Source organism: bacterium 336/3, assembly GCA_001281695.1.
GTDB lineage: Bacteria > Bacteroidota > Bacteroidia > Cytophagales > Thermonemataceae > Raineya.
Map to the genome: position 1 here is coordinate 1 of LJIE01000006.1, position 44659 is coordinate 44659.

The following is a 44659-nucleotide window of genomic DNA, read 5'->3' on the forward strand; positions in this document are numbered from 1 at the left end:
AGACCGCCCTCCCTTTTAGATAGTTAAATTTCCTTAATCAAGCTTATAAAAACTCTTTTTAACATCAAAAAAGACATTTTATCAGTCAAAAAAACAGAAATTATCCGTCAAAACTTTGGCTTAGACCGCCCTCCCTTTTAGATAGTTAAATTTCCTTAATCAAGCTTATAAAAACTCTTTTAACGCTATAAAAACTACCTTTTATAAGTCTATGAGCATCCAAAAAAAACATATTATCAGCGAAAAAACAGAAATTATCCGTCAGACTTTTGATTTAGAAAAACTCCCTTTTAGGATGTAAGTTTATGATTATGAGATATTTATTATTTTAGTTTGACTTATAAAAACTCTTTTTACAGGTATATCTATGTCCTAAAAAAGACAGCGTATCAGTCAAAAAACAGAAAATATCCATTTAATATTAATAATTTATTAGTATTGAATAAATTATTAACTAATAATAAAATATTAAAAATTAATAAAACTAATACTTTGAATAATTAAAATAACTTATTAAATTTGAATAAAATTAATAAAGCTAATAAATTATTATGAAAGTAATTGCAGTAACCAATAATAAAGGTGGTGTAGGAAAGACAACCAGTTGTTTAAATATAGCAGGAGGGCTTGCTAAACTTGGTAAGAAAGTTCTTACGATAGATATGGATGCTCAAGCTAATCTTACTATTAGTTATGGTATCAGTGAAAAAACACAAAATCATATAGGCAGGGTTTTATTGAAAGAATTATCTTTTGATGAAGCAGTACATAAAGTGGGTAAAGTAGATGTTTTGCCATCTTCTCACAGTATGATAGCCTTAGAAAAGAAATTAGTAGAAGAAACTCTCAGTGAACTTTTCTTAAAAAGAGCATTAAACACTGTCAAAGATAAATATGATTATGTAATTATAGATTGTGGACCCAATTTAGGAAAACTTACAGCTAATGCTCTTTGTGCTGCCACAGATTTTATTGTACCTATTCATACAGAATTTTTTTCCTTCAAAGGAATACAAACCCTCTTTTCTTTTGCCCAAAATGTAAAAGATATGATTAACCCAGATATTAAGTTAATGGGAATATTGCTGACTAAATATAACGAAAATACACGAACAGCAGTACACAAACAAGTTGCTTCCAATATTAAAAATAGTGGTAACAAAGTATTTGAATCTTATATAAGACAAAATATAGCACTCTCTGAATCGCCTATGGCTGCAAAAGACATTTTTGATTATGCACCAGATTCTAATGGTGCAGATGATTATTTGGAATTATGTAAAGAAATTATCAACTCATAAAATACAAATGTTTATGAAAAACAAAAAAGAAATCCCTGATTTATATACTTTACCAACATTTGGAGAAGGTACATTCAAAACAGAAACTAAAAGTTTTGAAAATAAAGGTGATACTTCCAAAAATAAGAAAAAGAATAGTACATACTATTTAAGCATGGATATTATAGAACAAATAGATAGAATGGCTTATTGGGATAGAATGAATAAAGGCGAAGCCATTGAAAAAATACTTAAAGAATACTTTGAAAAAAAATCTTACGAACCTATTCCATAAACTATGAAAAATGACTCTTCTCAAGTTCCATCAGTTCGTCTTGATAAAAATATTGCTCATAATGCTTATGATTTCAAGATATATGAAAAAGACGAGAATTTACTTAAAAGTATAGTTCTTTATATTTGTTACAGTTATCAAAACCATATTCTGGAGTATGGAACGATAGACCCCTATGATTTTTGTAAGGTTATGAATTACAAAAGTAGGGCTTATTTATTCAGAAATCACTCCAATCCAGCACAACTTCAAGGAATGTCAGAAGAGCAGGTAGAACAGCTTAAAAACTCTGGAGAATATATCTGGGATAGTGAGTTGGAGAACGTTTTATATAGGCTAAGTACAGAGCCTTTAAAACTATCCTATTCTGGTAAAACCTTTGAAGGCAAAATAGTACATGGTATAGATTCTATACTTATTTTAGAAAGTATTCAAGTTGTTTTAGATGCAAAAAATAAAAAGAGATATTATAAGTTTAAAGCGTCTAATAAATTTTTAAATAATCTATCTCGTTATTTCACCAATATCAATTTGGAAGCCTTCAATAATTTACGAAAGTCGGGCTTACAAAACTTATATTTATTTTTAACCAATTTGAAAGATAATATTCTTTATAAGAATGAAGACAGAGCAACTGTAAACTTCGATTTGTTGTGCAATTTGGCTGAAATTAAGAACCAAGAAAACAAGCAGAAAAAGAAGTATTTGATAAAAGCTTTGGAAAAAGTAAACCAAGAAACTAAAATTAATATTGAATTATCTTGGAATCAAAATGGGAGATATTTTTATCAGCCAGTTTTCAAATTTCAAATGAATGAACAAAAAACTAAACTACAAAGAGCAGTTGAAATGACAGAAGCATTTGATACAGCTCTCTTAAAAGTATTGGTGAAACTCTATAATGAACTTCATCCAGATTTACTACAATTTACTACTTTTAAAGACTGGTTTAATGACAGTAAAAAGAACAGATATGAAAAGGCGTGGGCGTATGTGAAAGTTCAATATGAAATTTTTGGTAGAACAGTAGAAGCGGATTCATTGGAGGTACAGAAATTTTTGGATACTCGCCAATATGAAATTCCTGATATAGAAAAATAAGGTGTTACTAACTCACCACCCTAAATTTAAAAACATCATAAATAATTAAAAAACAAATACTTACATCTAACAATAAGGTGTTACTAACTTACCACCCTAATTTATAAAATATCATAAATAATTAATTATTAACTACTTATATTAAAAAATCAAGGTGTTACTAACTCACCACCCTAATTATATAAATTGCTTTAAATAGCTTAAAACAGTTTTTTAGCTGATATTTTTCACAGATTGAAAGAAAGAGCCTTAAATTAGAAACTTAAAAAATCAAGGTGTTACTAACTCACCACCATGATTTTAGAAATAACATAAATACTTGAAAACTAAAAATTTATATTTAAAACAAAGGTGTTACTAACTCACCACCTTACCTGTTACTAACTTACCACCATGTTACTAACTCACCACCTTAAATTTTAAAAAAATATCATAAATTGTTGATTATAAAATTTTTATATCAAAAATAAAGGTGTTACTAACTCACCACCCTACCTGTTACTAACTCACCACCTGTTACTAACTCACCACCCTAAATTTTGACACTTTTTAAGAAAACCACATAGAGTCGCTGTAAACAATGTTTTTTAATTATTTTAGGTGTTACTAACTCACCACCCTAAATTTTCATCAAAGAAATAAAAATAGTCTTTTAAAGCGAATAAACATAGATTTTTGAATATGCACCTGTTACTAACTCACCACCCTTATATAAAATAAAAATTAAATATTATATAATAGGGTGGTAAGTTAGTAACACCTCAGAATAAGGATTTTTATTATCAGGTTTTTAGAGGCATAACAAAAAGCATTTCTCATAAAGGAGATGTTTAAAATTTTATTCTTGCCACACTTTGAAATTCAAAGTGTGGCAAGAATAAAAAATTCCAAAGAAATAATCCTTTAGAATCAAATATTGTGAGATATGCTTCCAGACCCTTTTATTCCTGACAAGTTGCTCCTCAGCAGAGCTTGTTTCCGCTTCAAAGGGTAAAACAAATATATATGATATTCTTGTATTTTCAAATATAAATCGAGGATTTTTTATAAAACTTAGTATAAATTTTTCTTGAAATTCAAAGAAAAATACTTCATGTATGGTATATAAATTCTTGATTATGTGTTAATTGATATTAAAAAATCAACTTAGTACCATTAAACATTTTGGGGTAAAGTTACATAGAATTGATATAAAAAGATGATTATTAGATAGTTAAATATAACAAAAAAACATTTAATCATTTTATAAATTAAGGTTTAATAAAACTAAACCTTAATTTATTTTTACCTGCCCATTCATGAGCATAGGCAATAGCCAATCTCTCAATTCTGTGAGTTTTTGATTTTCTAATAAAATAGTTTGTTTTTTTTCTTGTATGGAATCTATAAAATCATAAAACTTATTTACAATTTTTTCTTCTGGTAGAGCCATATAATAAGAATCAGCAAGTGAATCTAACAGTAAATTTTTAATACCACTTGTTTTACCTTCATAACCAAAAAAAACGCCATTATCATAAAGTTTATTCCAATAGTAAACAAAGTTATAAAGTAATTTTTTGTTCTTTAAAGATATTGGTTTGCAAAAGTTTGAGCAAATTAAAGGATATTGAAATCTTCTCATAGTTGCATTTGTAATAAACCCAAGTCGCCCTGTGGATTGGGTAGGGCTACCTCCTGAAATTTCAATAATTAAATCATGAGATTGTAATATTTTAAATGAATTTTTCTCTAAAATATATCTTGTTGGAGGATTTAATTCATTTAGCCCATTTAATCCATTAATATCTGCTCCTCTAAAACAAACTACTTTTTTTGTAAAATTTCCTTCTATTTTATCTTTCCCCCAATCACCACTTTTATCTATGGTAATTAAATCTCCTAATTTTTCAACTTCCCACCTTTCAGGAATTTCTCTTTTTAGTTCTTCACTCCATACCATTTTGCCACCACTACTTTTATAGGGCTTTCCATTCTCATCAGGGAAATCGAATTGAACAAACCAATAATCATACAGCGTTTTTGCCATTGCCTCCAACTCTTTATTGATTTCGTTATTTAATTCGATTTTAGCATCTAAAGTAGAAAGAACAGATGCTATTTTTTGTTGTGTAGATATATGAATTTGAGGAATGTGAAATCTTAAAATTTGATTTTTATCACCACGAGGCATTTTCGTTCCTTTAGCCCCTTTCATCATATGACTAAAGAAATCATCTCTAAATAAAGAGTAGTATAGAAATTTTGAATCAATGTCTGGCTTTGATTTTAAAACTAAAACATCTGGAGAACAACCACCACTATTTTTTGCATACCATATTTTTTTTAAATAAGGACGTATGTTGCCAATTAGTATATCTCCTTGAGAAAATGCAATTAAATTTCCTTTGGGAAGAACAGTAGTATTTGAAATACCACCTTTGTTTTGCAACATACTATCAGTAGTTACAAAAGATTCTCTTGAAACTTTTGTTCCATTGATTCGAGTTTCAGAGTAAAAAGCTACTTCTGATAATACCAACTGACTATTCATAAATCAGTCCTCCTAACTGCTTTTTTATTTCTTCTTCAAGTGTTTTAGATTCAGCAAAAAGAGTATCCAAGTTTTGTTTAAAATCATTCATTTTTTCTTCAAATTCTTGATGAGTAATGTCCATATACTCAATTTTTACATCAAAATATTGCCCTGCACTAAAGCTGTAATTTTTCTCTTTAATCTGCTCATAAGAAAGCACCACACTAAAATCGTCTATGGCTTGGTGTTTGTTAAAAGTCTCAATAATTTTTTTTTCTTCTTCTTCTGTAAGTACTGTTTTTTGGTTTTTACCATCTTTTATAGTAGTACCCAATTTAGAGGCATCCATCAGTACAATATCGCCTTTGGTGTTGGCTTTATCTAAAAATAAAATAGATACGTTTGTGCCTGTGGTAGCAAAAATATTGCTGGGCATACTAATTACACCTCTCAACATTTTGTGTTCTACCAACCTCTCACGTATTTTCTTTTCAATACCACTTTGAGCTGTAATAAAACCCGTAGGTACAACAATGGCAGCTCTTCCTTTTTCGGAGAGCGAAAACATAATATGTTGGATAAAAAGCGTATAAATTGCCATTTTATCTTTGTCTTTTTGGGGTACATTGGGGAAACCTGCAAAAAAACGTTCATTGTTTTCTTTTGTATCTAAATCAGCTACATAATCGCTAAAATCCAGTTTAAAAGGTGGATTAGAAACTATATAGTCAAATTTCATAAGAATATTACTATTTGGCTCTTTGTGGTGAGGTGCAAGTAAAGTATTGCCTTGTATAATATTTTGGATAGAGTGAACAAGATTATTAAGAATCAGGTTAAGGCGTAACATTCCCGAAGATTTTTGAGAAATATCCTGAGAGTAAATGGTACATTTATCATCACCAATGGCATGAGCTAAATTCATTAAAAGTGTTCCAGAACCTGCTGAGGGGTCGTAACAAGTAGCATTATTTACAGGCTCATCTACCAAAACAGCAGCCATAATTTTAGCTACTGCATGAGGTGTGTAATATTCTGCATATTTTCCGCCACCATCTTTGTTATAATCTTTGATGAGGTATTCAAAAATAGTAGAAAAGAAGTCAAATTTCTGATTGAATATACTTTCAAAACTAAAATTTACAAGAGCATTGATAATAGCTCGGCAGAAATTATCTCTTTTAGAGCTATCAGTAATAAAGTTGCTTAACTCATCAAACAATATGATTTTTGAACCTGAATCTGTTTTTACAGAAAAAATATCATTGTTAAAAATAGCAATATCTCTGAGCGTATCATCAAAGAATTTTGCAAATTCATTCATGTTTTGCCTTTCAAACAGATAGGGTATATAGTGCTCTTTTTTTAGTTTGGCACTATTGGGGTTCATTTTTAATAAGAGGAGTTCATATTCTTCTTCTGAATAGGTATGAATGGTTTTTTCCCAACTTTCGGCTGTTTCCAATTTTTGGTCTTCTTTTTTGGTTTCATATACAAACTTATCATTCATAAATTTGTATAAAAAAGACTGGGTGATTATTTTAAACTCATTTCCATCATTTCCTAACCCAGAAGAAGTACAAATGCTTTTTAAATTGTCAATTAATTCTTTTGTTTTTGCTGTAAAATCTAATGTTACCATGATTGCTTTCCGTAATATTCGTTTATATATTCTTTTGCCAGATGACTATTGATAAATTTTGCAGATTGTGTATCAAGTTTAATTTTATGATTGCTAAAGTTTTCAATGACCATATTTATTAAAAGTTGGCTAAAATAGCTTTCATTTTCCAACATTCGCATATTCATTAAGACTTTTTTATCAGAGTCAGCCTTTATCTTTATGAGTGCGTCATGTATTTGGCTTTCTCTCTTTGAAATAGTACCTTTTTCTAAAATGCGTTTATGTAATCGAGCATATTTAGCATCATGATTATATTTTGCTTTCAATAAGTTATTTCTACGATTTAGGTCTGTTATTTGAGTATAAATTTTTTGTAGGAGAACTATATTGTCTTTCATTTCTTCTTGGTTAATTTCATCTAAATTTTTCTTGGTAAACAAACGTTTTAATTCTTCATAAAGACTAATAAATTCTGGGTCGTTTTGGTCAAAATTATAACTTAAAGCTTCACGAGCTTGTCTAAGACTATCTTTGAGTTGGTCTGCAATAATGAGTTCCTCTTCTGACATTTTACGGAACATAAATATTACATTCTCTAAAGCAGCGTTTAGTAAATTGGTAATCTCTGCATTTTTTTCTAAAGAATCTTTGAGATTGAGTAGCTCTAAATGTCTTGTAGTTTCACCATATAAAATATGTAGTTTCTGAAAATCTATTTTATCAAGAATTTCATAATATCCATGAGAGCGAATTATATTATATAGGTTTTTAGCATTTTCAAGGGCTTTTTTGATGTCTAATATAATTTTTCGGTCTTCTATTTCTCCAATTTGCTGTGAAAAAATCTCGGCATTTTGTGTATCATAATGCCAAAGAGCCTCTTTTATATCTTCAATCTCATTTTCTATTTCTTCTACAGATTTGAATAAGCTTGAATAATGCTGCATTTCATCACCCAATTCCAATTGAAGCTCATCAAAATAAGCCTTGTTTGTTTTATCAAACTCTTTGCTTATATCAGCAAAATCAACTACATAACCATACCTAAGTTTTTTATAAGGTCTGTTTACTCTTGTAAGAGTTTGTAGTAAGTTATGGTCTTTTACTAAACGCCCTATGTATAGCTTTTTTAATCGTTTGGCATCAAAACCAGTTAAAAGCATATTAAAAACAAACAAGAAATCTATTTTACCATCTTTAAAGTCTTCTACTTCCAGTTTTAGTTCATCTTTATTACCTGCATTATGTAATATAAGAGAGGCTGTAAGATTTTTTTCTTGTTTTTGGGTATAGTTGGTATATTCTTGAGTGATAGGACGTGCTATCAGATAAGGTTCTTGAGGTTCTAATACTTTTTGTGATGGATTATACTTTTGAACAAAAATCTGAAATAGTTTTTTAGCTTGTTCTGAACTATCACAAACTACCATAGCCCCAATAGTATGCTCATCTAAACGAATACGGCTTTTAATAAAATCATCAACAATATACTCTAACATAGGTTCAACAAAACGAGGATGTGCATAAACATTGTGTCTATCTATATCACCTTTAAGCACCTCTATTTGCTCAAGAATATCTTTTAATATAATTTGATAGTTGGTTTGTATATCTTCTCTCAGAAGTCTTAATGTATATCCATCTGCAACAGAAGCATTGTAATAATATTTGTGTATATAATCTCCAAAAATAGCTTTTGAACTTTTATCTTGTTGTATGAGTGGTGTTCCTGTTAAACCAAATAAAATGGCATTTTTATCTGAATTTTGTAAATTAGCTAAAAAACTACCTTTTGGATTATAACTACGATGAACCTCATCTAAAAAATAGATTCTTTGAATGTTAATATCATAATCTTGGCTTTTAAGTGAATCAGTATCATCTTGAAACTTTTGAATATTGACAACGGTAATCTCTTTTTGACCTGAAAAATTATGAATAGCTTGTTTTTGCTTAAAGTCATTCAAAAGTTCTTCTTTAGAATGTACAGTATGGACAACTAATCCACGACTTTTAAATTCTTTTGATGCTTGATTCATCAAATCTATTCTATCTACGATAAAATAGAACTTTGGAACAATACCTTTTTTCTGAAAATAATCTGTTAAGAAATGTACATTATAAAAGGATAAGGCTGTTTTTCCACTTCCTTGAGTATGCCAAATAATACCTTTCTTTATTTCTTTGTCTAATGTTTTTTCTATTGCTTTTGTTGCAAAAATTTGAGGATAACGCATGATATGCTTTTCTAAACCATGACTTTCTCGCACATAGGCAATTCCATATTTTAATAAAAATTTCAATCTTTCTCTACTAAATAAAGACGTAATAATACTATTGGTAGGTGTATTAGGGGATTTGTTGGTGATAAACTCAGGACTACTTTTAATAGCAACTAAATTATTATCCTTCAAAATAAAATTTTCAAGTTCGTTATTTTCAAGTTTAAGAAGTTTTGACAAATCAAGAGTTTCTTCTTCTCTGAAACAATTAAAATTGGCATTAGAATAAGAGGTAGAAGAATAAAAAGCTCCTTGTATAGGCTCTATGGAGTCTGTATCATACTCCATATTATTAGAAAACACGAGTATTTGTGATATATTGATAAATTTACGAAATTTTTTATTTTTAAAGCGAGCATCTATACGCTCTCTTTCTGCAAGAATACCATCATGATTATTAGGTTTTTTAACTTCAATAAATACTAAAGGCATACCATTGATAAGAAGAGTTATATCTGGTCTAAACTCATCGTTTCCATTTTTATATGTAAGTTCTGTAACAACATGAAAAGAATTGTTATCCATATTGTCATAATCTATGAGTTTTACACCTGATGTTGGGTTTAACATATTAAAAAATGCTTCTCCTAAATCTTCATTATCCAAAGCTAAAGATACATTTGTATAAATCCGTTTGACTTCAGCATCTTCTATATCTGGATTGATATTTTTGATAGCCTCATTAAAAATATCAGTAAAAATGTTAGTCTCAATATCCCATTGAGTATTTGAAAGTGATAGGTATTCATAGTTTAATCTACATAAATGTAAAATAGCAGGTATTTTTACTCTTGTATTTTCATTAAAAGCCATAGCTAAGTATTTTTATTTTTAAAATAACTATATGAGTCCGTAAAATTATTGAGTTTGAGTGTTTAAATTTATATAAAATTTAGCTTTTCTGTTTAAAACAAATTGAATCTAATAATTTGAGGGATAGAGTTCATTGTAGAAAAAATCAAATCAAATTTTTTCATAGTTTAGAGTGGTAGCCGATTTTTAATGCCAACCATTGTAACTTAGCAAGTATTTCATTTATAAAACTTCGTTTGTTTGGTCTGAATAAGGAAGGTTTCATATCTGTTTTATAAAGATTTTCAATTATTTTATTTCCTTTTCCATATCTTTTGAATCTTTTCCAAAAACCAATGAGACCATCATCAAAATCATGTAATGCAATAGAGTTAAAGGCATATTTAAGATTGCCTATTTGAGAAAGCCTTAATCCTAAATCAATATCTTCACCTCCAGCAATAGTAATGGTTTCATTGAAACCACCTATTTCATCAAAAGCTTTTTTCCAAATAAGACAATTTGCTGTGATTAGATATTGTGGAACAAATTCATCATCATCTATTATTTTTAGTGGAATTAAAATCTCTTGTGTTTCATAGTATTTTGAAAGCCAATTGTGTGTTAAAGATTTCACATTGCCTGCGTATGCTATAGCATTTGCTTCATCTGTTTCATAACCTGAAATTAATGTTTCAGTAGATATACAATCACTATCTACAAATAAAATCCATTTTCCTGTGGCATATTTCACACCAATATTTCGGGCACTTGCAGGTCCTATTTTCTTACAATCAACAATTTTTATATTAACAAACTTCTCCAAGAACTTTTTTCTGACTTCAGTTTTTATTTTGGAGTTATTGCAAACAATGATAATTTCTTTTGGAAATTTATTCTCTAAATGGGTACGAAAAAAAGACTCAAGAAAGTTATCAATGCCTTTTTGATTATCCTTCACAGGAATTATAATAGAAATATCTTGTGCTTTTATAGATTCGGATAATGTTTCTTGTGTATTCTTTTTGAATGTGAAAACTAATCTGCTTACTAAAGTCATATCAACAAAAATACTATTACTTTGTATTATGAAATAAACACTATTAATTTAACTCTATGTAAATAATTACATTGATTGTTTTGATTGCCAATAGCCAATTTTTAGGTTATTCTAAAGAGATAAACGTTTGTAATTATTTTAATTGTCCTATAATTTCCAAACTTGAAGAGAGTCATATAAAGATTTTTAATCTATTTTCCATAGTTTCTCACCTGTATCTTTATCAATAGAGAACATTGTTTGCATAAACACATAATTAACACCTGATATTTTCTTTATTTCGGAAGCTTTTATTGGTTTTAATAACTTCTTGAAGTTTATTAGCTTTGTTGAATATTCTTCATTAGACCACTCTTCTTGTCCACGATAAGAACTTCTGTTAATGATTCCTGAACCAATTCCCTTTGCAATTATACCAACTCCAGACCTATAAAGAAATACTCTATCACCCTTATTTATCTGTTCTATTTTATGCTTCCACGGCTCAAAATAAGCAGCAGCTTTTTGGTTAGTGAGCATATCAATTTCATCTTCCTCACCTCCTTGTATATTAGTGTTTAGAATAAAATATCCTTCATTGATGTCTTCATAAGGATTTGGGATTTGTCTATAAGTTTCAAAGTCAAGCAATATCTGGTCTCCAACTTGATAAACTTTATATATCCAACTGGAAATATTTACTCCTTGTTCAGACCAATATTTGATTGCTGCTCGTGTTTTAAAATCAAGACCATTTGTTATTAAAATGAATTTTTGTTTTTTATTTATATCTTCTTTATTCAGTTGAGTATTAAATTTCTCATTTAATGAACTTAAAAGATTATTACTATTTGGGAAAAATTTTAAATAAAGTTCATTTAACTCATCATAGGAATTTTGCCCAAATATTTGTCCATACCTCAGAACTTGCAATAAATTACTTTCATGCGATTCCCAAGCTTTGAGTTCAAAAATATAAAGGTTTCCATTTTTGTCAATAGCCATTAAATCAGGTTCTTCTTGCCATTTTCTTGATTGCATTATTAGTAGTAATTCATCTTCAGGGAGTAAAAAATCAAGATTTTCGTACATCATTTTTTGAAAATTTTCTTCTTTCCAACCAATTGATGAAAGTCGTACACCTTTTCTTCTCTTTATTTCAGAACTGTGTTTATTTATATCAAAAATCATAAAATTGCTATTTTATTACAATCAATTAAATATTTAGTATAGACTATACTTTTTCCGTTTCTAATCTAAGCAATAAAAAACTTCTACGCATCAGGGATTCCCTGATTTTGAGGTGGTGTAATGAAATAATTTTTTTGAATAAAAAAGAAAGTGTTTTACTTGATTAAATAAAAATAAGAGGGTTATGATATGATAAACAGTATGTAAGTTTTATGTAAAAAACGTATAAATTTCAAAAATTAAATGTTGTAACATCTAATTGTATGGCTGTTTTTTGGCAATGATTTGATGTTGAAGTGTCCAAGATTGGAGGACATGATTAGAATTTGGAATAAAATCATCTCTCTATAAAATTGCTATCTCTAAAGAAAAGCAAAGTATTGCAACGAATCGCAAAGCAGGTTTGGGAAAAATCACAGAAAATGGAGGCAAGGTACAGTAATTTGAAGGTTATTTTTGGAGGAATCGCAAAGAAAAGCAACAAATCGTAAAGCAGGTTTGAGGAGAATCGCAACTTATCGCAAAGTATTGCAACGAAAAGCAACGTATCTCAAAGAAACCCAACGAATCGCAAACCTGATTTGATGTTGAAGTGTCCAAGTTGTAACTTGCATTTTGGTATGGCACTGTATCAAAAAGTGTGTATGTAGAAAAAAAATGAATAACACAATAGCTATTACTTGTTTTGCTTGTTATTTCTTGATGCTTCCATTTATTTCAAAATATTTCATAGTTATTTCAACGTGTTTGTATGTTACTTCCTGATTTTTCCACTTATCATCTACGACTATTTCTAGTTATTTCTTAATATTTCTACTTGTTTCCTGATAAATAAAAATTTTGCGTTTCTAAGAGAGAACTTTTCAACTAATTTTTATAAAAATCAGGATTTTTTTTGAAAGAAATGGATAGATTTTGAGGTAAGAGGACTAAGTGTGAGAGCACAACACATGAATTTTTAAGAAGAAATGAGTGAGTTTTTTGGTAAATGAGAAGTAATACATGAATTATTTTTACATATGATAGAGCCTTTTTTTAAAGAATTACTTCAAATTTAGAAAAATGAGTAGTTAAAATAGAGAGCAAACGGACAAATCCTGACTTATCTGGACATAAACGGACATGAATTACATGATAAAACGGATTTATCTGGACAAAAAAGGACACAAACTGACATAAACTGCCAAATCTGGACATAAACGGGCATACTATTGCTTCCTAAGATTTTTTATCAGTAAACTTATTTCAGGACAAGACATCTGTTATAAGAATTGTTTTCATGGGCTCTTAAGGTTTATAGAATTTGATGAGCCAAATAAAACTTGTGAGATACAAAAGTCTTTGGGTGATGCCTTGGTAATTTTTCACAAGCCCAAATGATGCAGAAAGTCCAACCACCAAAATGAAAAAAGTAAAATGTATCGCTTTTTCGCTTTTGTCAATTGAATAAAATAGTTGTACCAAAATACCAAGTGTAAAAGTCGCACCTGCAATTTGAGCCAATGCTGAGTGAATTGTTGCTTGTAATGCAGAATAATTGTCAAAGCTGAAAAATGGCTTTGTGCAAAAAACACCTGTCAAGCCAACACATAAACCATAAATCAAGATGGGAGTTGTTCGCCAAGTGAATCCATTGAGTAAAATACCTACCAATAGTGTCAAACCAAAAGCTAAAAAACCCAACTGCATAATTAGTTTTCTGTTATAGCCTTGTGAACCCAAGTCGCTAATCGTGTTTTTTGTCCAGTCGTAATGATTGGTTGAAAATATATGAGCAACCACAATTGCCAACACAAAAAGTGCCGTTGATATGATGTTGTAATTGTTTTTTATGTAGTCCATTTTTCGTTGTTAGTCTTCAAGTTGCTGGTTGGTCATAGATTTATATAACAGAATGGTATAGGCATTTTATCCCAATAGTTTTGTAGCTTGGTGAAGTTACAAAAAAGCGAACATAGAGCAATCTTTTTTACAATTTTGCCAACATGCGATTTGTAGTATGTTGATTTCAGAAAATTGTTCATTTTTTTGAAATACTTCCTATCCTGAAAATATATTACTCCATCCATCCCAAACAATGTATCAATATTTTATATTGCCGTTTGCAAAAACAAATTTTATTTTACTAAATTTATCACAAGTTTTATAAAATATTAGTATGAAAATAGGATATGTAAGAGTTTCTAAAGAAGAACAAAATGAAGAACTTCAAATGGATGCTCTTCAAAAATATGGTTGCCAAAGAATCTTTCAGGAAAAAGTTTCTGGTGCTTCTAAACTCAGACCTGAATTTGAAAAGCTCAAAGAAACCTTGAGAGAAGGGGATGAATTAGTGGTGTGGGATATTGACCGTTTGGGTAGAACTACTCTTGAACTGGTGATGTTTGTAGATGAACTCAATCAAAAAGGTATTTTGTTCAAAAGTCTCTCACAATCGCTCATTGACACCACTACTGAAACTGGAGAATTTGTTTTCAAACTCTTTGCTCTTTTGGCTGAACATGAAAGAAAAAGGCTGATTCGTAGAACCAAAGCTGGGCAAGAGGCTGCTCGTGCCAGAGGAAGAATGGGGGGAAGACCCAAAGGCTTATCTGTTCGCTATCAGGAAATTGCTCCTATGGTGGCAAGTGCTTATAAAGAACAAAGAAGCATCAGAGATATTATGAAGGCTTTTAAAATCCCTTCTACGGCTACTGTTTACAAAATTCTCAAGCAGTTTAATGATACGATTCTTTAAAATGATAAAAGTTTTTTTTGTTGTATTTAACTACTTATATATACGCTATTTAACTCGTTTTCATGTAACTTTTCCCCTACGCTGTTTAAGGTTACCCAATTTTGGCTCCTATTTGTATTTTTTTAGGCTTCATATCCAAAGATTTTTTTAGAAAATAATGGAAAACTTTTAGACATCTAATGTACAAATATCAGTGAAATCACCCAAAAAAACAGCTGTTTTTTGTGAATTTTTGAGTGTATATATCACACACTATATAGTACAAACACCACTCTATTTAATAATTTCAATGATTTACACCCTATCAACATTCATTTTTTACATTTATTTTGCACAACTAAAAAAAGCACAAAAGGGAAGTGATTTTTTCACACTTTTTTTAGAGAAAGCTCAAGTTCATGAAAAATCGAAAAATAATTAAATATCTAATTATCAATATTTTACAAAATAAGCTTAAAAATCCTCTCTTTTTTGTGAGCAATTCTTTGGAAAAGTGGATAAAATTGTCTAAATTTTAGTAGAATAATAGTAATATTGATTTTTGTAAAATACTGAAATAGAATATCATGAAACAAGAAAAAGGTAGAAAGAAGGAATATAGCAATGTTAAAATCATCAAAGAGTCCAAATCTGATTTAGATGCCATTGCTAAAAGCTTTGGTTTGAAGGTGGGAGAAGTAATGGAGGCTATGATTGCCTATTTTAAACACACTAAACAAAGCCCTATCAATCAGAAAAAACAGATGAATGAGCTTGAAGGTTTCAAGGAAGAAATACAGGAAGGGGTGATTGCAAGAAGTAGAGAAATGGTAGAGACCTTCTTAAAGAAACAGAAAGAAGAACACTTCAAGGCTTTGAATGAAGTACTTGAAAAAGTAGAAGCAAAGGAAAGAATATTTTCTAATGACAAAGCATTAGAATTATGGAATACCTTTAAAAAAGAACTGCCTCTAAGCTTACAATCTCTTGATAAATACCAAAAAGCCTTTGAAACGTTGGGGAAAAAGGTAGAAAAACCTAGTGATCCATTTTTATATATGTTGAAAGACAAATAATTATACTAGTATAATGGTAGAATTCTTATAAAAAAGTGTTTTTAATTTTTATGGAGAAGCTCTTTAGATTTCTGAAGGGTTTCTCCCTCTAATTCATACAAAAAAGTTCGTTGAGGTATCTTTGAAAGTCTTCCTAAAATATTTTCAAAATTTTGAAGAAAGTATGTAATCATTTCATATTCAGGATATTTAATTTTCAGTTCGTTCTTTTCTACCTCTATCAAATCCTCTATCCATTGCTCCATATCTGCTATCTTTTCTTGAAAAAACTTTTTGGGAAGTTTTTGATTACTTTCTTTTAAAAGAGATTGAAGAATTTTGTTAAAATGGGTTTGTAGATGCTTTGGCAATGTTTTAGGAGTTTGTTCTACAGTTAATTTTTTCAGCTCTATTTCCAAAAGTTTCATTTTTTCTTCATGAGCTTGTTTCTCTTGTTGAATTTGTTGTTCCAATTTCAAGGCTGTGATGACTGTAGTTTCTTGTAAATCTTTTTTGAGAGGAAATCCCTGATTTCTTTGTTCAAAAAAGAAATCAAGTTTACATTTTTCAGAACAATAGATTTTATTCTTTCTTCCTTCAAAGAAAACTTGACACTTTGGACATTGTTTTTGCTCAGACATCTTATTTTTTTAGATTTATTTTTTAGTGAAAAGTGAGTTATAACGGTTATAATACACTATTTTACCTTCAAAACAACTTTTCTATTACAAAAGGTTCTATGATTCACTTTTGTGGTGCATTTCTCAATAAAAATCACTTTTTCTGTTATTTTTTGCCCCAATATTTTTAAAGAAATGCTGTGTATAAATATTTAAAAATACATTTATAACGGTTATAATGATGTTTTTTAATAGTGATATAGAATTTGTCATCCAAAATACTTATCTTTGAAAACATAGTGTTCAATTTTTGTTTAATCTGGAAAAGACTCTACTTTTAGTGGAGTCTTTTTTAATGGAAGGCTTGCAAATATGTTTAGATTTTAGTATCTTCGATGGTGATGCAGGTTACTTGTAAGAACTTGTTAAAAATTTGAAAAGGATGCTGACTTCTCCAAGCATCTTTTTTTGTGAGGTATCATTTTTTTATTCTTTTAATAAATTCTCAGGAACCGTTCTGAGAACTGATAAACTTGTTTTTTAACAAAAAATTCAAAGGATGATTAATTTCAAAAGAATAGATGAGAAAGACTTTGTTTTTATCAATACACCTGTTAGTGATTTAGAAGACAAAGCATTTAGTGAGTTCTTGAAAAAACGTAAAATAAAGACTCAGCAAACAAAAGTATTTCAAAACAAGTAAGTAGCTCTATAAGATATTGAAAAATTGCAGAATATGAAGTTTTTAATGATTGAACCTGAAATAGAATTACTTGTTAGGGTAAGTAAAAACACAAAAAAAGATGATTAAATCGTATCTAACTTTATTAAGGCAAAAAAATCAATTACTCAAAAAATAATAAAAATAAAAGTTAAAACAGTAAAATAGTCAAACAAGTGTATAAAAATATAATTCTACTTTTTATATAACATAAAAAATTATTATACAATAGTTTATATTTAAAAAACTCAAAGTATTTCTACCAAAAAACACTTTATTTCTTGACATTTTCTAAAAAAACTTGAAAAGTATTTCAACATTACAGCATAAAATAAGAGATAGGAATCTTCATAGTTTCATGGAAACATGGATAGTGTTCTTACAAGCAACTTTCTCACTCAAAAACTTACATTCAGTCCTCTTTTCCAATCAATTTTCATATCTTTGTACCATCATTTTCTTTTGAAAACTATGCTGTTACGAATAGTAGTGATTTGCTTGATGAGTATGTTTTTCACAAACCTTCTTCAAGCCCAAAATAAAAATACCATTGCTGTAGATACTCTTGCCATTAGAGTGATTGGCAAAGCCACTTCTTCTTCTATTTTACTTCGCTGGGCTCCTCTTTCAAGTAAGTCTTGGCTTGCTTTAAACAAACAGGGCTATACGGTGGAGAAAATTTGGATGACTACGTCAGCTTCTAATAAAATCGTTCAAGGAAAAAGAGAAATTTTGACTTCCAATTTTAAGCCATTGCCTTTAGATGATTGGGAAGCCATTGTCAAATCTGACAAATTTGCTCCCATTGCTGTTCAGGCTTTGTATGGGGAGAATTTTGTCTTGAAAACTGAAAAAAGTAATTTAGTCAATCTAATCAATGCCTCCAAAGAACAAGAAAACAGGTATTCTTTTGCTTTGTTTGCCTCTGATATGTCTTGGAAAACAGCCCAAAGTGCTGCCCTTGCCTTAGAAGACAAAAATGTGAAGAAAGGAGAAAGATATTTGTATAAGATTTATCCCACAACACCAGCCACACCTTCCAAAAAGAAAATCGTAGTGGATACTGGTTTTGTATATCTGGGATTAGAAGACTTTCAGCCCATTCCAAGAGTGACAAGGCTTGAAGGAGAGTTTGGAGATAAAATGGTGGTTCTAAGATGGAATCAGGCGATTTATAATCAGTTTTTCACAGCTTATGAAGTGGAACGTTCAGAAGATGGAAAAACTTTCACACCCACCAGTGATGTACCTTTCTTAAGCCCAGGGGACAAAGTAGGTGATGGAATGATTTACAAAGCTGATTCCCTTGCCCAGAACGAAAAGAAATATTATTTCAGAGTGAGAGGAATTACTCCTTTTGGAGAGAAGAGCCAGCCTTCTGATACTTTGATAGGAGAGGGACATATTCCTCTTTCTGGAAATCCTGCCATCACTGAATCCTCCAGTCCAGATAACAAACAAGTGATTCTTCGTTTTACCTTTCCTGAAAAAGAACTTGCTCAAGTAGCTGGTTTTGAAGTGGAAAGAGCTGAAAGAATTGAGGGAGTTTATCAAACCATTTCATCTAAAACCCTCCCAGTTTCTCAGAGAGAATACAAAGATATTCCAAATAAGAATTCTAATTATTATAGAATCAAGGCTTTGGGTAAAAAGAAAGGAGAATATGCTTATTCTTTTCCAAGCTTGGTGCAGTTAGTGGATAGTATTGCTCCCAATGCTCCTTTGGGACTCAAAGGTGAAATTGATTCACTTGGAATAGTCAAGATTTCTTGGAAGAAGGGAAATGAAGCTGACTTATATGGATATAGAGTCTATAGAGCCAATTCCTTGAAAGAAGAGTTTTCTCAGATCACCAAAGAAGCCATTCAAAGAACTTATTTCACAGATACTGTGCAACTTCAAACTCTTACCAAAAAAGTATATTATCAGATTGTAGCTGTGGATACTCGTTTCAATCCTTCTAAGTTTTCAGAAGCTTTGGAAATTAAAAGACCAGACAAAATAGCTCCCAATCCTGCTGTATTTATCAGTGCCAAAAGCACCTTGAAAGGAGTGGAATTACTTTGGGAGAAGAGTGGGGCAAATGACCTTGAAAAACAAGTGATTTATAGAAAAGAAGAAAGAGAGAAAGATTGGGTGGTGATTGCCACATTAGATAACAAACCCACTACCTTCACAGATGAAACTGGAGAGAAGGGGACACTCTATTCCTATACTTTGGTCTCAGTGGATGATTCCAAACTGGAATCCAAGCCTTCAAGACCTGTTCAGGCAAGGAAGTTGGATTCTAAAGAAAGAGCACCTATAGAAAAGCTGACAGCCACCAAAAACACAGAAAACAAACAAGTGATTCTTTCTTGGAAATACCCTGAAAATACTCAGGTGGAGAAATTTATCATCTACAAAGGGAAAGGAGATGCAAATGTAAGTCAATTATCTTTTGTGGGTGCAGGCACAAGAACTTACACAGATGAGGCTGATTTGAAAGTAGGAAATTTGTATCGTTATAGAATCAAGGCTGTGTACAAAGATGGAACTGAATCCATGATTTCAGAGGCTGTCAAAGTGAATTGGTGATCTTGAAAAGAATAAAAGCCTAAATATTCTTTAGACTTTGTTACTTTTCTCCCAACCAATTAAAATTCTCATCACAAAAACCATTATATTGAAAATTAGACATGATACGACCTGTAATATAAGTTTTTCTTTCTCCTTCTTCCATTATTTTCAGAAATTCAATTGCATTATCAAAAAGTTGTTTTATTTCTTTTTCGGTACACACACCATATTCCCAAAAATACATAAAAATATGACCTATAAAATGATTTTTGAATTGCCAATCTTGTGTAGTAATGATAAAATTTACTAAAATATCAAGAACTTCTTGAGAATTATCTAACAACTCTGATGTCTTGTAATGAATGGAATAACAAGCAGGCACATCTAACCAACGCTGATTATATGGTAAACTAATAATGCGTTTAAATAATACAAGCATCTCATTTGACATTTCAATGGGTGTAGCAACCATTTTAGAAGGGGAGAAAGCATCAATTAGTCTTTCGTACACATAAGCAGGGATATAGTTTAAAACCATATCTGTCCCATTTTTTTCTAATATGTCCAAACACCTATGAAAGAATTTGTAGTAATTTTCAGGTAATATTTTATCTCTGAACTCCCAACAAAATTCAGATAAAATATCCAGCATTACCAACTCCTCCTTTTCCATATTTTCTAAAAAAAGTTGTTCAAAGTATTTTTCATCAGGGTTTGAACTGATTTGCTCTAATAGTAGTTGCTTGCAAGTTCTTTGCAAACGAATTTCATAAACATCGCAAACACTTTCATATTTGGAGTCATCATTTGGGAATTTCTTTGCTATTTTTCTGGCTGTTGAAACTCCATCTTTGTATATACCATAAAAATACTCAAAATTTAAGGTTATTTTTTCCATTGTTATGGGATTAAAAATTTGGTTTCTATCACAATTACTTTTTGCACGTGAGGATTAAATTGTTTTTCTGCTATTTTACCTACAAATCCCCAGTTTTGATAAGTTCGTTCTTCTTTTGTGCATACTTTACCTTCTTTTAAACATTTTTTAGTTCCACCACCTTCTACCAGTTTATTTTTATCTCTTCTAAGCATTTTCTTCACATCTTTATCTACCACATACATTACAATATATTGATATTCGGGGTGTTGTACTTGACGTTTCCCATTAGCATCTAATTCCAACAATATTGGATTTCTTGTGCCTTTTATCCTCTTCCAAGCCAAGCCTTCATTATCCAATAAATAACGACTATCTTCTGTAATAAAATTAAAATTAGCATCAAAACGAGGAGATAAAAAACCTTTATCCAAGCCATATTCTTTGCCACTCATTGCCCTATAAAATACTTCTACATTAGGGTCATTTTCATAAGTATTTTTAAGATTATCAAAAGCAGTTTTATTGTTTAAAGTTAGCATATCATTTGTTCCTAATTTCTTTCTCCAAGAAGTATATTCATCAAACAATTCATTTCTCAGTTGCCAAAGCTCATCAAGTTCATCATCAGTCAATTCTGATAATTTTTTAGATTGAAGGTATCTTAGGTAACTTTCATCATCTCCTAAAACAATATAGTTGTTTATAGCTACTCCAGCAGGTTTCCGTATTTTGTCATCTTCTATATGCCCAATATCTTCACCATTCTGCAATTTCCTCCACTTTTGGGTGGCATTTCCGCTTTTTGCAATTGTTGTAACCCCTCCATCAGTATGCAAGAGTACTATATCTTCTGTAGCTACAAAGATTCTATTAGGCATCAAGCTACTTATCGCCTTAGCACTTTCTAAATTTGAACAAGAAAGCAAACGAATCATTTTGCCATCAGCATAAGAAGCATTTTGAATGATATTTATAATGTCTTCAGTTGTTAAATTAATTCTGTATGGATTGCCCTCTGCTTTTTCTAAATAAGCAAAATAATTGTTTTTTTCGTCTGCATGCACCACTACATCCAAAAATTCATCTGTATTCTTTAAAATGGTTCTCTCAAGTATTGAGGTTTCATTGTCATTTAGATGAGTGGCAACTATTTCAAATAGTTTTTTACTCAAACCTTTCAAATAAGCAATGGCAGCATCTTTGGTAGCTGGTAGCTTTAAGAAAATAGTTCTTAGTTCATTATCATTTTTGCTATCTAAGTATTCTTGAGTCTCTTTGCCAATAGTTTCTAATACTTCTTCTAATATGTTTTCTTCTAACTTTGTAGGATTACCAGCCACTACCTGCCATATTCTTTTTTGTTTATGCAAGGCTATTTTTGTATTTAGAACTCTGGCTGCTCTTGTTGCATCTTTGAGTTTTGCAAACTTCTCTGCAAAAACTACTAAATTGGTAACCCCTCTGATATTAGATAAATGGTCTAAATTTCTTTTCCCTTCTGCTATTTTTAATTCCCCTACTATAGGTAGAAAAGTAGATAGCATGAAAAAATTTACTTTACCCTGTAAATAAGGGTTTGTGTATTCTCTTTTAGCATAATTGAAACTTGCTTCTACAAATGCCTGATATTGGTCGATACCCTGAATGCCCATACACCGTAGTACTCTTTTCAATTGCTCAGCAGAAAAATCATCAGGAGTAATTTGCTCTATACAAGGACCTATTTTCACCAACATGTCATGCACAAAATTCTCAATATCTTGATTAGTTGCACCAATACTTATTTTTATTGTGTAAAATAATTCATTGATTATTCCATAAGTATATTTTTTTCCATAACTATCATTTTCACTCAAATTATGTTCTTCTGTCATACAAATTCCATATTCTAATGCAGCATCTCTAATTTTCTCTTGTGTAGATTCAGAGGGAGTATTAGCACCTGTACGAACAGCTCTTTTAAAACATTCACTTTGTTCATTGGTATTAAAAGTATTTTTAAGAGCATTTTTGATTTGATTCAAAGCTTCTTCTGCTGCCAAATAAGCTGTTTTGAATTTACCAATTCTTTCTTTCAGCCAATTCGTTTTATCTGCTAGTAAATTATCATTGAGTGTTTGATAAGAAGCATTCGCTTGACTATAGATGTATTCTTCGTAATTTTCAGGCATTACAGGAAAACTAATAAAGCCATAATGATAAATCAAATTTTGACCATTATGAGGCATATAAAAGGATACCTTATAATCTATAATAGCTTTTGATGCTGTATTAGGTGGTTTTAATCGGAGAGTAAAATCCTTTAAGACAGCTTTATTTTTAGTGGGTTTGTTGGCACTTAACTTACCATTTTCTTTATACTGGAAATATCCTACTTGATTATTTTTCCAACTTGTTTTTCCTATTCCATCTTTTATTTTATCTCCCGAATAAGTCTCATCTATATCATCTGTATATTTATAAATAGAGGCTACTACCAAATAATATTTGATATTATCTTTATTAAGAGCAGTGTTAAAACTTGTGATAGCATCTTTTACCTCCAATTCACGAAGATTCCAAATTTTTTCTCCTTCATCCACAAATGTCGGACTCAACTCTTGACCTTTAAAAGTAGCATTCAGTCGAATAATGTAATTATTAAGATGAGATTTTCCAGCTTTATCGTTGGCTTCATTTTGCTTCATCTGAGCCTCTAACTTCTTAGTAAGCTCTTTTTGTATCTGTATTTTTTGTAAAGAATCTATAGGATCAGCTTTTAGGCTACCCCAAATCAGTATATATAGGCAAGTAATGATATAAAATATCTTCTTCATAATCTTAGTCTTTATTTTCTTCTGTGTATAAAAACTCTCCAAAGTCTTCTAACTTGGTTCTAATTTTTTGTTTTAAATTCTGAATAATCACTGTTTCTGTTTTTCTTTGTTTGAGTTCTTGTAGAATAAACTCTATCAAATCTTGTCCATTTAAAACATCATCTTTAGCAAAATCTGACTTTACAGATTCTATATCAATATAGTATGCTACTAACATGAAAGTAGCTCTAATAAAATAAACGGCTTTTCTTTTCTTCTCTAAATCTAAAATGTCTTGTTTAAACTTTACTAAATTTGGATTAGTAGGTTCAGTTGCCATTACCTCATAAAATTCTTCTGTAAATCCTTCATCATTTTCATCAGAATAGGCATCAGTAGTTAATATAGGATCTAATTGTGCTTTAATAACCACATTCTTATTATTTAGGTTTTCTATGGCAATAGGCGTTTCAGTCACAATGTCTCTTTTTAGTTCTTTGAGTGTTTCCCATACAATGTTCACAAACTTCACAAGAGCATCTTTCCAATAGCTAGCAGCATCTGAATATGCTTGCTTCACCGCCTCTCTTGCTTTCTTGAGGTTTTCTTTTGCCTTGGCTTTGTCTGCTTCACTGGCATTAGGGTCGTTTTTAATACGTTCATACTCATCTTTGGCTGCTTCTAAAGCAGTTTGTGATGACTTTAATTCTTGTAATAAATCATCAGGCAGATATTTCAACATGAGATCCAGCACCTGCTCCATTTTAGCTAACACTTCATCGAGTTTTGCAAGATTGGTCTCTGCCTGAGCCAAAAGTCCATCTATTTCAGTAAACAAGCCGTTTACTGTATTAATGGTCTCGTCACTTAAAACCTGTATTCCCATCCCTACCACAATGATTCTTCCATCCACAAAACGATTGTCAGCGTTTACTAAGATATTATCAAACTTGACCTTCACCTTTGCTCTATTGGCAAGGGGAAACACCATCAATCCTTCTCCACTGAACCTGCCTGATCCCCCACTGTTAGTAATTTTGCTGACCCTGATATCAAAATCTGCTGCTTGAATGGTATCATTGGGATTTAAACTTGTTTTTGGTACTTGATTGGTAAGGTCAATCGTATTTTGTGGTAATCCACAAGATATACTTTCTTGAGCCAGAGCTGGAGTGGTGAATTCGCTGATACTTCCTGCTCCATTACCCAATTCCCCACAAAAACCTCTTACTTGATACTCGTAGGTGGTGTTTGCCTCTAAATTATCAATCAAAGCATAACCTAACTGAGTCGTATTAGTATATGCCCATTCAGTGCTATTTGTGGACTTCTTTCTATATTCTACCCTAAAAGTAGTGTTTCCTGCCCCTGCCTGAAAACTCACCTTTGCACGAATCGCATTTAGTACTTCCACACTGGAAGCCACTGGCACTGCACAAGGCTCTCCATAAGTAAACGCAAATACTTCACTATAACCCCTGTTTTTAAACAAGTCAATTCCTGTACTGCCGTCAATAGACAGTTCTCTTGCCCTCACTCTCCAGGCATACTTAGCTCCCAGTACCAAATTCGGTTCAGCAATGCCATACACAAGTTGAGTGCTGCGAGTACTGGTTTGAAATATCGGAATAGAATTGAGTATCGCATCATTGGGGTTTCGATTGGCAGGGATTAATTGCACTAATGTAAACTCATACTCCACATTTCTTGCTGCATTGGGAGAAGAAGTGTGTCTTGGTGTCCAAGAAAATGCCATACTCTGCTGAGGCAGGGGTCTTACTTTCTCCTCCTGCATGGGAAAATTAAGCAAGGGAGGATCATTTAAGAGTAACCATGCTGTGGAATTGCTAATCTGTGGGTTTGAGACTGCAATTTCTCTCGAATAATCCACTACCTCAAAACGAATTCTGTAAAAACCTTCTGGAAGGCGTTTGTTTGCTTCATATTCTGTTCTCGATATTCCTTGAAACAGCAGGTTTTCACTTCTAAAGTAAGCTTCTAAGTCTGAACCCAAGAATCTTTCATTTACTCCTCCATTTAAGAAAATGGGTGCTGGCTTATAGTCTGGTCTTGTTTGAATGGTCAAATTGTTTCCTTCAATGACAAGCCTGAGTTTGACTGCATAATTAGACACACTGTTGTCTTGCAAAAGAAGATTCACAGCCAATCTTGTGGAACCCACCTGTGTATAATCATTCAAGTACAACGAATATGGAGCTTGTAATTCAGTACGGCAAATCACTGGAAAAGTCTGAGCTTCTATCTTGTTTGCATACAAGAGCAAACTACAAACACTCCATAAAAGATGATATATTATTTTTTTTCGCATATTCTTTTCTCTTTATTCCTTTTTCCTTCATCTATTCAATCATTTATCACTTATAACTCATCACTCCATTACCTCTGTATGGTGGTTGTCCATTCAGAAGTGACTCTGCCTTTGCCTGGAAGCCTATATCTCAGTCTCAAAGGATAAGTCCCTGGCTGAATACTCACCCAGTTGTGAGACAGAATATATTGCATCCAAGCATTGTTTTGACTGTTAGTGTGTGAGGCTGCCTTACTTCTTAATTCAAAATAATCTTTGTAAGTCGAAAGAGCAAGCATATAACTTATAGAAGAATAGCCGATACTGGGAGCGACTGTGCCGACACTGATATCACTGGGGGTAAGTTCTCTAAAACCACCATCTACTTTCAAGTAAATGTCTTTTAGTGGAGGCACACCCAAAGCAAGAGGCTCTCTCCATTGGTTGATAGTAATATTTTCCTGAGGGTATCCTTCATAGTTTAAGGGGCGTATCCACTGACTCATCCACAAGGCATTGGGGTCAGCTTCTGCCTCAATGAGTGGAGATACTCTGCCTGCCTGTGTTGAAGCTAGTTCCACTTTATCAAAAAACTCTTGTCCCTGATAAGTTCTACCTATTTCATGAATCCCTGTGGCAAGTGGCCATGTCCAACCAGCATTCAAGGGAGAAAGAGCATTCATCTTGTCAGTGAATTTAGCGTGTCTACTACTCTTAAAATGAAGGCTAAAAAACGATTTCTCCTCTAATTGCTTCACCACTCCAGTCGCTGTTTTTTGTCTTGTTTCAGTACCTGCTACAGTATCTATTTTAGAAGTGGTAGACACATTAGCATCAATCGCACCTCTTTCTTGTAATGGTACATTCACGAGCTCCAGAAGATAAATCTGATTGAGCTTCATCTCCTGTGGTCTTTCAAAGAATACTTCTTTTTTAGAAGCATCATAACCCACATCAAAATAAGTAGGGTTAGCAGTATTTGTTCCTACCACACTTAACTTCCCTCTTCTCTCCCAGTCTGTGGAAGCCTCAAACAAATAAGCCTGCCCTTTGATTAATTGGATATAACCCTCTGGTGTTTCTTCTGGATAATAATGAAGCTGGTTATAGGCTGGATAACTGTAAGCAACATTGGATGCTGGAATATAATCAGGGGCTTTACCAGTCGTGAAGCTCGTTGTTCTCTTTTCAATCAGCTTTACACCATTTTCTAGCACCACTTTCCAAGTTCCATTCACTCTTTCTTCAAAACTCACCACTACCTCCACCATCATTTTCTTCTCTGAAGGAAGCACTTCTGGAGAATTAAACACCACCACTGTTTTATCTTCATTCCATTCTAATGCTCCCACTACCACTGCTGCTCCTTCTTGCTTTACTTCCATTTTCTCTAGTTTCACTCTAAAAGAACGATTGTTGCCCTCCAAATCTTGAATATCAAATACTTTCTCTACTTCTATGTTAAATACAGCCTGAGGGTTTGCAAATACATCTACACCTGTTTCTGAAGTCTTGGGTGTGAGTTCTGCAATAATCTCCATGCCAGCTACTGGAGAAGTAGGAGTTCCAATAATCTTGCACTCTTTGCCTAATGTCATTTCAAACTTACAATTCCCTTTCACTAATCCTCCCAAAATAGAGAATCTACCTCCCACAGCTCCTCTCATCCAAGTAGGATTGGGGAGTTTGGCTTGCAAGATCGCAGCAGCAGCTATCTGTAATATTTTGAATTTACCTTTATAGAATTTCACATTCACATCCATCCCAATTTCTCCCTGCAAATAGGCATACACCTGTCCACTCGAATACCAGCCATTGATGCCAATGGGTTCATTAGAGCCTTCACAACGGAAATTGGTACCATAGTTTTTCACCATGATGTCAAAACCTGCCCCAGCAAGGAAACGAGCATAGAACATCAAAAATTTCATGTTGCCTGTATCCATTCTCAAATCTGCTCCAAAAGCAAATCCACTTCCATTGCCCAAAGCATTCAAGTCTCGCATATAATCTAAATCCATGCCTCCCAAAATATTACTCACCTCTTGGGGTGGGGCTGGACTACCTGGAAGATCATCTCCAATCATTAAATAAGAAGTGGTTCTGGCAATTTGAGCTAATTCCAAGCCCATTCTGTTGGTGGGTGAACCTGCTTGAATATACCACTTAGAAGGAGAAAAGTGTAAAATTGCCTCTCCTGCTAAATTATTTGCTCCAATGCCTTTCAAATTTCCTTGAGCGGCATTGACATACACTTTGAATCCCCCATCTAAGGTTCTTGCCTCCACATTATACTCAATGTGAATACCTGCTGAGATTTGAGATTTTGCTCCATGTTCAGTAGGTTTGCCATAAATAGATTCATTGACTTTTGTTAATTTTTCTTTGTCATAAGTGCTGTTGGGTGCTGTTCCTGAGTGTTTTTTGAGTTCTTCGCTCTTATCTGCAATTTTTGCTGATTTTTCCTTCATTTCTGAGGCTGTTGCCACTTGAGGTTCAGTGGCAAAATAACCATTGCCATTGAAAAACACTCTCTGGAGCCCTCCTCCTTTGTTGAAAGCAAGCTCTAAAGTGGCATCCCCGTTGAAGGCTTGCTGGGCTTGTGTAGCAAACTTAATCCCTGCTCTAATCCCTAAACCACTGTTGCTATCTGGTTCATATTTCAGTCCTGTTTGAGTTACTCCTATCTGATTCGCTGAGGTGGCAGAGGCTCCAGCTTCCTTTCTGACTTGCTTCATTTGATAATAAGCTGCTCCACTAAAACCTGTCAGCTTCAAAGGTGGAACCAGTGGCAATCCTCCTTGAAACAAAACAGAAGCATCTGCATACCAATAACGCATCTCATCTAAGGTAGTTCCAAACAAAGCTGTGGCTGACACTTCGATACTCGGTTTGGGGATTTTCATTTTCAAAAGTCCCTGAAATCCATTGCCATAAGTGGCATCTTCTTTGAAGAATACCAGCTCGCCTTTCAGGGAAAAATTACCCTGACTAATATCCAACATAATTTTCTTTACATCCACTCGTTTGTAATGGAAAGACAGGACATTGCCCTCATCTTTCATTTCTCCTACAATAGAGAGTCCTGCTCCAGCACTAAATCCTCCATCACTGGCTTTCACAAAATTAACCCTCAAATCAAATTCTACAGCCGTGCCATCTGAGTAGGTTTTCAGTCCTAAGTTAGAAATGGTGACAGGAAAGCCTGCCATGCTATTGTTTCCATTACCTCCAGTAAAACCAAAAGCTTTGGCTCTGAGATAAGGGGCTTGGGAAGTTATTTCCAGTTCAGTGAACTCAATGCCAGGAAAAGATATTTTCTTGTTCTTGGGTACATTAGAGGCTGGTGGTTCCTCCCCACTTGCCATCGAACCACCAATGGTCATGGAGCCTGTCAGGCAGGCTCTAGGGATAAATTTGCCTTGCACACTTTTTACTTCCAAATAAGAAGAAGGAGATAAATTCACTTGGGCTGCCTTCATCACTGGAAAGGAAAGAGCTGAGGTGTTTTTGACTGTAAATTCATAGTTACTATCTCTGGGTCTGATGATGGCATTGAAGGCAAGGGTCTCTGTTTCTTTAGAAATAGGAAGTACCACTCTACCCTTAAATCCAGCACTCACTAATTGATTCTTGGTGAGTTCAAAACCCAGTGAATCTAAGGAATATTTCCATTTCCCCATATCTCCTTGGTCTAAAGTATACAGGTTCAAGGCTTTTACTTTGGCTGATACTCCATTTTGATCAATGATTAAATCCTGAATATTAATGGTTTTTCTATTGCTAGAATCTACTCTATTCTTAAAATTAGGAGGAAGTCTGAGTTCTGCCTCTCTTAAATAAAATCCTCTCCACAAAGCAAGTCCTTCACTTCCACTCTCTCCTAGATAGCCCTGAGGCATTCGCATGCCAGCAGGACTGGCTATATCACTGAAATCAAAACTGGCTTCTTTCACGCTAAATCCATAACCAGGGAGTTCTCGAAGTTGGAAAGGTTGTCTAAAGTTAATGGAGGCTAGTAAATCACTCCAATCGTTCATAGTAATTCTAAAATCACCTATGACTCTTTGAGCAGTGTCAACAGAGCCATTGGGACGTTCTACCACGAGCCAGTCTTTGGAAAACACCACTGAAGCATCTACACTGATGTTTTGAAAACCATTACAATCAAAAGTAGCGTATGTTGTATTTGCTCTAAAAATCACCATGCCTTTGCCTCCAGCTACACTAGTTCCATAATCCATGGCAAGCTCCAAACGAGCATTCAAAAGTCCTCCTTTTTTAGAAATTCGAATTTGTTTGCCTACAAAATAAAGTTTCGAGCTGTCTGAGGGGTTTTCAATCATCAGATAAGCCACTAAATAACTGTATTGGGGTGTAACCACTACACTATCAATGCCAATGGTGTATTCTTGATTACCAATTTTTTTATGAATGCCAATGGGCAATTTGACCTGCTCAGTGGGATTAAAAAGTGCTGTATAAAGCTTGCTATCCTTGATGGTTTGAAGGGTTTTACGAGCCTGTCTGGCATATTTTAAAGCTTCCTGAGTAGGTTTTCTCAGTTCTGCAATAGGATTTGCAGGCAGACTATCTGTGGGGATAGAAGCAAACAAAGAATTGGCTTCTAAATCCTGAAAACTCCTTTTCTCTCCTACTGAATAAGAAAGCAGATGCTTCAAGGGATGTGGCTTTTTAGCCACAGTGGTATCTTCAATGGCAAAGACCACAGAAGCAGACAAAAAAAAGAAGGAAGATACAAGGAAATAAAGAAGCCAACGCATAGAGCAATATGAGTTATAAGTTATGAATTTTAAATGCTAAACGCTAAATGCTAAATGATTCAATAAAATGGTTTCCTATTCATCATTTAGCACTTAGCGTTGATTCATTTACCATTATTTAGAGATAACAATCTGTTGTGTTTTGGTCATTTGAGGGGTTTTCACCACGAGTACATAGTTTCCAGCAGGCAAATAAGGTAAATTCACCTCTACATTGTATTCCTTTGCCCCAGATAGACTCTGTCTAAAGTAGCTTTCTCTGTTTTGAAGTCCATATAGTAAGATTTCCACTGAAGACTCTTTCACCAGTTCTACTTTCGTCTGGAAAACTCCACCACTTGGATTAGGATACACCAGTAGCTTACTGATTTCTCCTACTCCCTGATAACCCAGTCCAGTGTTAGCCACTCTGCCACTCTTAGGCTTCACTCGAATCGTTTTTTGTAGAGTGCTCGCACAACCAAAAAGCTTCACTTGCATGGTGATTACATAGGTGCCTGCCTCACTAAAAGTAAAATACGCATAGTAAGGAATACTTTGGTTATCAATACGATTGATAGCAGGATTACTCACATCATAACTCCATACCACTTCGCTAGGAGCTGGGTTTGTCACATCGATTGCTACGAGTGTATCTCCTACTTCAATTTCTGTGGCTGCTAAAAACTCTGCTTTCAAGGCATCGTTAGAAATGTTCACAGAAAAAGTCTTTGTTCCCACGCAACCTGCTGGTGTAGTAATCACGAGCTCATAATCTCCAGCCTCTGTAATCAAAGTTTGCTGACTTGTGCTCACTGTAGTGCCTGCTTTCTTCCACACATAACTGCTTCCAGTATTTCCTGCATCAAGGCTTAATGTCTGATTAGGGCAAATCGTGAAACTGCTTTCACTAAAATTAGCACTCACTGGAGATGGCTCTGTCAAGGTGATAGCCTGAGTGATTTTACAACCTTTGGAATCTGTGATTTGAACACTATAACTGCCTGCTTTAAGGCTTACACGAGTGGACAGAGTACTGTTATCATCTAACCACAAGTAACTATAAGGGGCTGTCCCTCCAGTACCCACGATTGTAATCATGCCATTACTACCTCCATTGCAAGTAGGTTCTACAATGCTAGTGGTATTTATGCCCACAGCACTTGCGGGCTGACTAATACTAAAAGTAATAGGCTGAATACATCCAGCAGCATCTGTGATTTGGGCTATTTGGCTTCCGCCTACTAAACCACTCATGGTAGCAGTAGTGGTTACATTCGTACTCGTTTGTCCATTGGACCACAAAACACTGTAAGGTGCTGTCCCTTGTGTAATACTGATACTTGCCACTCCATCATTGCCTCCAAAACAAGATATGGTTTGCACCACACTCACCACCCCGATGGGTCCGTCTGCACTGGGTACAATTGCCACATACTGCTTCTCGCAGTTATTAGCGTCTTTGATAGTGACTGTGTAGGTGCCTGAGCTCACTGATGTTAGTGTACTTGAATTAGTACCCACCACTACATTACTGCTATTTCTCCAAGTGTAAGTATATGCTCCAGTGCCTCCACTCACAGCAACACTCACTGCTCCATCTGTGGCTCCACAATTTGCTGGAGTCTGGGAAAGCGTGCTAATATTTATTTGCGGGGCATCTGAAATGCTAAAATTATAGGTTTTCTCACAGGCGTTTGCATCCACAAGTCTTAAAGTATGACTGCCTGCAAGTAAGCCTGTTATCGTATTTCCAGAGCTATAAGCCTGTAAAGCACCTCCATCCACACTGATTTGGTAAGGGGCTGTGCCTCCATTTACTACCACACTCACACTGCCACTGGCTTCTCCAAAACAAAGTGTGGGACTAGCAGTAATGGATGAACCTATTAGTTCAGAAGGTTCAGTGAGTGTGATATTCGCCACCTGCTCACAACCATGCAAGTCTCTAATTTTGTATTGATAAGTACCCGCAGAAAGTCCTGTAATAGTATTACTGAGTATTGGAGCATTTGTAACAGCGTCAAAGAAAGTATAACTTCCCCAACCTCCCAAGCCAGACAAATAAATTTTTCCACTGTTATCTCCCTTGCAAAGCAAATGCTCAGGGATGAGTACTAAACTTAATACACTGCTAGGAGCATCTACTGTAAAGTTTACCACAAAAAAGCCTGGATAAGCTCCTGATAGATTATTGTAACATTTTCTGCTATCTTGAATTTCGATGGCATAATTACCTGCCACAAGTCCTGAAAGAGTAAGTACACCTGTTGTGATTTGCTCACTACTCAAGTTTCCTCCATCTACACTATAACGATATGTATAAGGTCCAATACCTCCTGAAAGATTTAAGGAAATCACTCCATCACTACCTCCCACACAGCTCACAAAAGGTTTATGAGAGCTATTAGTAAGCATGCTAATGGCTGTAGGCTCGTTTACCACAAAACTAAAAGTTTTGCTGGTAGCGTATCTGTCTTTCACTTCTAAAACATAAGTACCTGCTGTAAGTCCTGAAAAACTAAAATCAATGCCATCATCCATCATACTAAAACCTGCCTGACTGGGTTTTGTGAGAGTATAAGTATAATAATTTGAACTTCGAATACCTCCCTGTGGAGTCCCACTAATCAGTCCGTCACTGCCTCCATTACAAGAAACATGAGTAATATTTTGAGAGGCTAAACTAATATCCAAAGGCTGAGTCATGGCAACAGAAAAATTTCTTTGACAAGTGGTTGTGGCATCTACAATTCTGTAAGGGTAAGTGCCACTCGTGAGTGTAAAGGAAGCTGCTTCAATAGTAGTTGCTGGTAAAGTAGTTGCTCCAAGCGTTACTGTGTAGTTGGGACTTCCACCTGTTGGTAAAATAAAAATAGTCTGACTACCTCCAAAGTTTTTGATGTCATAATCTACACCACTAATCTCATCTTCATATTGCTGAACGCCTGATAGAGAAGAGTTAATCTGAGTAGGTTCTAACAAAGTAACATCTTTGGTTTCCTCACAAGAAGTTGTTTGAAATACATCTTGAATCACTACACGATAGTTGCCAGCACTTAAACCACTAAAAGTATGGGCTGTCGCTTTGTTATTTTCTGTGGCAATGAGCACCCAGTTATTTATTCCTTGCTCTTTGAAAAGTTTATAATAGTAATTGACTACTCCTCCACTAGGAGTTGCTGTAATCTCTCCATCACTGGCTCCAAAACAAGAAATATGCTTGCCTCCAGTAGCAGCTTTTACAACAGCAGTGGCTGTGGCTGAAAAGGTAGTCGCTGGTTCATTGACATACACAAAGACTGATTCTGAATAGCAACCTGCTTGAACAGGAAAACCAGCACTAGTGGGTGTGCCATAGTTTTCAATGATAAGCTCATATTCTCCTTTTGAAAGCCCTGTAAAGCTATAAGTCATTGTAGGATTTGTTCTGAAATCCATATCTTGATTAGCTACATAGCCTTCTTGATTTCGAATATAAGCAGTGTATTGTTTTGCAAGCCCTTGAGGGTTTTTAAGGATAATAGTGCCTTTTTCTGTAGGCTTTTTACATTTGATATGCTCCACTCGCACGGAAGTATTTTCACTAACTGCCTCTCCAAAATTTGTAATGGCATTGTTATTTTGTGCAAAAGTAGGTACTTGAGGCTTCGCTACTGAAGGAGGGTAGTTGAGATTTATATCGCTGGTAGGTGGTGCGTCTGCTGATAAAAGCGTATATTTCCCTGTGGTCAAGGAATAGCTGGGTCCATATTTGGCATGAACTCTGATGGTAAGTATAGGCTTTAAAAGCTCAAAATGAGAATCGTACTGGTTATAAAGGTCATTTAAAAGGTTTGGCATTTCAAAAATATCTCCTACATAATGCTCAGAAATACTTGAGGCAACCTCTATCCAAGGACTTGTATAAGTAGAAGGTGTTGGAAGAGTAAAATTTACTTGATAAGAGTACTCCCATACATATAAAATACCTGAAGTATTGGGAACTGGAATAATTTGAGGAACAAATTTAAACTCTTCACTATCTTTTCCATAACAATGACCACCTGGTACATTTGCTCCCTCATATGGTTGAAAATTTAGGAAACCGTTGGGCTTATACAAAGCCTTCGTGTCAATAGTAAAAGGATTATTGGGCAATAAATATTGAATGCTTCCTTTCATGCCTGTACTTCCACCTATCTGAAAATCGAAATTGCTATCATAACCAGGTCCTACCAAAGTAAAATCAATAACTTGTGTAGCTGAAAAATTGGGTACTGCACAGAATACTGATGAACAAGCATCAAAGCCTCCACAAACAGTCAAATAGTCAGCTAGTGCAAAAGCATCAGCTCTCCACTCCTGAACAAATAATTTGATATTGTTTGGAGGGTTTGTGGGGTAAGGTATATCTATATTCCCACTGGAGAGTAATACATAACCTTGATTGGCATTTACTACGTCTGTGCAAAATACTTCAGTGCCAGCAAGTGCTCCTGAGTCAAAGCTATAAAACACCTTAAATAAAGCAGGGGTAGGATTGGTGTGAGCTTTGTAAAAGCCTTCAATATTAAGCTTGATTGTTCCTTGAGCCTTTATAGATAAAGGATTCAAACCATATACCAAAAGAAATACAATCAAAAAAAGTGATTTTGTAAAAATATTCATAGTGTATGAATTTTATTATATTCCTGCAAAATTATACAAAATAAAAGGAAAAAATAAAAAGATGTATGAAAAAAACAAAAAATGAATGAAATAAACTGTTTAGCTTCTCTATCAGTATTTTAACCTCAAAAAGAGCGAGTTTTTTCATGTAAGTTTTATCCTGTTTTTTGGCTTTTGGTAACCTTAAAAGTCTTTGAATTTGTCATGAGTACTGTAAAGCCTTCTAAAATTCACTAACATTGCACAAGGAGCATTTTCAAATATTCAAAATCTTTTCTAACTTTACAGAAAATATAACTCTATTTTACCATGAGAACCATCTACTCATTTTTTGTTCCATTATTACTTGTTTTAGGTGCTTGTAAAAAGAAGGGTAATGATACCCCCGCCCCACAACCTCCTACTATCACCTCTTTTAATCCTACTAGTGCAGAAATTGGAGCTACTGTAACCATTTCTGGAAAGAATTTTTCAGCTACTACTACAGATAACGTTGTGCAATTCAATGGTGTAGATGCCACTGTAACCAAAGCCACTGCTACTGATTTGACGGTTACTGTTCCTCAAGGAGCTACCACAGGACCTATTACAGTATCCGTAGGTGGTTTAAATGCTACCAGCACCAGTAGTTTTACGGTACTCAAATGGATTAAAAAAGCGGATTTTGCAGGAGATGGTAGAAATGATGCTGTGAGTTTTGCGATTGGAAACAAGGGCTATATTGGAACTGGAAATGATAATGTAAATAATAGAAAAGATTTTTGGGAATATGATGTGGCAACAAATGTATGGACACAGAAAGCGGATTTTGGGGGTACAGCAAGAACACAGGCAGTGGGCTTTGCCATTGGAAGCAAAGGTTATATTGGTACAGGCAGGGAAGGAGCAACCAATTATACCAAGGATTTTTGGGAGTATGACCCTGCTACAAACACTTGGACACAGAAAGCGGATTTTGGGGGTGTAGCAAGAAATGGTGCTGTGGGTTTTGTCATTGGAAATAAAGGCTATTTAGGCACTGGATTTGATGGGACTCGCAAGAAAGACTTTTGGGAATATGACCCTGCCACAAATACATGGACACAAAAAACCGACTTTGGGGGTACAGCAAGACTTAATGCAATGGGTTTTAGTATTGGAAACAAAGGTTATGTTGGTACTGGAACAAGTAATACTGGCAGTCAAAAAGACTTTTGGGAATATGATGTGGCAAGTAATACATGGACACAAAAAACCGACTTTGGAGGGGCTGATAGAAGTAGAGCCGTAAGTTTTACTATAAATAACAAAGGTTATATTGGATTAGGTTCAGGCTCGGCAGGCTCTCCAAAAGATTTTTGGGAGTATGACCCCACAACTAATGCTTGGACACAAAAAGCAGATTTTGGTGGTAATACTGGTGGAAGTGGTGGTGCTAGTTTTTCTATAGGCACAAGAGGTTATGTTGTAGCTAATAAAGATTTTTGGGTATATGTGCCTTAATGGGTGTCAAAAAAATGCTATATTTTATCACCAAGACCACTAATGTAGTGGTCTTTTTTCTATCAAACCATGATGAAACTCTATAAACTATTCATATTAGGCGTATTACTTGGCAGTTGTCAAGAAAACAATACTGAAAATCGTGTGATTGCTCGCCAAACAGATAGCTCCTTGTTAGAAACTAAGGAAAGTAATACATCACCAAACCCTTATCAAAAGGCTTTGATAGAAGTGAAAATTGTTCCCTCTCAAGAAAATACCTTTGGCTATGAAATCTGGATAGAAGGACAAAAAACGATTCATCAGCCTACCATCCCAAGCATGGCAGGAAGCAGGGGCTTTCAAAGCAAAGAACAAGCCCAAAAAGTAGCTGATTTTGTGGTTTCAAAGATAAGAAACAATCAAATGCCTCCTTCTATTTCTCCAAAGGAATTGGATAGTCTAGGAGTACTCAAATAAATTGATTCGTTTTTATTTTTAGCAAGAAAATTGTAGTTTAGTGAATAAAACAGAGTTTCAATGAAAAAATATATTTTACTAATCGTTTTAGTGTTTTGTGTAAATATGGGATTTGCACAAAGATATAGAGCAGAGTCCATTGAAGAAGGTTTACAAAAAGGACCCGATAAAGCCATTTCTTTAACTATTAAATATAGCAACAAATATATTCCTGATATTAGTAAGCTTTCTCTTTTCACTAATATAGAAGAGCTTACAATTCAATCAGCCTCTGATTTCCCTATAGAAATAGTAAAACTTCCAAACTTACAAGAATTAATTTTGGAGGATTCCAAAAAAACATATGCTTTGCCTAAAGAGATTGCTAAACTTACAAAGCTCCATTATTTAAAAATTGATAGCGTTTCTTCTATTTCTGAAGAACTATTTGAAATTACCAGTATGAAAACCCTACATCTAAGTGGTAATTTCAATAAAATATCAAAATCTATAGGTAAACTCACTATATTAGAATCTTTATACTTAGAAAGTAAAAAGGGTTTTATACTTCCTAGTGAGATCCAGAATTTACAAAAGTTACAATATTTTAATCTTAAAAATCCTGATGCTCTTTTTACTAAATCTATTTATAGGTTAAGCAATCTTTGGACATTGAATTTTAAAAGTAAGAAACCACAAAATATTTCTGATTCTTTATCTTATTTAAAAAACTTAATAAATTTGAGAATAGATGCTCCTATCAAATCTTTACCAAATAAAATAGGTGATTTATCCCTTTTAACTCATTTAACTTTATTAAATTGCTCAATCAATGATTTACCAGCCTCTATGCAAAAACTTAGTAGGTTACAAGAATTATTTATTGTAAATTCATCTCTCCCCAAAATGCCTTCTATTATTTTTTTGATTCCAAGACTTGAAAACATTATGCTTGATGGTAATCAAATAGAAAAAATAGAAGAGGATTGGAATAAATTATTATCTCTTAAAAGTTTTAGTGCATCCAATAATCCTATTAAATTTTTGCCTGCACATCTACCTCCAAAATTAGGAAGCTTGAGTCTTTCTAATACTTTGATTACAACTTTGCCTTACAATTGGCATAGTGGTAAAAGAACACAGTACTTTTTAGATTATATAGAAGCTTATAATGCTCCTATTTCACAAGAAGAACAAACTAAAATTAAAGAAACTACACACATCAAAGTCCTTTTAGGCAAAAAAGAATTAATTTATGATTATAATAGATAAGTAATTTTGTACTTGATTCCCAAAAAATATCCTTTTTTTAAGCTATATATTCCATTAAAATTGAAATAATTAGTTTGGTACAAAAAATTATTCGTAGCTATTATAAAAAGCTCTGAAATACTATCATTTAACTCCTCTTCTATTTTGCCCCAAAAGTGATTCTCTTTTGGTCCAAGTCCATTATCCCTAATAATTTTTGCTGATAGTTCAATATCTGTCATCACTTTGGTAACTGTACCAAGACTTATTGATTTCCAAGAGTCTTTTGTAATAATTTGTGCTTTGTATTCATTATCTACTTTATGTATTTTTATAATAGCTTGATTATCAGAAAGCATCTGTCCTCCATTTGCCTCATACTTTGCTTTGTTATAATATGAGGATGTTAAAGTATAGGTAGTCCAATTCTTTAATGCAGTTTCTGACCGCATTTTATTCCTTATTTTAAGCAATATTTCAGGAATCTCCTCTACTTGAGGTGTTTTTAAATAATTTGTGTAAAAAAGGTTTGCAAATAGATAGCCTGCATCATCTTTAACAATATTTGAAGTTCCTATTACACTTTGAGCTCCAGCTTCGTGGAAAGCATCTGCTACTGAATTTACTCCTAATCTTGTTTCACAGGCATTTAATACAACTAGTTCAGGGCTTCCAATTTTTAAATTTAGTATCTCTCCATAGGTAATTTGTCCATTTTTTCGCTCAGGTTTTCTAATTAAAGGTTGGCAATCGTCTCCTATGTCTGTGTGTGTATAGAGCATTCCTGCTACATTTTCATAAATACCATGAGATGCCAAGTGTATAACTGGAAGTTTTTCTCTTTCATTATCATTGATTTTTCTTTTTACAGTATCCTCTGTTTTATTCAAAAGATATAATGCTTTGAGTTGGTAATTATTTTGTTTAGCTATTTCAAGCACCATAGGTTCTTCTTGTTTAGCCATAGGCAAGTTGTCATCTTGGCAACTTCCATTTGTTGATTTATGCTTATAAAAAGCTTCTATATAAGTTCTTATTATTTTACCACTTGTGTTCATTCTTTTGTAATCATTTTCCCAACCCTCCACAAAAATAGCTGTTTTTTGTTCTGCAAGGCAGGCTGCTGTCTTTTCTTCAGGCGAGAGTCCTGATTCTATGAAAAAGTATTTTTGGGAGGTAAAAAGAGCTCCTTTTTTGTTTTTATAACGAGTCTCATAGTTTTCAACAATAAATAAAATAAATATTCTTTCAGGAGCATTAGAAGATTCTTTGATAGTTTGAACCAAATCTTTTTGAAGCGTAGAAATATTTTTATTTTGAGTGATTTGATCTTTATTTTCTCTGTTAAAACTACCTATTACTTTTTTTAAGTTTTTTTCATTTTGTACACTACTTTTTTGAGTATAGAAAGTATGCCCTAAAAAGTAACGACCATGAAAAACATAAAGTTTTAAATCAGATGATGTTTTAGCGTTATAATTATCATTAAAGAGAACTAACTCTCTAATAGCATCTAAATACAATTCTGAATAAGATGCCGTATCACTACTGACAGGTAAAATATGTTCTGAGTTATCTTCTCCATTGATATACTCCTTAAAAAAGAAATCTCCATCTGGAGTTACCTCATAATTAAAAACAATCTGTTTAGGTTTTGATTTTAATATTTGAGCAAACTTCTTTAAATTCTTCTGATAAGTAGAATCTGTGGTTGGTTTTGCTTGAACTTGCATTATTGCAAGTAGCAAAACAGAATAAATCAATACATTAGTATATATCTTTTTCATTATCTTTGAATAGTAATAGATTCTAATAAAAAGTCTTTGATATTTGCTTTTAAAGCATTTACAATTTGTGTCTCTTCTTTTCTTGCTTTGAGTTCTTGTAAAATAAACTCTACTACATCTTTGCCAAGTTCCTTGAATCCATCTCCCAATGCTTTCATATCTGACTCTTGAGCATAATTTGTAACAATAGCTATGACCAATTCAGACAACATTTTATTATCCTCTGCTTCATAATAAAAGCTTCCTTTGCTTACAAAATCTTTGATAGTGGGAGAAAAGTTACTAACATCTTCTATTTCTTTTGCTTCTGAACTGATTCCAATAGATACACCTTCTGTTTCTATTTCTGGTTTCCCAACAATATTCTCTACATTTTGTTCTTTTTGCTTAAATGTACTGATTTTACTGCTCATTCCACTTGTTGCTTCCTGTCCTAATTCTCTAGTAGCTCTCCATAAAATCTTGACAAACTTCACAAGAGCATCTTTCCAATAAGACCCTGCATCTTGATATGCCTTCTTCACTGCCTCTCTTGCTTTCTTTAACTCTGCCTTTGCCTTGGCTTTGTCAGTTTCACTGGCATTGGGATCATTTTTAATCCTTTCATATTCATCCTTGGCAGCTTCTAAAGCAGTTTGGCTTGACTTTAGTTCTTGCAATAAATCATCTGGAAGGTACTTCAACATAAGTTCCATCACTTGTTCCATTTTAGCAAGAACCTCATCAATCTTAGCTAGTGTAGTCTCTGCCTGAGCCAGCAGGGCGTCTATTTCAGTAAATAAACCATTGACGTTGTTTATAACTTCATCTGAAAGCACTTGAATACCCATGCCTACCACTATGATTCTACCATCCACAAAACGGTTTTCACTGTTTACTAGGATATTATCAAACTTAACTTTCACCTTTGCCCTGTTTGCAAGAGGAAACACCATCATCCCTTCTCCACTGAATCTGCCTGATGACCCTCCACTGGTAACTCTTGTAACCTTCACATCAAAATCTGCTGCTTGGATTGTATCATTGGGGCTTAGAGTTGTTTTTGGTACTTGATTGGTTAAATCAATCGTATTCTGAGGTAAGCCGCAAGATATACTTTCTTGAGCTAGTGCTGGCGTGGTAAACTCTTGGACACTTCCTGCTCCATTTCCCAATTCCCCACAAAATCCTCTTACTTGATACTCGTATACTGTGTTCGCCTCTAAGTTATCAATCAAAGCATGACCCAACTGAGTGGTGTTCGTAAAAGCCCATTCTGTGCTGTTTGTTGATTTCTTTCTATATTCTACTCTAAATGTTGTGTTTCCTGCCCCAGCCTGAAAACTTACCTTTGCACGAATTGCATTTAACACTTCGACTGAAGAAGATGTGGGCATAGCACAAGGCTCTCCATAGGTAAGCACCGACACTTCACTATAGCCTCTGTTTTTGAATAAATCAATACCAGTAGTGCCATCGAGGCTTAACTCTCTTGCCCTTACTCTCCAGGCATATCTGGCACCCAGTACCAAATTCGGTTCTGCAATGCCATAGACAAGTTGAGTGCTGCGGGTACTAGTCTGAAATATCGGAATCGAATTTAAGACTGCATCATTGGGGTTTCGAGAGGCAGGAATGAGTTGCACGAGTGTGAACTCATATTCCACATTTCTTGCTGCATTAGGGCTACTCGTATGTCTTGGTGTCCAAGAAAATGCCATACTCTGCTGTGGTAGTGGTCTAACTTTTTCCTCCTGCATGGGAAAATTCAGCAAGGGAGGGTCATTTAAAAGAAGCCATGCTGTAGAATTACTGATTTGTGGATTAGACACTGCAATTTCTCTATTATAATCCATCACCTCAAAACGAATTCTATAGAAACCTTCTGGAAGTCTTTTGTTTGCTTCATATTCAGTTCTTGATATGCCTTGAAAAAGCAAGTTTTCACTTCTAAAATAGCCTTCTAAGTCTGAACCCAAGAATCTTTCATTCACCCCTCCATTCAAGAAAATGGGAGCTGGCTTATAGTCTGGTCTTGTTTGGATGGTCAAATTATTTCCTTCAATCACGAGCCTTAATCTCACTGCATAATTAGAGACACTGTTATCTTGAAGTAATAAGTTTACTGCTAATCTTGTTGAACCTACCTGAGTATAATCAGGCAAATACAATGAATAAGGAGCTTGTAATTCAGTTCTGCATATCACTGGAAAGGTTTGTGCATGGGCATTGTTTATTGTACAATGAACAAGAATCAATACAATCATCAATTTCCAGTGAAAATGGATTACTAATAATTGTTCCTTGACAAATTGTTTCATATTTTGTCTTTTTCTTACTTGCATAGCATTCTCTTTTCTTCTCTTTTTTTGGAATATTTTGATGCCTTCAAAAGGCTTTTTAATCTGTTTTTTACTTGTATTTCAGTTCTTTTTGTTTTGATAGGTATTAGTTCAGTAAAGATACATTTTTTCATTCGTTTTTAATAGCAGATGCTTCCTATTTTTATCAAAGTATTCTTTTTTGATATTAAACTTACATCTCTGTCTCTGAGTCTTTTATTTTACTTATCTTTGCACTTTGAACATGCTCACTATGCAAAAACTTTACTTTCTTCTTCTTCTTTGGGGAGTGATGGTTTCTTCTGCCTTCTCTCAACAACTTGACCAGATTGGAAAAGACAAAAATCCTTTGAAATTGAATGGAGGAATTTCTACTTCTCATGTGTTTTATACAGCCTCTGGTATTGAACAAAGAAGAGCTCCTTATAACTATTTCATTACTGGAAACCTGAATGCTGATTTATATGGTTTTAGTGTCCCTTTGTCTTTTAGCATTTCTAATCAAAATACCTCTTTTCAACAACCTTTCAACCAGTTTAGCCTCTCTCCTTCTTATAAGTGGGTGAAAAGCTATATTGGTTGGAGTAGTATGTCTTTTTCTAATTACACCCTTGCTGGACATTTGTTCAATGGGGTGGGTGTTGATTTAACACCTGAAGGAATTGTGCAGGTTTCTGCGATGTATGGAAGGCTTCAGAAGGCTGTGGCAATAGAAAGAGATACTGCTTTTTTGAATGCTAATTTAATTACCAATCAACCTGCTTTCAAAAGAATGGGGGCTGGTGTGAAAACTACCCTCAAATACAAAAAAGACCAAGTAGATTTGATTCTTTTCAGAGCTTGGGAAGACCCTAATTCCATTGGATTTGTGCCTGATAGTCTTCAATTAAGACCTCAAGATAATTTGGTGCTTTCCATCAATGCTCAAAAAAGCCTTTTTGATGTCTTGAAACTTTCTGCTGAATTTGCTTCCTCAGCCATTACAAGAGATAGAAGAGCCCTTGAACCCAGTGGGATTTCTAATCTTTATGGAAATTTGGGTGGTTTCTTTAGAACTAATGCCTCTACTGCTGTGTATCATGCTTTCAAATCATCACTCTCTTATCAACATTCTAAATTTACACTAGGAGCCAATTATGAAAGAATAGAGCCTGAATACAGGACTTTAGGAGCTTATTTCTTTAACAATGATTTAGAAAACATCACTGGTTCTTTTGCTACAAGGTTCTTGAAACAGAAAATCCAGTTTTCAAGTAATATGGGAGTGCAAAGAAATGATTTGAGAAATGAAAAAATTTCTAAAATGAATAGAGTGGTGGGTTCAGCCAATGTTTCTGCTGCCATTAGTTCTAAAGTGAATGTAGCTACTTCTTATTCTAATTTCCAAACGTTTACAAACATTCGTTCAAACTTTGTTACACTCAATCAAGGAAGTGCTTTTGATAATTTGGATACCTTAAATTATCGTCAGATTTCTCAGAATGCCACCTTGAATGGCTCTTATCAGATTGCTTCTTCTTCCAAACAAAGTCAAATGCTTTCAGCCAATATTGTCTATCAAACTTCTTCAGATAATCAAGATTCTTTATCCAACAAAGCTCAATTCTACAATTTCAATGTGGCTTATTCATACAATTACAATCCATCTCAATTAGGGATTACTTTTTCTTTCAATGCCAACAAGAATGAAGTAGAGGGAGGAAATTCTTCCACTTTTGGACCCACCATTGGGGTTTCTAAACCAGCCTTCAAGAAACAACTCAAAAACAGTGTGTCTGTTTCCTTGAATAATGCCTATCAGGAAAGTTTACTAGGAAATAGTATTTTGAATTTCAGATATTCTACTTCTTATACCCTTAAAAAGAAGCACAACTTCAATTTGAGTTTGGTGGCTCTCAAGAGAACACAGCCTCTTTCAGCCAATGCTCCAAGGTCGTTTAATGAATTTACAGCTACTTTTGGATATAGTTACAATTTCTCCATTTTGGGAAATAAAGAGAAAAAGTAGCAAATATGACAAATTTGGTAAAAAATTAATCTTTCAAATAACTCATAGGCAAGTATTTACAATCGAAAAAACACTTTTTATAAGCGAAAAAACAGATCTTATCCGTCAGACTTTTGGCTTAGACCTCCCTCCCTTTTAGGTAGTTAAATACTTGATTATAAATACTTTTTATTTCTAAAAAAGACA

Annotated in this window: 23 protein-coding genes and 3 pseudogenes; 11 read left to right on the top strand and 15 right to left on the bottom strand. The window is 33.5% G+C overall.

Features of this window, described 5'->3' with window-relative positions; all coding sequences use genetic code 11:
- Positions 1–551: 551 nt before the first annotated feature.
- From AD998_21320 to AD998_21330, 3 genes are read left to right on the top strand one after another with little or no spacing between them, the layout of a single operon-like run.
- Positions 552–1301, top strand: coding sequence for a hypothetical protein (locus AD998_21320; protein KOY84352.1), 750 nt, complete (start codon positions 552–554; stop codon positions 1299–1301).
- Entirely contained in the window at positions 1252–1575 is a 324-nt protein-coding gene (locus AD998_21325; GenBank protein ID KOY84353.1) for a hypothetical protein, read from the top strand. Before AD998_21320 ends, AD998_21325 begins: the two co-directional genes overlap by 50 nt.
- A gap of 3 nt (positions 1576–1578) precedes the next feature.
- Entirely contained in the window at positions 1579–2676 is a 1098-nt protein-coding gene (locus tag AD998_21330) for a hypothetical protein (protein ID KOY84354.1), read from the top strand.
- A 1273-nt stretch (positions 2677–3949) separates the two neighbouring features.
- Here the strand turns inward: AD998_21330 and AD998_21335 are convergent.
- The 7 genes and pseudogenes from AD998_21335 to AD998_21365 all read right to left on the bottom strand — a co-directional run bounded on the left by AD998_21335 (position 3950) and on the right by AD998_21365 (position 14188).
- Positions 3950–5209 carry a hypothetical protein gene (locus AD998_21335; GenBank protein KOY84355.1) on the bottom strand — a complete coding sequence of 420 codons (1260 nt, stop codon included), beginning with the start codon at positions 5207–5209 and terminating at the stop codon, positions 3950–3952.
- Entirely contained in the window at positions 5202–6833 is a 1632-nt protein-coding gene (locus tag AD998_21340; GenBank protein ID KOY84356.1) for an N-6 DNA methylase, read from the bottom strand. Before AD998_21340 ends, AD998_21335 begins: the two co-directional genes overlap by 8 nt.
- Entirely contained in the window at positions 6827–9910 is a 3084-nt protein-coding gene (locus tag AD998_21345) for a restriction endonuclease subunit R (GenBank protein ID KOY84357.1), read from the bottom strand. The genes AD998_21340 and AD998_21345 overlap by 7 nt, the downstream gene beginning before the upstream one ends.
- A gap of 160 nt (positions 9911–10070) precedes the next feature.
- A complete protein-coding gene (locus AD998_21350) occupies positions 10071–10949 on the bottom strand; it encodes a hypothetical protein (GenBank protein ID KOY84358.1) in 879 nt (292 codons plus the stop codon).
- Between the two features lie 186 nt (positions 10950–11135).
- Positions 11136–11519 (bottom strand): annotated as a pseudogene (locus AD998_21355) (hypothetical protein).
- 1887 nt (positions 11520–13406) lie between these two features.
- Entirely contained in the window at positions 13407–13913 is a 507-nt protein-coding gene (locus AD998_21360; GenBank protein KOY84359.1) for a hypothetical protein, read from the bottom strand.
- Positions 13914–13993: 80 nt separating this feature from the next.
- Positions 13994–14188: a hypothetical protein gene (locus tag AD998_21365; protein ID KOY84360.1), complete on the bottom strand. Its 195-nt coding sequence runs from the start codon at positions 14186–14188 to the stop codon at positions 13994–13996.
- 89 nt (positions 14189–14277) lie between these two features.
- Between AD998_21365 and AD998_21370 the strand changes: the two genes are divergently transcribed.
- From AD998_21370 to AD998_21380, 3 genes are all read left to right on the top strand, one after another.
- On the top strand, positions 14278–14856 hold the full coding sequence (locus tag AD998_21370; GenBank protein KOY84361.1) for a hypothetical protein: 579 nt from the start codon (positions 14278–14280) through the stop codon (positions 14854–14856).
- Between the two features lie 193 nt (positions 14857–15049).
- Positions 15050–15277, top strand: a complete 228-nt coding sequence (locus AD998_21375) for a hypothetical protein (protein ID KOY84362.1) — start codon at positions 15050–15052, stop codon at positions 15275–15277.
- A 145-nt stretch (positions 15278–15422) separates the two neighbouring features.
- Positions 15423–15911, top strand: a complete 489-nt coding sequence (locus AD998_21380) for a hypothetical protein (GenBank protein KOY84363.1) — start codon at positions 15423–15425, stop codon at positions 15909–15911.
- Between the two features lie 41 nt (positions 15912–15952).
- On the opposite strand, the gene AD998_21385 is transcribed toward AD998_21380, so the two are convergent.
- Entirely contained in the window at positions 15953–16531 is a 579-nt protein-coding gene (locus tag AD998_21385; protein KOY84364.1) for a hypothetical protein, read from the bottom strand.
- A 1201-nt stretch (positions 16532–17732) separates the two neighbouring features.
- Here AD998_21385 and AD998_21390 point away from each other — a divergent pair.
- Positions 17733–19808 (top strand): hypothetical protein, encoded by a 2076-nt coding sequence (locus AD998_21390; protein KOY84365.1) that lies wholly within the window; start codon positions 17733–17735, stop codon positions 19806–19808.
- A gap of 40 nt (positions 19809–19848) precedes the next feature.
- Here the strand turns inward: AD998_21390 and AD998_21395 are convergent, their stop codons facing one another.
- The 5 genes from AD998_21395 to AD998_21415 form a co-directional block, all read right to left on the bottom strand.
- Positions 19849–20688, bottom strand: a complete 840-nt coding sequence (locus AD998_21395) for a hypothetical protein (protein ID KOY84366.1) — start codon at positions 20686–20688, stop codon at positions 19849–19851.
- A gap of 2 nt (positions 20689–20690) precedes the next feature.
- Positions 20691–23528, bottom strand: coding sequence for a hypothetical protein (locus tag AD998_21400; protein KOY84367.1), 2838 nt, complete (start codon positions 23526–23528; stop codon positions 20691–20693).
- A complete protein-coding gene (locus AD998_21405; GenBank protein KOY84368.1) occupies positions 23491–25794 on the bottom strand; it encodes a hypothetical protein in 2304 nt (767 codons plus the stop codon). The genes AD998_21400 and AD998_21405 overlap by 38 nt, the downstream gene beginning before the upstream one ends.
- 68 nt (positions 25795–25862) lie before the next feature.
- Positions 25863–30557 carry a hypothetical protein gene (locus tag AD998_21410; GenBank protein ID KOY84369.1) on the bottom strand — a complete coding sequence of 1565 codons (4695 nt, stop codon included), beginning with the start codon at positions 30555–30557 and terminating at the stop codon, positions 25863–25865.
- Positions 30558–30671: 114 nt separating this feature from the next.
- Positions 30672–35186, bottom strand: coding sequence for a hypothetical protein (locus AD998_21415; protein KOY84370.1), 4515 nt, complete (start codon positions 35184–35186; stop codon positions 30672–30674).
- Positions 35187–35771: 585 nt separating this feature from the next.
- Between AD998_21415 and AD998_21420 the strand changes: the two genes are divergently transcribed.
- The 3 genes and pseudogenes from AD998_21420 (at position 35772) to AD998_21430 (ending at position 38378) form a co-directional block, all read left to right on the top strand.
- Complete coding sequence (locus AD998_21420; protein ID KOY84374.1) at positions 35772–36668, top strand: hypothetical protein; 897 nt, start codon at positions 35772–35774, stop codon at positions 36666–36668.
- Between the two features lie 213 nt (positions 36669–36881).
- Positions 36882–37127 (top strand): annotated as a pseudogene (locus AD998_21425) (hypothetical protein).
- Between the two features lie 60 nt (positions 37128–37187).
- Positions 37188–38378 carry a hypothetical protein gene (locus AD998_21430; protein KOY84371.1) on the top strand — a complete coding sequence of 397 codons (1191 nt, stop codon included), beginning with the start codon at positions 37188–37190 and terminating at the stop codon, positions 38376–38378.
- Here AD998_21430 and AD998_21435 read toward each other — a convergent pair.
- Both AD998_21435 and AD998_21440 read right to left on the bottom strand, forming a co-directional pair.
- A complete protein-coding gene (locus AD998_21435; protein ID KOY84372.1) occupies positions 38366–40144 on the bottom strand; it encodes a hypothetical protein in 1779 nt (592 codons plus the stop codon). The genes AD998_21430 and AD998_21435 overlap by 13 nt on opposite strands.
- A complete protein-coding gene (locus AD998_21440; protein KOY84373.1) occupies positions 40144–42468 on the bottom strand; it encodes a hypothetical protein in 2325 nt (774 codons plus the stop codon). Before AD998_21440 ends, AD998_21435 begins: the two co-directional genes overlap by 1 nt.
- A 250-nt stretch (positions 42469–42718) precedes the next feature.
- Here AD998_21440 and AD998_21445 point away from each other — a divergent pair.
- Positions 42719–44449, top strand: a pseudogene (locus AD998_21445) (hypothetical protein).
- Positions 44450–44659: the final 210 nt, after the last annotated feature.

Bases quoted from the DNA above. Each gene is read 5' to 3' on its own strand.
- AD998_21430 (KOY84371.1), top strand. From the start codon at position 37,188: ATGAAAAAATATATTTTACTAATCGTTTTAGTGTTTTGTGTAAATATG.
- AD998_21320 (KOY84352.1), top strand. From the start codon at position 552: ATGAAAGTAATTGCAGTAACCAATAATAAAGGTGGTGTAGGAAAGACA.
- AD998_21350 (KOY84358.1), bottom strand. From the start codon at position 10,949: ATGACTTTAGTAAGCAGATTAGTTTTCACATTCAAAAAGAATACACAA.
- AD998_21330 (KOY84354.1), top strand. From the start codon at position 1,579: ATGAAAAATGACTCTTCTCAAGTTCCATCAGTTCGTCTTGATAAAAAT.
- AD998_21385 (KOY84364.1), bottom strand. From the start codon at position 16,531: ATGTCTGAGCAAAAACAATGTCCAAAGTGTCAAGTTTTCTTTGAAGGA.
- AD998_21345 (KOY84357.1), bottom strand. From the start codon at position 9,910: ATGGCTTTTAATGAAAATACAAGAGTAAAAATACCTGCTATTTTACAT.
- AD998_21325 (KOY84353.1), top strand. From the start codon at position 1,252: ATGGTGCAGATGATTATTTGGAATTATGTAAAGAAATTATCAACTCAT.
- AD998_21410 (KOY84369.1), bottom strand. From the start codon at position 30,557: ATGCGTTGGCTTCTTTATTTCCTTGTATCTTCCTTCTTTTTTTTGTCT.
- AD998_21435 (KOY84372.1), bottom strand. From the start codon at position 40,144: ATGAAAAAGATATATACTAATGTATTGATTTATTCTGTTTTGCTACTT.
- AD998_21380 (KOY84363.1), top strand. From the start codon at position 15,423: ATGAAACAAGAAAAAGGTAGAAAGAAGGAATATAGCAATGTTAAAATC.
- AD998_21440 (KOY84373.1), bottom strand. From the start codon at position 42,468: ATGCAAGTAAGAAAAAGACAAAATATGAAACAATTTGTCAAGGAACAA.
- AD998_21395 (KOY84366.1), bottom strand. From the start codon at position 20,688: ATGGAAAAAATAACCTTAAATTTTGAGTATTTTTATGGTATATACAAA.
- AD998_21340 (KOY84356.1), bottom strand. From the start codon at position 6,833: ATGGTAACATTAGATTTTACAGCAAAAACAAAAGAATTAATTGACAAT.
- AD998_21390 (KOY84365.1), top strand. From the start codon at position 17,733: ATGAGTATGTTTTTCACAAACCTTCTTCAAGCCCAAAATAAAAATACC.
- AD998_21335 (KOY84355.1), bottom strand. From the start codon at position 5,209: ATGAATAGTCAGTTGGTATTATCAGAAGTAGCTTTTTACTCTGAAACT.
- AD998_21415 (KOY84370.1), bottom strand. From the start codon at position 35,186: ATGAATATTTTTACAAAATCACTTTTTTTGATTGTATTTCTTTTGGTA.
- AD998_21405 (KOY84368.1), bottom strand. From the start codon at position 25,794: ATGCGAAAAAAAATAATATATCATCTTTTATGGAGTGTTTGTAGTTTG.
- AD998_21365 (KOY84360.1), bottom strand. From the start codon at position 14,188: ATGGATGGAGTAATATATTTTCAGGATAGGAAGTATTTCAAAAAAATG.
- AD998_21370 (KOY84361.1), top strand. From the start codon at position 14,278: ATGAAAATAGGATATGTAAGAGTTTCTAAAGAAGAACAAAATGAAGAA.